Source organism: Streptomyces sp. NPDC031132 (assembly GCF_055570595.1).
In genome coordinates, this window is the sequence record NZ_JBVIGX010000004.1 from 99,641 (window position 1) to 157,311 (window position 57,671).

43 protein-coding genes and 2 tRNA genes (1 of these 45 cut by a window edge) are annotated in these 57,671 nt (G+C 74.1%); 24 read left to right on the forward strand and 21 right to left on the reverse strand.

The genetic code is table 11. The features are described 5' to 3' along the window. Window positions 1-111: 111 nt before the first annotated feature. From ACZ49B_RS08135 to ACZ49B_RS08150, 4 genes are all read right to left on the reverse strand, one after another. Window positions 112-3,135: an alpha-mannosidase gene (locus ACZ49B_RS08135; RefSeq protein WP_468301806.1), complete on the reverse strand. Its 3,024-nt coding sequence runs from the start codon at window positions 3,133-3,135 to the stop codon at window positions 112-114. Window positions 3,136-3,239: 104 nt separating this feature from the next. Further along, window positions 3,240-4,079 (reverse strand): carbohydrate ABC transporter permease, encoded by an 840-nt coding sequence (locus tag ACZ49B_RS08140; RefSeq protein WP_468301809.1) that lies wholly within the window; start codon window positions 4,077-4,079, stop codon window positions 3,240-3,242. Continuing rightward, window positions 4,076-5,011 carry a carbohydrate ABC transporter permease gene (locus ACZ49B_RS08145; RefSeq protein ID WP_468301811.1) on the reverse strand — a complete coding sequence of 312 codons (936 nt, stop codon included), beginning with the start codon at window positions 5,009-5,011 and terminating at the stop codon, window positions 4,076-4,078. Before ACZ49B_RS08145 ends, ACZ49B_RS08140 begins: the two co-directional genes overlap by 4 nt. After that, the gene (locus ACZ49B_RS08150) at window positions 5,008-6,342 is read right to left on the reverse strand and encodes an ABC transporter substrate-binding protein (protein WP_468301813.1); all 1,335 of its coding nucleotides are present in this window, start codon (window positions 6,340-6,342) and stop codon (window positions 5,008-5,010) included. The genes ACZ49B_RS08145 and ACZ49B_RS08150 overlap by 4 nt, the downstream gene beginning before the upstream one ends. A 363-nt stretch (window positions 6,343-6,705) precedes the next feature. Between ACZ49B_RS08150 and ACZ49B_RS08155 the strand changes: the two genes are divergently transcribed. Beyond that, window positions 6,706-6,778, forward strand: a tRNA-Cys gene (locus ACZ49B_RS08155). Window positions 6,779-7,436: 658 nt separating this feature from the next. Here ACZ49B_RS08155 and ACZ49B_RS08160 read toward each other — a convergent pair. Further along, window positions 7,437-7,802, reverse strand: a complete 366-nt coding sequence (locus tag ACZ49B_RS08160; protein ID WP_468301815.1) for a hypothetical protein — start codon at window positions 7,800-7,802, stop codon at window positions 7,437-7,439. A gap of 176 nt (window positions 7,803-7,978) precedes the next feature. Between ACZ49B_RS08160 and ACZ49B_RS08165 the strand changes: the two genes are divergently transcribed. Beyond that, window positions 7,979-8,458, forward strand: coding sequence for a universal stress protein (locus ACZ49B_RS08165; RefSeq protein ID WP_468301817.1), 480 nt, complete (start codon window positions 7,979-7,981; stop codon window positions 8,456-8,458). 50 nt (window positions 8,459-8,508) lie between these two features. On the opposite strand, the gene ACZ49B_RS08170 is transcribed toward ACZ49B_RS08165, so the two are convergent. Then, window positions 8,509-9,453: a serine/threonine dehydratase gene (locus ACZ49B_RS08170; RefSeq protein WP_468301820.1), complete on the reverse strand. Its 945-nt coding sequence runs from the start codon at window positions 9,451-9,453 to the stop codon at window positions 8,509-8,511. 22 nt (window positions 9,454-9,475) lie between these two features. Then, window positions 9,476-10,120, reverse strand: coding sequence for a TetR/AcrR family transcriptional regulator (locus ACZ49B_RS08175; RefSeq protein ID WP_468301823.1), 645 nt, complete (start codon window positions 10,118-10,120; stop codon window positions 9,476-9,478). A gap of 201 nt (window positions 10,121-10,321) precedes the next feature. Here ACZ49B_RS08175 and ACZ49B_RS08180 point away from each other — a divergent pair, with 201 nt between their 5' ends. The 7 genes from ACZ49B_RS08180 to ACZ49B_RS08210 all read left to right on the forward strand — a co-directional run bounded on the left by ACZ49B_RS08180 (window position 10,322) and on the right by ACZ49B_RS08210 (window position 20,460). Next, window positions 10,322-12,004, forward strand: a complete 1,683-nt coding sequence (locus ACZ49B_RS08180; protein ID WP_468301826.1) for a ricin-type beta-trefoil lectin domain protein — start codon at window positions 10,322-10,324, stop codon at window positions 12,002-12,004. A 211-nt stretch (window positions 12,005-12,215) separates the two neighbouring features. After that, window positions 12,216-14,582, forward strand: coding sequence for an alpha-N-acetylglucosaminidase (locus ACZ49B_RS08185; protein WP_468301829.1), 2,367 nt, complete (start codon window positions 12,216-12,218; stop codon window positions 14,580-14,582). 225 nt (window positions 14,583-14,807) lie between these two features. Further along, entirely contained in the window at window positions 14,808-15,212 is a 405-nt protein-coding gene (locus ACZ49B_RS08190) for a hypothetical protein (RefSeq protein ID WP_468301832.1), read from the forward strand. After that, window positions 15,205-16,239, forward strand: a complete 1,035-nt coding sequence (locus ACZ49B_RS08195) for a polyprenyl synthetase family protein (protein ID WP_468301835.1) — start codon at window positions 15,205-15,207, stop codon at window positions 16,237-16,239. Before ACZ49B_RS08190 ends, ACZ49B_RS08195 begins: the two co-directional genes overlap by 8 nt. 166 nt (window positions 16,240-16,405) lie before the next feature. Then, a complete protein-coding gene (locus tag ACZ49B_RS08200; protein ID WP_468301837.1) occupies window positions 16,406-17,587 on the forward strand; it encodes an oxygenase MpaB family protein in 1,182 nt (393 codons plus the stop codon). Window positions 17,588-17,738: 151 nt separating this feature from the next. Then, window positions 17,739-19,343, forward strand: coding sequence for a molybdopterin-dependent oxidoreductase (locus ACZ49B_RS08205; protein WP_468301840.1), 1,605 nt, complete (start codon window positions 17,739-17,741; stop codon window positions 19,341-19,343). A gap of 46 nt (window positions 19,344-19,389) precedes the next feature. Then, window positions 19,390-20,460: an alpha/beta hydrolase gene (locus ACZ49B_RS08210; RefSeq protein ID WP_468301843.1), complete on the forward strand. Its 1,071-nt coding sequence runs from the start codon at window positions 19,390-19,392 to the stop codon at window positions 20,458-20,460. On the opposite strand, the gene ACZ49B_RS08215 is transcribed toward ACZ49B_RS08210, so the two are convergent. The 3 genes from ACZ49B_RS08215 to ACZ49B_RS08225 all read right to left on the reverse strand — a co-directional run bounded on the left by ACZ49B_RS08215 (window position 20,461) and on the right by ACZ49B_RS08225 (window position 24,076). Continuing rightward, complete coding sequence (locus ACZ49B_RS08215) at window positions 20,461-21,711, reverse strand: cytochrome P450 family protein (protein WP_468301846.1); 1,251 nt, start codon at window positions 21,709-21,711, stop codon at window positions 20,461-20,463. It abuts the gene before it with no gap. Window positions 21,712-21,795: 84 nt separating this feature from the next. After that, window positions 21,796-23,070, reverse strand: coding sequence for a putative Ig domain-containing protein (locus tag ACZ49B_RS08220; RefSeq protein ID WP_468301848.1), 1,275 nt, complete (start codon window positions 23,068-23,070; stop codon window positions 21,796-21,798). A 112-nt stretch (window positions 23,071-23,182) separates the two neighbouring features. Next, window positions 23,183-24,076 (reverse strand): LysR family transcriptional regulator, encoded by an 894-nt coding sequence (locus ACZ49B_RS08225; RefSeq protein WP_468301851.1) that lies wholly within the window; start codon window positions 24,074-24,076, stop codon window positions 23,183-23,185. Window positions 24,077-24,679: 603 nt separating this feature from the next. Here ACZ49B_RS08225 and ACZ49B_RS08230 point away from each other — a divergent pair. The 9 genes from ACZ49B_RS08230 (at window position 24,680) to ACZ49B_RS08270 (ending at window position 44,198) form a co-directional block, all read left to right on the forward strand. Further along, window positions 24,680-31,912, forward strand: a complete 7,233-nt coding sequence (locus tag ACZ49B_RS08230) for an SDR family NAD(P)-dependent oxidoreductase (RefSeq protein WP_468301854.1) — start codon at window positions 24,680-24,682, stop codon at window positions 31,910-31,912. Next, entirely contained in the window at window positions 31,905-36,548 is a 4,644-nt protein-coding gene (locus tag ACZ49B_RS08235) for a beta-ketoacyl synthase N-terminal-like domain-containing protein (protein WP_468301856.1), read from the forward strand. The genes ACZ49B_RS08230 and ACZ49B_RS08235 overlap by 8 nt, the downstream gene beginning before the upstream one ends. Beyond that, window positions 36,538-36,855, forward strand: coding sequence for an acyl carrier protein (locus tag ACZ49B_RS08240; protein ID WP_468301859.1), 318 nt, complete (start codon window positions 36,538-36,540; stop codon window positions 36,853-36,855). Before ACZ49B_RS08235 ends, ACZ49B_RS08240 begins: the two co-directional genes overlap by 11 nt. A gap of 7 nt (window positions 36,856-36,862) precedes the next feature. Continuing rightward, window positions 36,863-37,759 carry an alpha/beta fold hydrolase gene (locus ACZ49B_RS08245; protein WP_468301861.1) on the forward strand — a complete coding sequence of 299 codons (897 nt, stop codon included), beginning with the start codon at window positions 36,863-36,865 and terminating at the stop codon, window positions 37,757-37,759. Next, window positions 37,756-38,955 (forward strand): glycosyltransferase, encoded by a 1,200-nt coding sequence (locus tag ACZ49B_RS08250; protein ID WP_468301864.1) that lies wholly within the window; start codon window positions 37,756-37,758, stop codon window positions 38,953-38,955. The genes ACZ49B_RS08245 and ACZ49B_RS08250 overlap by 4 nt, the downstream gene beginning before the upstream one ends. Continuing rightward, window positions 38,952-40,859, forward strand: a complete 1,908-nt coding sequence (locus ACZ49B_RS08255) for a class I SAM-dependent methyltransferase (RefSeq protein ID WP_468301867.1) — start codon at window positions 38,952-38,954, stop codon at window positions 40,857-40,859. Before ACZ49B_RS08250 ends, ACZ49B_RS08255 begins: the two co-directional genes overlap by 4 nt. After that, window positions 40,856-41,818 (forward strand): galactokinase, encoded by a 963-nt coding sequence (locus ACZ49B_RS08260; RefSeq protein ID WP_468301870.1) that lies wholly within the window; start codon window positions 40,856-40,858, stop codon window positions 41,816-41,818. The genes ACZ49B_RS08255 and ACZ49B_RS08260 overlap by 4 nt, the downstream gene beginning before the upstream one ends. A 27-nt stretch (window positions 41,819-41,845) precedes the next feature. Further along, complete coding sequence (locus tag ACZ49B_RS08265) at window positions 41,846-43,108, forward strand: alkaline phosphatase family protein (RefSeq protein WP_468301872.1); 1,263 nt, start codon at window positions 41,846-41,848, stop codon at window positions 43,106-43,108. A gap of 166 nt (window positions 43,109-43,274) precedes the next feature. Then, window positions 43,275-44,198, forward strand: coding sequence for an SDR family oxidoreductase (locus tag ACZ49B_RS08270; protein ID WP_468301875.1), 924 nt, complete (start codon window positions 43,275-43,277; stop codon window positions 44,196-44,198). Window positions 44,199-44,224: 26 nt separating this feature from the next. Here the strand turns inward: ACZ49B_RS08270 and ACZ49B_RS08275 are convergent, their stop codons facing one another. Continuing rightward, window positions 44,225-45,289 carry an enoyl-CoA hydratase/isomerase family protein gene (locus ACZ49B_RS08275; RefSeq protein WP_468302455.1) on the reverse strand — a complete coding sequence of 355 codons (1,065 nt, stop codon included), beginning with the start codon at window positions 45,287-45,289 and terminating at the stop codon, window positions 44,225-44,227. A gap of 18 nt (window positions 45,290-45,307) precedes the next feature. On the opposite strand from ACZ49B_RS08275, the gene ACZ49B_RS08280 reads away from it, so the two are divergent. Next, window positions 45,308-45,874: a dihydrofolate reductase family protein gene (locus tag ACZ49B_RS08280; RefSeq protein WP_468301878.1), complete on the forward strand. Its 567-nt coding sequence runs from the start codon at window positions 45,308-45,310 to the stop codon at window positions 45,872-45,874. 16 nt (window positions 45,875-45,890) lie between these two features. Here the strand turns inward: ACZ49B_RS08280 and ACZ49B_RS08285 are convergent, their stop codons facing one another. Then, window positions 45,891-46,646 (reverse strand): AraC family transcriptional regulator, encoded by a 756-nt coding sequence (locus ACZ49B_RS08285; protein ID WP_468301881.1) that lies wholly within the window; start codon window positions 46,644-46,646, stop codon window positions 45,891-45,893. A gap of 141 nt (window positions 46,647-46,787) precedes the next feature. On the opposite strand from ACZ49B_RS08285, the gene ACZ49B_RS08290 reads away from it, so the two are divergent. Continuing rightward, window positions 46,788-47,939 carry an MFS transporter gene (locus tag ACZ49B_RS08290; RefSeq protein WP_468302457.1) on the forward strand — a complete coding sequence of 384 codons (1,152 nt, stop codon included), beginning with the start codon at window positions 46,788-46,790 and terminating at the stop codon, window positions 47,937-47,939. Between the two features lie 18 nt (window positions 47,940-47,957). Here ACZ49B_RS08290 and ACZ49B_RS08295 read toward each other — a convergent pair whose 3' ends face one another. After that, on the reverse strand, window positions 47,958-48,512 hold the full coding sequence (locus ACZ49B_RS08295; RefSeq protein ID WP_468301884.1) for a DUF6434 domain-containing protein: 555 nt from the start codon (window positions 48,510-48,512) through the stop codon (window positions 47,958-47,960). A 130-nt stretch (window positions 48,513-48,642) separates the two neighbouring features. Here ACZ49B_RS08295 and ACZ49B_RS08300 point away from each other — a divergent pair, with 130 nt between their 5' ends. The 3 genes from ACZ49B_RS08300 (at window position 48,643) to ACZ49B_RS08310 (ending at window position 51,441) form a co-directional block, all read left to right on the forward strand. Continuing rightward, window positions 48,643-49,230, forward strand: coding sequence for a hydrolase (locus ACZ49B_RS08300; protein ID WP_468301886.1), 588 nt, complete (start codon window positions 48,643-48,645; stop codon window positions 49,228-49,230). 177 nt (window positions 49,231-49,407) lie between these two features. Continuing rightward, window positions 49,408-50,319 carry an SAM-dependent methyltransferase gene (locus ACZ49B_RS08305; protein ID WP_468301889.1) on the forward strand — a complete coding sequence of 304 codons (912 nt, stop codon included), beginning with the start codon at window positions 49,408-49,410 and terminating at the stop codon, window positions 50,317-50,319. 3 nt (window positions 50,320-50,322) lie between these two features. Beyond that, a complete protein-coding gene (locus ACZ49B_RS08310) occupies window positions 50,323-51,441 on the forward strand; it encodes a terpene synthase family protein (RefSeq protein WP_468301892.1) in 1,119 nt (372 codons plus the stop codon). A 2-nt stretch (window positions 51,442-51,443) separates the two neighbouring features. Here the strand turns inward: ACZ49B_RS08310 and ACZ49B_RS08315 are convergent, their stop codons facing one another. The 6 genes from ACZ49B_RS08315 to ACZ49B_RS08340 all read right to left on the reverse strand — a co-directional run bounded on the left by ACZ49B_RS08315 (window position 51,444) and on the right by ACZ49B_RS08340 (window position 56,357). Then, window positions 51,444-52,841 (reverse strand): cytochrome P450, encoded by a 1,398-nt coding sequence (locus ACZ49B_RS08315; protein ID WP_468301895.1) that lies wholly within the window; start codon window positions 52,839-52,841, stop codon window positions 51,444-51,446. Continuing rightward, a complete protein-coding gene (locus ACZ49B_RS08320) occupies window positions 52,838-53,458 on the reverse strand; it encodes a GTP-binding protein (RefSeq protein ID WP_468301898.1) in 621 nt (206 codons plus the stop codon). Before ACZ49B_RS08320 ends, ACZ49B_RS08315 begins: the two co-directional genes overlap by 4 nt. Beyond that, window positions 53,439-53,798, reverse strand: coding sequence for a DUF742 domain-containing protein (locus ACZ49B_RS08325; RefSeq protein ID WP_468301901.1), 360 nt, complete (start codon window positions 53,796-53,798; stop codon window positions 53,439-53,441). The genes ACZ49B_RS08320 and ACZ49B_RS08325 overlap by 20 nt, the downstream gene beginning before the upstream one ends. Beyond that, on the reverse strand, window positions 53,795-54,205 hold the full coding sequence (locus ACZ49B_RS08330; protein WP_468301904.1) for a roadblock/LC7 domain-containing protein: 411 nt from the start codon (window positions 54,203-54,205) through the stop codon (window positions 53,795-53,797). The genes ACZ49B_RS08325 and ACZ49B_RS08330 overlap by 4 nt, the downstream gene beginning before the upstream one ends. Continuing rightward, complete coding sequence (locus ACZ49B_RS08335; protein ID WP_468301906.1) at window positions 54,202-55,866, reverse strand: sensor histidine kinase; 1,665 nt, start codon at window positions 55,864-55,866, stop codon at window positions 54,202-54,204. Before ACZ49B_RS08335 ends, ACZ49B_RS08330 begins: the two co-directional genes overlap by 4 nt. Before the next feature lie 417 nt (window positions 55,867-56,283). Next, window positions 56,284-56,357 (reverse strand) — tRNA-Pro (locus ACZ49B_RS08340). 108 nt (window positions 56,358-56,465) lie between these two features. Here ACZ49B_RS08340 and ACZ49B_RS08345 point away from each other — a divergent pair. Next, complete coding sequence (locus tag ACZ49B_RS08345) at window positions 56,466-57,002, forward strand: DUF309 domain-containing protein (RefSeq protein ID WP_468301909.1); 537 nt, start codon at window positions 56,466-56,468, stop codon at window positions 57,000-57,002. Window positions 57,003-57,056: 54 nt separating this feature from the next. Here ACZ49B_RS08345 and ACZ49B_RS08350 read toward each other — a convergent pair whose 3' ends face one another. After that, window positions 57,057-57,446, reverse strand: coding sequence for a VOC family protein (locus ACZ49B_RS08350; RefSeq protein ID WP_468301912.1), 390 nt, complete (start codon window positions 57,444-57,446; stop codon window positions 57,057-57,059). A gap of 5 nt (window positions 57,447-57,451) precedes the next feature. Continuing rightward, window positions 57,452-57,671, reverse strand: partial view of a LutC/YkgG family protein gene (locus tag ACZ49B_RS08355; RefSeq protein WP_468301915.1) — the 3' portion only. 419 nt of this gene lie beyond the right edge of the window; the window shows 220 of its 639 coding nt (coding positions 420-639); its start codon lies off the right edge, out of view; its stop codon occupies window positions 57,452-57,454.

The following is a 57,671-nucleotide window of genomic DNA, read 5'->3' on the forward strand; positions in this document are numbered from 1 at the left end:
ACCCCCCCCCCCCCCCGCGCCCCACCCCCCCCCCCCCCCTTCCCTCCCCCCCCCCCCCCCCCCCCCCCCCCCCCCCCCCCCCCCCCCCCCCCCCCCCCCCCCCCCGGCCGGTCAGGCGCGATGGAGGCGGACCGTGACGATCTGGAAGGGGCGCAGGGTCAGGGGGACCGCGCCCGCCCGGGTGGGGGCGCCGACGGCCGTGCCCGACAGCGGGCGTTCCAGGAGGTCGCTCTCGACCGCCGCCGACAGCGGGAAGTCCGCAGTCAGGAGGGCCGTCGCGCGGCCCCCGCGGGACTCGTAGAGGCGGACGACCACGTCGCCGCTGCGGTCCTCGGCCAGCTTGACCGCCTCGACCACCACCGCGTCGTCGTCCACCGTGAGCAGCGGGGCGACCGGAGCCGCCCCGGACACGACCCGTTCGGGCAGGTTGAGTGCATGGCCCTCGCGCACCGCGTCCCCGATCTCCGCGCCCGGCGCGAGCGAGAACCGCAGGGTGTGGGCGCCCTGGTCGGTCTCCGGGTCGGGGTAGCGCGGGGCCCGCAGGAGGGAGAGGCGGACCGTGGTGGTCTGGCCCCCGTCCGGCCGCATGTCGCGGGTCACGTCGTGCCCGTACGTGGAGTCGTTGAGGACCGCGGCGCCCCACCCCGGCTCCGCCACGTGGATCCACCGGTGCGCGCAGATCTCGAACTTGGCGGCCTCCCACGAGGTGTTGGTGTGGGTGGCCCGGTACACGTGCCCGAACTGGGTTTCCGAGGCGGACCGTTCGGCCTTCACGTCCAGCGGGAACGCGGCCTTGAGGAACTTCTCCGTTTCGTGCCAGTCCACCTCCGTGACCATGTCCACCGTCTTGGCCCCGGCCCGCAGGGTGATCGACTGGACCGCCGTCGAGCGCCCGAAGGAGCGGGCGACGCGGACCGTCACCGCGTCCGGTCCGGCCTCCGCCACCTCCAGCGCGTCCAGCTCCACCAGGTCGGTCACACTGTTGCGGTAGAACGCGTCGATGTCCCACGCGTCCCACATGTTCGGGAAGTCGGGGTGGATCTGGAGCAGGTTGGCGGCCCGCCCCGGGGCCACCGCCTCCCGGCGCGCCTCCAGGTCGTACGCCGACACGATCAGCCCGCGGCCGTCGATCTCCACCAGCAGCCGCCCGTTGGCGAGGACGTGCCCGCCGCCGTGCCGTTCCTCCACGGTGACGGGCTGCCCCGCCGCCTCCGGCACACCGGCGCCGCCCGCCGGGATGCCGCGCCGGACGTGCGGGGCACAGTTGAACACGAGCTCCGCGGTCCCCTCCCCCGCCAAGGCCAGCTGCGCCGCCAGGGCGATCCCTCGCAGCTCCTCGCGTACGGCCGCGTACGTCGCGCGCGCCTCCCGGTGCACCCAGGCGATGGACGATCCGGGCAGGATGTCGTGGAACTGGTGGAGCAGCACCGTCTTCCAGATCCGCTCCAGGTCCTCGTACGGGTACCCGTACCCCGGCACCCGGACCGCGGCGGTGGCCGCCCACAACTCGGCCTCGCGCAGCAGTGATTCGCTGTGCCGGTTGCCCTGCTTGGTCTTGGCCTGCGAGGTGTAGGTGCCGCGGTGCAGCTCCAGGTACAGCTCGCCGGCCCAGACGGGCGCGTCCGCGTATTCGGCGTGCGCCTTCTCGAAGAAGGCGTCGGGCCGTTCGATCTCCACGCGCGGCGAGCCTTCCAGGTCCCGCTGCCGCTTGGCCCGGGCCAGGTGCTCGCGGGTGGGGCCGCCGCCGCCGTCGCCCCAGCCGAAGGGGGCCAGGGAGCGCGAACCCCGCCCCTTTTCTTGGTAGTTGCGGGCTGCGTGGGCCAGCTGGGCGCCGCCGAGGTCGCTGTTGTAGGTGTCGACGGGCGGGAAGTGGGTGAAGACGCGGGTGCCGTCGATGCCCTCCCACCAGAAGGTGTGGTGCGGGAACTTGTTCACCTGCGACCAGGAGATCTTCTGCGTCAGGAACCACTTCGAGCCGGAGAGCTTGACGATCTGCGGCATCGCGGCGGTGTACCCGAAGGAATCGGGCAGCCAGACGTTGTGCGTCTCGATGCCGAACTCGTCCAGGAAGAACTTCTTCCCGTACAGGAACTGGCGGGCCATGGCCTCGCCGCCGACCATGTTGGTGTCGGACTCCACCCACATGCCGCCGACCGGTACGAACTGCCCGTCCGCGATCTTCTTCTTGACCCGCTCGAAGAGCTCGGGCCGGTGGGTCTTGATCCAGTCGAGCTGCTGCGCCTGCGACATGGCGAAGACGAACTCCGGGTGCCCGTCCATCAGGTTGACCATGTTGGACGCGGTCCGGGAGACCTTGCGGACCGTCTCGCGCAGCGGCCACAGCCATGCGGAGTCGATGTGGGCGTGGCCGACCGCGCTGATCCGGTGCGCGGAGGCGCTCGCCGGGGCGGCGAGCACCCCGGCGAGCCGTGCGCGGGCGGCGGCCGCCGTCCCCGGGACGTCGCCGAGGTCCACCGCGTCGAGGGCGGCGTCGACGGCGCGCAGGATCTGGTACCGCCGTGCGTCGGCCTCGCCGAGCTGCATCATCAGGTCGTAGAGGACCTCAAGGTCCTGGACGAGTTCCCATACCTCGGTCTCGAAGACGGCGAGGTCCATCCGGGCGAGCCGATAGAGGGGCTGGTCCCCGCTGGTCTGCCGGTCGCCCTCGTACGTCACCGCGTGGTCGACCAGGACGGGGTTGGAGGCGGCCTCGACGTACCACTCGACCTGCTCGCCGCCCGCCGCGGAGTCGGCGACGCGCACCCAGTCGTTGTACGGGTTGAGGGCCTTGACCTCGCTCCCGTCGGCCCGGTGGACGAGCCCCTCACACTGGAAGCCGGGCATCATCCGGTCGAAGCCGAGGTCGAGGACGGCCTCGACCGTACGGCCCGCCCAGTCGGCCGGGACCCTGCCGGTGACCTTGAACCAGGTGGTGCCCCAGGCCGGGCCCCACGTGTCGCCGATCGCGCAGGGCTCGTACGGGGCCACCAGACCCTCGGCGACCGGCACGGGCTCGCCCGGGGCCTCCCAGCGCCCGATCTCCAGCGGGACCGGGCGGGAGTGGACGGCGGGCTTGATGCGCTCCTTGAGGACCCGGCGCAGGCGGTGTTCGGTGATGCTGCGGTCGTCGTGCATGACGGCTGCTCCAAGGGAGGGAGGTCGGTGACGGCAGGAGGGGGGCGGGCGTACGCGTGGACGGGCGGGTGAGTGGGCGGGTGGCCGGGGCGGGGCGGGACGGCTCAGGTCTTGACGGCTCCCTCGCCCACTCCCTTGAAGAAGAAACGCTGGAGGGCGAAGAAGAGCAGCATCATCGGCAGGAGCGCCGCCATCGCGCCGGCGGCGATGATCCGCTGGTCGTTGGTGGTACTGGCGCCGGCCAGGGTCTTCAGGCCGAGCTGGAGCGTGTAGTGGTCGCTGTTGGTGAGCACCAGCAGGGGCCACAGGAAGTCGTCCCAGGCGCCCATGAAGCTGGTGATGCAGACGACGGCCAGGGCCCCCTTGGCGGCGGGCAGGAAGAGCCGGCTGAACCGGGTCCACTCGTTCGCGCCGTCCAGGACCGCGGACTCCTCCACCTCCTTGGGTACGGCGAGGAACGCCGAGCGCATGATCATGATGTTGAGGACGGAGACCGCGCCGGGCAGCCACACGCCGACGAGGGTGTCGACCAGGCCCATTTCGCGGACGGTCAGGAACATCGAGATCATCACGGACTCGAAGGGGAACATGAGCGTGGCCACCAGCACCGTGAAGACGCTCTTGCGGCCCTTCCACCCGGCCCGGGAGAGGGCGTACCCGCCCATCGCGGCGAAGAGCATGTTCGAGGTGATGGCGAGGACCGCCACCACGAGGGTGTTGCCGACGTACTGGAGCAGCGGGAACGAATCGGCGACGAGGACGTAGTTGTCGAGGGTGGGCTGCGAGGGCAGCACACCGTCGTACACGTTCTCGGTGCGGCCGCGGATCGAGGTCAGGAACTGCCAGACGATCGGACCGAGCATCACGACGAGCATCACGATCAGCGTGGCGTACCGGGCGGCGAGCCCGATCCGCCGGCGCCTGCGGTCGGCGCCGGCCCTCACGTCTCGTCCCCCTTCGACAGGCGCCGGCCCAGCAGGCTGAAGACGAGCGTCAGCAGGAACAGCAGGATCGAGATCGCGGAGGCGTAGCCGGTCTCGCCGGAGAATCCGAGGCCGACCTGCCGGATGAGGAACGGCAGGGTACGGGCCCCGCCGCCGGGGCCGCCGCTCTCGCCGCCGAGGATGTAGATCTCGGTGAAGACGCGCAGCGCGGAGATGGCGGAAAGCGTCCCGACCAGCAGCATCATCGGCTTCACCTGCGGGACGGTGATGCTGAAGAACCGGCGGAGGGGGCCGGCCCCGTCGAGTGCGGCCGCTTCGTGAAGCGAAGGCGACACGTTCCCGAGGGCGGCGAGGTAGAACACCATGTAGTAGCCGAGGCCCTTCCACACGGTCACGATCATCGCGGAGACCAGCAACATGGTGCTGTCCGTCAGGAACGGGATCGGCTCCGAGACGATGCTCAGCTTCCGGAACACGGTGTTGACGAGCCCGTCGCTGCGCAGCACCCACTGCCAGATCAGGCCGACGACCACGGCCGAGGCGATCACCGGGGTGTAGAAGGCGGAGCGGAAGAACCCGATGCCGGGAATCTTCGCCCGGACGAGAACGGCCAGCGCGAGCGGCAGCAGGACCAGGCAGGGCACGACGACCACCAGGTACAGCACGCTGTTGCCGGTGGCGACCCAGAAGTCCGGGTCGTCGAAGGCGCGGGTGTAGTTGTCGAAGCCGACGAAGCTGCCGCCGCGCAGGATCTGGGCGTCGGTGAAGGAGAGGATGACGGTGTTGACGAACGGCCAGAGGCTGAACAGCGCCACCATCAGCAGGCCGGGGGCGAGGAAGAGGTAGGGGGTCCACCACGTGCGGTGGACCAGCCCGGTCTCGGCTTCCATCGCCGCGAGGGCCTTGCGGCGCGCTCTGGCGGTGCGCGTCATTTCTGCGCCGACTTGGCGAGCAGCTGGTTCGCCTCCTCCTGGGCCTTGCGCACGGCCGTCTTGGCGTCCTGCTCGCCCTGGATCGCCTTCTGCATCTCGCGGACGACCGCGTCGCCGACCTGGTTCGTCCACTGGACCGGGGTGTTGGCGTCGAGTGCGGCGCTCTTCAGCTGCTCGGCGCCGACCGCGCGGGCGACCGTCTCGGCGTCCTTGCCGTCGCCCCGGTCCGCGAAGCGCGGATCGGCCAGGCCCTGGGCGTTGGACGGGTAGATGGTCGCGTTCTTGGAGAACTCCACCTGGTTGGGGCCGTTGGTGACCCACTTGGCGAACTCGCTCGCCGCGTCCAGGTGTTTGGTGTCCTTCTTGATGCCGAGGGACTGGGCGTAGATGCCGATGTGGCCGAGCCTGCCGGTGACGGCCCCCGCGACCTGCGTGCCGGCGTAGACCTGCGGCGCGTTCTGCTTGATGTCCTTGACGAAGCCCGGGGAGCCGGGGCCGAAGACGAGCTTGCCGGCGCCGTAGAGCTGGTTGATGTCGTCGGACTTGAGGAGGGACTCCTTGGGCATGGCGCCCTTGGCGTACAGGTCCTTCATCCGCTCGACCCACTCGACGGCCTTTGGCGTGTCGAACACGAACCCGTCCTGCTTCTCGTTCAGGATCGGCACACCCATCTTCTGCCAGTCCCCGGGCAGCCGGCCCTTGGGGTCGGCCATGAAGGCGGAGTACCGGCCGCCCGAGGCAGCGGCGATCTTGTCGGCGTAGTCGAAGAACTGCTCGACGCTGGCCGGCGGTTGCGCGGGGTCCAGGCCGGACTTCTCGAAGAGCTCCTTGTTGTACGTGAGGATCTCCGGGGTCACGTACCAGGGATACGCGTACACGCCGTCGCCCTTCCCCGGAAGCTTGAACTGCTCCCACGCCCCGGGGACGTACTCCTTGGCGACCTCGGGGTCGAGCTTGGCGACATCGGCGAGCAGGCCGCGGTCACCGAGGAGCTGGAAGGAATCGGTGGAGAGGTTGACCACGTCGGGCAGGGCCCCGGCCTGGGCGTCCGCGACCAGCTTCTCGTTGTAGCCGTCACCGGGCACGTCCTCCCATCTGACCTTGACCTCGGGGTACTTCTTCTCGAAGGCGTCTATGACGCCCTGGACGTACGCCGTGAACTTGGGCTTGAGCTGGAGGGTGCGGAAGGTGATCTCGCCGGCCACCTTGCCGCTCTTCTTCGCCTCCGGCACATCTGCCGCGCCCCCGCTCACTCCGCAGGCGGAGACCGAGAGGAGCGTGCCGGCCACGAGCGTGCCGATGGCAGTACGGGTCGCGTGCGAACGGGTCATCGTCGCCACCTTCAGGGTGAGTTCCGGCCTCACTGCCGGAGCGCGCAGCCCACGCTGACCCCACATCGCGATCGCGTCAATGCGGCCAATGTCCCGATGGGCGGGTACCCGTAGGCCCCGAATCGCGACGGTGACCCGACAGGCAGAGGAAACCCCCGGAGTCAACACCGCAACGACCTGCACTAATGCGCTTTAGTCATTAACCGATCCAAGACGATATCGATTCGATAACGAACCTGCCCCTACGTCGGATGTTGACTTCTTATAGGCGGTCCAAGAGCCGACGCACTAATGCGGTTTACCAACGTGCTCGCTAAAACCCGGTTGCACCCGCGGCGTTCGGATGGTTGGGTTCGGCCCGAACGGCGTGTAGCTCAGCAGCCAGAGCACCGGCCTGCACAGTCGGAGGGCGCAGGGGCGGAACCTGCCACGCCGGCGATGAGAGAGAACGCTGACCAGCAGCTCCGGAAGCCGAAGCCGGCCGTCGAGGCGCAGCGCGAAGCGCTCGCCGTCTGGCGGCCGTTCGAGGACGAACTGCTCGCCCATCGGCTGCGCGCCGAGGCCGGGGCTCACGGGGCGCAGTGGCGCGCCGAGGGCGCCGCCCTGTTGGAGCGCTACCGGGTCCTGGCCGCCGAGCACACCCGGTGCACCCGGCACCTCGACCCCAAGTCCAACGCCGCCGTCCTGCGGCGCGCGCTGCAGGAGGCCGTCGCGGGGCGCACGCCGGACCGGCGGTCGGCCGGTCTGCTGCGGCACGCCATCGCCTCAATGGTCGCCAAACGCGGCCTGCCCGGTTCCGCCGAGCACACCCGGCTGCGCGAAGTCCAGGCCGTGCAGGCCACTCGGCCCCGGCCCCACGAGCGACCCGCGTCGCGCCCCGGCGACCTCCACCGGTCCGTGACCGGCCTGTCGACAGACGCCCAAGAGGGCCGCCTGCGCCTGGCGGCAGCTGGTGTTCCACCTCTCGCTGTGCGACGCGGGCCGGCAGGCGGACGTACTTGCTTGGATCGACTCGGAGTTCGCCCGCCTCCCCGGGTCCGTCACGACCCGCCTCTCTCCCGCTTTCGCCCGGCTCCGGTCGGCCGTCGCTCCCCCTACTTCATCCGGTACTCGACTTTTTCGGCGAGTTTTCCGTCCTTGAAGCAGAAGCGGAACACGGTCTCTTCGCCGCCCTTGCTCTCTGCGGCGGAGATGTACCAGGAGCAGACGGCGCCCTCGGGTTCGGCCGGGCCGCCCGACTTCAGGGCGCCCTTGATGAAGCTCTCGCCGGACGGCATCTCGGCGCGGACCGCGTCCTCCGGGTCGCCGACGTTCACCGACTGGTAGACGCCGGGTTCGAGCATCGTCTTGCCGGCGGCGTCGACGACCTTCCCGACACCGAAGACGAGTGCCGCAACGGCCGCGAGGCCGAGCACCAGCACCACTCCGCAGCCGATCAGACAGCCCTTGCGCTGTGCCACGTCCGTTCCTCCGTACCTTGCCGGCCTTCTTGACACCCAGACCTTCGCAAGCCACGGGGACCGTGCGCTGTCCTCCAAAGTCTTGGGGACTCACAACGATCGTCGTTCGAGGTCGGCCCCCTCACCCGTGTATACAAGAGGAAAGGACGATACGGACGAAACGAGAGGAACCCACCGTGAGTGAGACCACCATCGAGCCTCTGATCGTCGTCGGTGTGGACGGTTCGAAGCACTCGAAGGAGGCCCTGCGCTGGGCCGTTGCCCAGGCCAAGGCGATCGGCGGCCGTGTACACGCCGTCATGAGCTGGGAGTGGAACACCAATCCGTTCGCCCTGGGCACGGCCGCGGGCACGGGCACGGGTGCAGGCGCGCAGGTCGATCCCCTCCGCGCCGAGGAGGCGGCCCGTCAGAAGCTCGCGGACACCGTGGCCTCGGCCATCGGCGCCTCACCCGGCGTCCCCGTCTTCCGCCGGGTCGAACAGGGCTCGCCGGCCCAGGTGCTGGTCGACGCCTCGACCGAGGCGGACCTGACGGTGGTCGGCACCCGGGGCTACGGCGGGTTCAAGGGCGCCCTGCTCGGCTCGGTGAGCCAGCAGGTGGTGCAGTACGCGGCGAGCACCGTGGTCGTCGTACGCGAGGGCGCGGACGACGACTGACGCCCGGCACGCCAACTCGTCGACCCGCCGGCCCGCCGACTCCCCGACCGTCACTCCCCCGGAGCCGTCAGGTCCCCGGGATCGGTGTTCGCGCCGCACAGGACGACGGCCACCCGCTCGCCCGGCACCTCGGGCGAATTCCGTACCGCCGCCAGAGCCGTGGCCGCACCCGCCTCCACCACGATCCGGTGCTCCTCCCACAGCGCGCGCCGGGCTTCGGTGATCGCCGCGTCCGGGACCAGGACGGACCGTACGCTCTTCTCCTGCGCGGCGGCCAGCGCAGCAGCCGAGACCCGGGTGGCGCCCAGCGAGTCGGCGGCGACCGAGTCCACGGTCACGTCCACGAGCCGGCCCGCCTCCAACGCCGCGTTCAGGGCCCGGCAGTTCTCCGGCTCGGCCGCGATCACCCGTACGCCGTGCTCGCGCGCCGCGGCGGCGACACCCGCGAACAGCCCGCCGCCGCCGACCGCGACGACCACGGTGTCCAGACCGGGCAGCCCGGCCCGGATCTCGTCCAGCAGGGTGCCCGCGCCCGCCGCGATGAGCGGGTGGTCGTACGCGTGGCTGCTCAGGGCGCCGCTCCCCGCCGCGAACTCCTCGCACGCAGCCAGCGCTTCGGCGTACCGATCCCCGACGAGCCGCACGTCGGCGCCGTAGCCGCGCAGCCGATCCACCTTCACGCGGGGCGCGTTGGCGGGCAGGAACACGGTCGCGGGGACGGACTGCGCGCGGGCCGCCCAGGCGCAGGCGAGGCCCGCGTTGCCGCCGGAGGCGATGGTGACGCCCGCGTCCGGGAGGGTGCCGGCGTCCCGGTGGGCGGCCAGGAAGTTGCGGGCGCCGCGGGCCTTGAAGGACCCGGTGTACTGGAGGTGCTCCAGCGCGTACCAGAGCCCCTCGGCGGCGGGAACGACGGCGACCGGGCGGACCGACCCGGCTATCCGGGCGGCGGCGGCGCGTACGGCGGCGTAGTCGAGCTGCTGTTCCAAGACGTCCATGACGGGGTCCTTTCGGGCGACTTCAGACGGCGGCAGGCCGGTTGGCCTCGATCAGCTGGCGCAGGGCGCCGTAGTACACCTCGTGGTCGGTCAGGGCGGGCAGTACGTCGGCCAGCCCGCCCGAGAGCACGGGGAACCGCTCCGGATCCAGCGCGGCCAGGGCCGCCCTCGACGCGGCGGTGGCTCCGGCAGGATCCCGGTGGTCCACGAAGGCGGCGCTGCCGAGGGTGAGCAGGTACATGCGGCGGTAGGCCGTCATCGCCTCGGCGGCGGTCATCCCGGCGGCCACGCTGTCGGCGAGCGCGGGCTCGACCAGCCGGGCCAGCAGCTGGCGGCCGAGCCAGGGACGGCCGCCGCGGAGCACCAGCAGCCCGGGATGGGCGGTGAGCAGCCGGTAGAGGGCGGTGAACCGCAGCTCGGTGGCCTCGGCCCAGCCGGTCCCGGCCGGGATCTCGGGCAGCTGCCCGGCGAGGTGCTCGGTGCACAGGTCGAGCAGTCCGGCGAGGTCGGTGCAGCGGCGCTGGACGGTGGCGTGGGAGACCTCGAGCCGGTCGGCGAGGGCGCGGAAGCTCAGCGCGTGCGGCCCCTCCTCGTCGAGGAGGCGCAGGGCGGCGACGGCGATGGCCCGGGGCGTCGCGCGGTCCAGGGCGGCTGATGTCCTCGGCATGAGATACACCGTAACAGACGCCGTACCATACAGCAGAACATACGTAGGCGCGTACGGCGCATCGCGTCCGCCCCTCCCCGATCGTGTGACGCCGACTACCGCCATATTGCTGGTCATTGAGTCATAACCATCGACTTATGTTGACAGCGGGTAGTCGCACCGCTGCACTGAGCGCACTGCAGCCCACCTCAAGGAGTCTCCGTGCCGCCTCGCCTGCGTGCGTCGCTCCCCTGTCTGACCGCGGCCGCCCTGTTCGCCCTCTGCCTCGCCCCCGCCCCCGCGGCGGCCGAGCCCTACGCGACCTCGGACGGCCCGCTCGCCCTCACCCCGCCCATGGGCTGGAACAACTGGGCGCACTACATGTGCGACATCGACGAGGCCAAGGTCGTCGCGAACGCCGACGCACTGGTGTCCAGCGGCCTCGCCGCCAAGGGCTACGACACGGTGACCGTCGACGACTGCTGGATGACCAAGAGCCGGGCCGCGGACGGCAGCCTCGTCACCGACACGCAGAAGTTCCCGCACGGCATGGCCTGGCTCGGCGAGTACCTGCACGCCAAGGGACTGAAGTTCGGCATCTACGAGGACGCCGGCTCCCTCACCTGCGAGCGCTACCCCGGCAGCGGCTCCCCCGACGGCGGCGGCCCGGACCACTACGCCCAGGACGCCCGGCAGTTCGCGTCGTGGAAGGTCGACTACGTCAAGATGGACGGCTGCAACCTGTGGGTGCCGCCCGGGAAGACGAAGGAGCAGGCGTACCGCGACGCGTACAACGCCGTCGCCGAGGGCCTGCGCGCGAGCGGCCGGGACATGGTGCTCTCGGCTTCCGCCCCGGCCTACTTCCAGCAGGGCGAGTGGGGCGGGTCCGACTGGCACAAGGTCATCGGCTGGGTCGGCGAGACCGGCCAGCTGTGGCGCGAGGGCAAGGACATCAAGGTCTACAGCGCGGCCGCTCCCGCAACCTCCCGGTGGAGCTCGGTGCTGGGCAACTACGGCTACAACCGCTGGCTCGGCCGGTACGCGAGCCCCGGGAACTGGAACGACCCCGACTTCCTGATCGCGGGCGCCCCCGGGCTCACCGAGGCCGAGAGCCGCAGCCAGGTGGGCCTGTGGGCGATGATGGCGGCGCCGTTCATCCTGTCGTCCGACGTCTCGAAGCTCACCCCGGCCGGGCTGGCCGCACTCGGCAACACCGACCTGATCGCGCTGGACCAGGACCCGATGGGCCGCCAGGGCGCGGTGCTCTCCGCCAACGCCACCTTCGAGGTGCTCGCCCGGCCGCTGGCGAACGGCGACCGCGCCGTCGCCGTGCTCAACCGGTCCGGCAGCACCCGGGACATCTCCGTACCGCTCTCCGACATCGGCTTGTACTCCTGCACGGTCGACGCCAAGGACCTGTGGAACGGCAAGAGCACCGAGGTCTCGACCTCCCTGACCGGGAAGCTGGCCGCGCACGACACCGCGGTCTGGCGGCTCACCCCGCACGAGGGCTGCGGCGCCGCCGCGCCCACCGGCCAGATCACCGGTGACGGCGCCAGGTGCGCCGACGGGGCCAACACCAGCGGGGTCGGAGCGGTGGTCCTGGCGCCGTGCACCGCTGCCGCCGACCAGCGCTGGGTCCTGGGGCCCGACGCGAGCGTACGACTGACCGGCAAGTGCCTGTCGGCGGGCGAGGACGGCCTGGTGGAACTGGCCGACTGCACGCCCGGGCAGCCGGGCCAGCGCTGGACGCACCGCCGGGACGGGGCCCTCGTCGAGGACGTGAGCGGGACGTGCCTGACGGCTCCTGCCGCGGCCGCCACCCCGGACGCCCCCGCCGAACGGCTGCGGCTGACCGACTGCGGCGACCACCGGGTCGACCAGGCCTGGTCCCTGCCGGTCTGACGACCCGCCGGACTGCCGTCCGGGTCCCCGGACGGCGGCCCGGCGGCAGCCCGATCACACATCGGGCCACCGGCGCACGGCGCAGGACACAGGGCGCAGGACGCACACGCACACGCACACCACACGCAGACGCACGACCGCCAGACCGGACCCACGGGGACCCCGGCACGGGACGGGACCCGGACCAGACCACGGATCGGTGACTGATCGGATGACGAACTCCCCGCCCCGGCGCCGGCGGCATGCCCAGCTGCGCCGCCGAGCCGCCCTCGGCACGCTGCTGGCCCTGCTCTGCGCCGGCTCCCCCGCACTGGCCGACGTGGCCGACGTACGGGGCCGCCCGCCCGCGGCGGTACCGGAGGAGGACCTGCCCGCCCCGGCCGGTGCGCCCGCGCCCGTACGGGACGACGCGCGCGGCGCGGCACACCGCGGCTCCCCCGGCGCGCCGGAGCCCCGGGCCTTCGACACCGGGCCCGCGCGGGCCGCGCTGGAACGGCTGCTGCCGCGCCACGCCGCCCAGTTCGCCCTCGTACCCGACCCCGCCGCCGGAGCCGACACGTTCACCGTGTCCGGCTCGGTCGGCGCGATCACCGTGCGCGGGTCCACCGGCGCCACCCTGCTGACCGGCGTCGGCTGGTACCTCCAGCACGTCGCCGGGGCCGACATCGGCTGGCCCGGCGACAGCATCGGCATGCTGCCCGCGCGGCTGCCCGCCGTGCCGGCGCCGGTCACCCGCAGCGCGCTGGTCCCGCACCGGTACGCCCTCAACGACACCGACGACGGCTACTCGGGCCCGTATCGCACCTTCGAGCAGCACCAGCGGCAGATCGACCTGCTCGCCCTGCACGGGATCAACGAGGTGTTCGTCCAGGTCGGCGCCGAGTACCCCTACCACCGGGCGCTCCAGGGCTTCGGCTACTCCGCCGCCGAGCTGCGCGAGTGGATCCCCGGGCCGGGGCACCAGAGCTGGTGGCTGCTGCAGAACCTGTCCGGTTTCGGCGGCCCGGTCTCCGAGCGGCTGATGCAGGAGCGCGCCGAGCTCGGCGGGCAGATCGCCGAGCAGCTGCGCGGGCTCGGCATGACCCCGGTGCTGCCCGGCTACTTCGGCACGGTGCCGCCGGGGTTCGCCGCCCGCAACCCGGGCGCGACGACGGTGGCGCAGGGCGACTGGGCGGGCTTCGACCGGCCCGACTGGCTGGACCCGTCCTCGCCGGTGTTCGGGAAGCTGGCCGCCGCCTACTACGCAGAGCAGCGCGCCGTGTTCGGGGACACCACGATGTACCGGATGAGCCCGCTGCACGAGGGCGGAAAGGTGGGCGGCGTCGACGTGAAGGCGGCCGCCGGCGCCGTCCAGTCGGCGCTGCACGCCGCGCATCCGGGCGCGATGTGGGCGGTGCTGGGCTGGCAGGACAGCCCGAAGGCGGAGCTGCTCGCCGGGGTGGACACCTCGAAGCTGCTGATCCTCGACGGGCTGTCCGACCGCTACAACCGCCTGGACCGCGAGGCGCGCTGGGGCGGGGTCCCGTACGCGATGGGCACGATCTACAACTTCGGCGGGCACACCACGATCGGCGCCAACTCCTCGGTGTGGATCGAGCGGTTCGGCCCGTGGCGGGCCAAGTCCGACAGTGCCCTGAAGGGCATCGCCTACCTGCCGGAGGGCACCGGCACCAACCCTGCCGCGTTCGACCTGTTCACGGATCTCGCCTGGGAGCCCGGGACGATCGACCAGCGCAAGTGGTTCGCCGATTTCGCGGGCCGCCGGTACGGGCGGCCCGACGGGGAGGCCGCGGCCGCCTGGGAAGAGCTGCGTACGGGCCCCTACAGCACCTCCTCGGGCCTGTGGTCGGAGTCCCAGGACAGCCTGTTCACCGCACGGCCGAGCCTGAGCGCGGTGGGGTCGGCGTACTGGAGCCCCCAGTCGATGCGCTACCCGGCCGATGCGGTGCGCCGGGCCCTGGACCACCTGCTGAAGGTGGATCCGAAGCTGCGGGGCTCCAGTGCCTACCGCTTCGACCTGGTGGACACCGCCCGTCAGGCCCTCGCCAACCACTCGCGGGTGCTGCTGCCGAAGATCAAAGCGGCCTACGAGGCCAAAAACCTGACCCGGTTCCGCGCGCTGACCGCCGAATGGGCGGACGGCGAGCGGCGGTTGGATGCCGTCACCGGCTCCGACCCGAACTTTCTGCTCGGCAACTGGTTGGCCGCGGCCCGCTCCTGGGGCGCGGACGCGGCCGAGCAGGACCGGTACGAGTACGACGCCCGCTCGATCCTGAGCGTGTGGGGCCGGCGCAGCACGAGCGAGGGCGGCTTCCTGCACGACTATGCGAACCGCGAATGGAGCGGGCTGATCGGGGAGTTGTACGCGCCCCGCTGGGCGGCCTACTTCGAGACGCTCGAGGAGTCGCTGGTCCGGCGGGCGGCGCCCCGGGAGATCGACTGGCACGCGTACGAGGAGGACTGGGCCCGGCGCACCACCCGGCACCCGAGCGGGGCGAACGGTCCGAGCGGGGATCCGCACACCCTGGCCACGGGCATCGCGGCGGCTCTGAAGTCCTGGGAGGGGGCCACCCGCTGAGCTTCTACACCACCCGGCGCGGTGGCGGTCGGATCATTCGCCGGTCATCACCCGCCCGTGGGAATCCCGGTGCCCGTGCGAGGGAGAAACCCTCCTGCGGTTCGACGCACGGGACGGGCACTCGGTTGACTGGCCCGGAAAACGATCAGGGGCGGCCGCCGGAGCATCCGGCGGCCGCCCCTTCCGACGCCGTGACGGCCCGACGCCAGCAGGAGTGCACCGCGCATGCCCCAGACCGGACACGAACGGCCCGGACAGCCCGGGCATCCCGCACAGCCCCCGCATCCTGGACAGCCGGGTCCGGAGGGCGCCGCGCAGGACTCCCCGCCCGCCGGGGCGCACGAGCCCGCCGGTGACCGCAAGCCCGCCGTGACCCTGGAGCTGCTGACGCTCCTCGCCGCCGGGGTCGCCGATCTCGCCCTCGACCAGTTACGGCAGTCCGCCGACCGGGCCCAGGACGTACTGCGCCGCCCCGACCTGCGGGACCTGCTCACCGAAGGGGTCGTGGAACTGCGCAAGCGCGGCGAGCTGGCCACCCGCCGGTCGGGAGCGGGAGCGGAGAACCACCTGGAGACCATGGCGCGCCGGGCCGCCGAGCGGGTAGCCGGCGAGGGCCACCCCCGTGCATGACCACACCGGATTCAAGGAGCGCATCGACGAGGTCCTGGTCCGGCTGGCCGACGAGGAGGAGCAGGCGCTGCTCGGGCTGCACGTCGAACTCTTCCCGCTGTCCGAGCAGTTGCGCCGTTCACTGGCCAGCGGGAAGCGGATCCGGGCCGCGTACCTGTACTGGGGCTGGCGGGCGGCGGGGCAGCCCGACTGCGAGGGCGTGATCCGGGCCGCGGCCGCGATGGAGCTCGTCCACGCGGCGGCCTGCACCCACGACGACATCATCGACGACAGCCTGATGCGGCACGGCCGGCTCACCGCGCACGCCGCCTTCGCCGCCGCCGGACAGCGCTCCACCGCCCTCGCGATGATCCTCGGTGACCTGCTGATGGGGTACGCCGGACACGTCTTCAGCTCCTGCGGGCTGCCCGGCGCCTACCTGGCGCGGACCGTTCCCCTCTGGTCCACGCTGCTGCGCGAGACGATGGCGGGCGAGTTCCTGGAGGTGCTGCGCACCCGCGCGCAGCCGGCCCGGGAGCCGCAGGTGGCGGAGTCGCTGGAGGTGGCCCGCTTCAAGACGGCCAAGTACACGGTCGAGCGGCCGCTGCACCTGGGCGCCACGCTCGGCGGGGGATCCCGCGCCCTGCTGGACGCGTTCTCCGCGTACGGGCTGCCGCTCGGCGAGGCCTTCCAGCTGCGCGACGACCTGCTGGGCACCTTCGGCGACCCGGCCAGGACCGGCAAGTCGAACGTGGACGACCTGCGGGACGGCAAACCGACCGCGCTGCTCGCCCTGACCCTCGCGGCGGCCGGTGCCGACGACCGCCGGCTGCTCGCCAAGCTGGTCGGCCGGCCCGACCTCGGCGAAGAAGAGGCCGCGGCAGTACGTGAGTTGATGGAGCGCTGCGGGGCCCGGCAACAGGTCGAGGACATGATCCGGGAGCGCATCGCCCGGGCCGCCGCCGCGCTGGACGCCGTACCGATGCCCGCGGAGGCGCGGTCCGCGCTGTGCGAGCTCGCCGGTACCGCCGCCGAACGCTCGCTGTAGCCGCGGGCCGAACGCCCCGGACTCCTCCGGCCCCGGACCTCCTCCGGCGCCCGGCACCCTGCCCCGGCCCCCGGCCCCGCTCCGGGCTCCCCACCCCACCCGCAGCCCTGCTCGCGTACCCGCGCGCCCCGCTCGCGCACCCGAACAGACGAGAAGGACGAGTGAAGTGACCACCGCCAACACCGCCTCGCCACGCCCCCGTTACGACGACGCCGCCCTCGACGCCCTGTCCGTCCAGGGTGATCCGCTCGCCGACGAGACCGTCGCCGCGCTCTTCCACCGGGGCGAGGTGGGCGACTTCAACACGCTCATGCGCTTCTTCACCACCGCCGGGGCCCCGCTCCCCGAGCGTCTCCCGGCCTCCGCACGCGCCTACTTCGAGGCCACCGCCATGCCCCCGGCCTGGGTCGACTGGGACGTCATGGAGCAGGCCCGGCTGTTCTTCATGGACAACGCCGCCCACATCAACACCGGGCTGTCCTTCGCCGCGATGCCCGTCAGCTACGCCATCCCCCGGATGGCCCGGCTGCTCTCCTCGACGCACTCGCTCGCGTACCCCTCCCGGCGGATGGCCAACACCGGCCAGTTCGTCACGTACCTCATGCGGACCGACTCCTTCGCGGAGGGCAGCAAGTTCATCCCGGCCGCCCAGAAGGTCCGGCTGCTGCACGCGGCGGTGCGCCACCACCTGCGCCACGGCGGCCACTGGGACGTCGAGCGGGACGGCCTGCCGATCTGCCAGGAGGACATGATCGCCGGGCAGACCTTCTTCTCTCTGCTGGTGCTCGACGCCATGCACCGGCTCGGCATCCACATGAGCGAGGAGGGCGCGGAGGCGTACTACTACGCCTGGCGGGTCCTGGCCGCGCTGCTGGGCTGCGACATGTCGGCCGTACCGGAGAACCTCGCCGAGGCCCGCGCGTACTGCGACCTCTACCTCCTGCGCCATCTCGGTCCTTCCCCCGAGGGCGTCGGCCTCAACGCGCAGCTGCTGCGGCTGTACGAGGACGTGGTCCCCGGCACGCTCTTCGACCCCATGGTCCCGGCCACCGTCCGCTACCTGGTCGGCGACACCATCGGCGACTGGCTGGAGATCCCGCGCAGCCCGTGGGACTCGGCGGCCAAGGCCGTCCCGGTGTTCCTGGGGCTGCTGGAGACCATCGAGGACAGCAGCCCCTTCGCGGAGTGGGCGCTCGACAAGGCGGGCTCGCTGCTCGCCGGCTTCGAGCTGTCCGCGCTGACCCGGGGCCGGGTCATGCACCACGCCATCCCGGCGGAGCTGAAGGCGGAGTACGGGGTGAAGGCGCCGCGCACCGGGCGCTGGGTGCCGCCGGCACCGGTGCACTGACCCGAACGGGGGCGAACGGGGCGCGGCCCGGCGCCGGCCCGCCCGGGGCGGAGTGACACTGGAACCGGCGGGCGGGGCCCCTCCCGTACCGGCACCCGGCATCCGGCGTCCGGCACCCGGCACCCGGCTTCGCGGCGGACGGTGACTGCGCATGACGCGTGTGAAGGCAGACCTGGGGCGGCGGCGCCGCATCCTGGGCGGGGCCGTCTGCGGGCTGGTCGCCGCCTGCGCGGGACTGGCCGTGGCGGAGCTGGCTTCGGCGGCCGTCCGGCCGGAGTCCTCCCCGATCACCGCGGTCGGCGGCGCCGTCGTCGACCGCACGCCGGTCGGTGTCAAGGAATGGGCGATCCAGGAGTTCGGCACCGCCGACAAGCTGCTGCTGGCCCTCGGGATCATCGTCGTGCTGGGTGCGGTCGCCGTCATGGCCGGGGTGCTCGCCGTACGGCACCTGCCCGCCGGGATCGCGCTCGCCGGCTGTTTCGGGCTGGTCGGGGCGGTGGCCGCGCTCAGCCGGCCGGAGGCGACCTGGCGCGATGCGCTGCCGTCGCTGGTGGGCGGGCTGGCCGCCGCCGGGGTGCTGTTCCTGCTGGTCCGCGCGCTGACCAGGCCCCGCCCGGTGGGCGCGCCGCCGGGCGGGGCCTGGTCGATGGACCGGCGCGGCTTCGGCCGGCTGGTCGCCGCGGCCCTCGTTGCCTCGGCCGGGATCGGGTACGCGGGGCGCCGGCTCGGCGCGTACGGCTCGGCGGGGGCCACGGCCTCCCGGGCGGACCTCGTCCTGCCGAAGCCGGCCGTGCCCGCGCCGCCCGTCCCGCCGGGCGCGCAGCTGCGGGTGCCCGGGATCTCCCGGTTCATCACGCCCAACCAGGACTTCTACCGGGTGGACACCGCCCTGGTCGTCCCCCGGGTGGACGCGGACACCTGGCGGCTGCGGATCCACGGGGACGGAGTCTCCACCCCGCTCGAATTCGGGCTGCGGGAGCTGCTGGCCCGCCCGCTCGTCGAGCACGACATCACCCTCTGCTGCGTGTCGAACGAGGTCGGGGGCCCGTACGCGGGCAATGCCCGCTGGCTGGGCGTGCGCCTGGCCGACCTGCTGCGCGAGGCGGGGGTGCGGCCGCCCTCGCAGGGCGGTCCGGCCGACCAGCTGGTGGCGCGGTCGGTGGACGGGATGACGATCGGCACGCCGGTCGAGACCGTCATGGACGGCCGGGACGCGCTGCTGGCCGTCGGGATGAACGGCGAGCCGCTGCCGTTCGCGCACGGCTTCCCCGTACGGATGGTCGTACCGGGCCTGTACGGGTACGTCTCGGCGTGCAAGTGGCTCCGCGATCTGCAGCTGACGACCTTCGCGGCGTACGACGCGTACTGGGTGCGCCGTTCCTGGGCGCAGCAGGCCCCGGTCAAGACGCAGTCCCGGATCGACACCCCGCGCTCGTCCGCCGAGCCGGAGGAGGGGCGGGTGGCGGTGGCCGGGGTGGCGTGGGCGCAGCACCGCGGGATCTCCCGGGTCGAGGTACGGGTGGACGCGGGCCCGTGGCAGGAGGCTCGGCTGGGGGCCGCGGACGGCAACGACACCTGGCGGCAGTGGGTGTGGACGTGGGAGGCGACCCCCGGCCCCCACAGGCTGGAGGTCCGCGCCACGGACGGGACGGGCGCCGTCCAGACGGGCGTGCGCACCGGGACCGTCCCCGACGGGGCGACCGGGTGGCACTCGGTGTCGGTGCGTGTCCGGCCGGGGCCCGGGAGGAAGGCATGACGCGGACACCCTGGGAAACCGACCCGCACGTCAGGAGCCGGCCCTCGTGGAGCTGACCAGTACGTCGTTCCTCGTCACACTGATCGCCGTCACCGCGTTCGCCATGCTCGCCGCCCTGCTGCTGTGGAACCGGATCCCGGGGCCGGGGTGGGTGCGCTGGCCCGTGCGGGTGCTGATGATCGCGCTGTGCCAGCTGACGTCCATCGCGGTGATCGCGACCTGGATCAACGGCAGCTACGGGCTCTACTCCTCGTGGAACGACCTGCTGGGCACGGAGAACGTGCAGAACTCCTCGGCGATGACCGGGCCGCCGCTGGGCCGGGCCAAGTTCACGCAGGGCGGCGACGGTACGCAGACCACCTATTTCCGCGGCTCGCATTCGAAGCTCGCCGGGCAGGTGATCGTGTGGACTCCGCCCGAGTACCGGGCCCGGGGTGCGGAGAAGACCCGGTTCCCGGTGCTGATGCTGCTGCACGGATATCCGGGTTCGCCGCGGACCTGGATCGACCTGGGCGGCATGCCCGGCACGCTGGAGCAGCTGGTCCGGCGCGGCGCGGCGCACCCGTTCATCGTCGTGATCCCGGAGATCTATCCGGGCGGGGTGAACACGGACTGCAGCAACACGCCGACGCGGAAGGTGGCCGGCTGGCTCGCGGAGGACGTGACGGACCTGGTCGCGAGGAACTTCCGTACCCTGCGCGAGCCCGACGGCTGGGGGGTGATGGGCGTGTCGACCGGGGCGTTCTGCGCGGCCAAGCTGCCGTTGCAGTACCCGAAGGTGTTCCGGGCGGGCGCTGCCCTGGACCCGGACCCGCTGGCCGGGGACCCGGAGGTGTTGGCCGACCCGGCCCTGCGCGAGCGCAACAGCCCTCTGTGGCTGGTCCGGCATGCCAAGGGGGCCGACGTCGGGCTGTTCCTGGCCACCTCGGCGCAGGACAAGGACAGCCCGCCGCAGCAGCTGGAGGCCTTCAGCCGGGCCGCGGCGGGCAGCGGGGTCCGGGTGAGGACCCTGGTCCGCCCGGCCGGCGGCCACAACTTCCAGACCTGGACCGGCATGTACCCGGACGCGCTGGGCTGGCTGAGCACGGAGCTCCCGCCGCCCGGCGACGGCCGGTAGCTACCGCCGGGTCAGGCGGACGGGCAGGGAGTCGACGCTGTTGCCGATGAAGCTGCGCTGGTGCGGGAGTTCGGGTTCGGGGACGGCGAGGTCGAGGTCCGGGAAGCGGGCGAAGAGCCGCTCCAGGGCGATGACCGCCTCGAGGCGGGCGAGCGGCGCGCCGACGCAGTAGTGCGCGCCGTGCCCGAAGGAGAGGTTGCGGGCGGCGGTGGGGCGGGTGATGTCGAAGCGGTCGGCGTCCGGGCCGTGGAAGGCCTCGTCGCGGCCGGCCGCGGTGTAGCCGGCGAGGACCGGGGTGCCCTGCGGGATCACGGTCCCGTCGACGGTCAGGTCGCGGACGGCGTACCGGAAGGGGAACCAGCTGACCGGTCCGTCCCAGCGCAGGGTCTCGTCCACCACGTCGGACCAGGTGGCCTTGCCCGCCCGGACCAGCTCGAGCTGGTCGCGATGGGTGCACAGGGCCCGGACGGCGTTGCTGATCAGGTTCAGGGTGGTCTCGTGGCCGGCGACGAGCATCAGGCGCATGGTGCCGATGAGTTCGGCCTCGCTGAGGCGGTCGCCGTCGCCCTCGCGGGCGGCGATCAGTGCGCTGGTCAGGTCGTCGCCGGGCTTCTCGCGGCGGGCGGCGGCTATCGTGCCCATCAGCCCGACGAGCTCCCGTACGGCGGCCATCGCCTCGGCGGGGGTGGTGTCGGTGGCGATGATCACCGTGTGGGACAGGTGGTGCAGCCGGCCCCGGTGCTCGGGGTCCACGCCGAGCAGCTCGCAGATGACGCTCATCGGCAGCGGCAGGGCGAAGTGGGTGCGCAGGTCCGCGACACCGTCGGGGGCCTCGGCCGCCGCCCGGCCGAGGTCGTCGAGGAGCCCGGCGGTCAGCTCCTCGATGCGCGGCCGCAGCCGCTCCACCTGGCGGGCGGTGAAGGCGTTGCCGACCAGGGAGCGCAGCCGGCGGTGGTCCGCGCCGTCGGAGGTGTGCATGCCCTGGGCGTTGGCGAACGCCCGCAGCGGCCAGTGCGGGGGGATGGTGCCGTCGTGCAGGGATGGGAAGTGCCGGGCGTCCTTGGCCGCGTCGGGGTGGGCGAGGAACTCCTTCAGCGCTTCGTGCCCGAGGACGACCGCCCCGGGAACTCCGCCGGGCAGGACGACGTCCGCCACGCTGCCCTGGGCGCGCAGCCGGGCGTTGAGGGCGTGCGGGCAGCCGCCGGCGGGGTCGATGACGTACGCGGGCGTGGGTGCGTTGGCGGGTGACAAGCGGGCTCTCCTGACCGTATGGACGAAACTCGGCCAACAGTGCGGCCTGCGGGGCGGGTTGTACAAGTCGGCCCTGTCCGGGGGTCAGAACCAGGTGAGGGTGAGGGGGAACGCGGTGCTCGCGGTGGCTCCGGTGGAGTCGGTGGCGGTCACCGTGACCTGTACGGTGCCGCTGCCCCAGGGCTTGCCGGTGACACGGCCGGAAGCGGCGTCGAGGGCCAGGCCGAACGGCAGGCCGGCGGCGACGAAGCGGACGGGCGGCTTGCCGCCGGTGGCGGTGAGCCGGATGGTGCAGGACTGGTTGAACTTGCAGGTCTGCGGGCCGGGGTCGGTGACCTTCAGATCGCCCGGGCCGGGCGTGGGGGTGGGCGTGGGTGTGGGCGTCGGGGTGGGCGTCGGAGTCGGGGTGGGCGTCGGCGTGGGCGTGGTGCCGCAGCCCGGGGTGGCCTCCGGGGGCAGCGGGACCCGCCAGATCTGGGTGTCGTTCTCCGACCCGACGAGCAGGCTCGTGCAGTCCGCGTACGTGACGGTCTCGCCCTGGGACTGGGCGGGCAGGGCGACGTCCGCGAGCTTGGTGCCCGCGGTGTCGTACACACTGGCGGTGTTGGCGCCGAGCGGCCCGCCGCTGCGCAGGGTGTACGAGGCGCCGGACGGCGAGAACGCCCCGTCGGTGGCGAAGACCGGACCGGGACGGACCGCGGTGAGCGTGTTGACCTGACCGGTCAGCGGGGGCAGCGGGGCCTTGTACAACTGACCGGCAGCGCCGATGAGTTTGCTCGCGACGTAGAGCTGACCGGTGACGGGGTCGGCCAGCAGCGACTCGGCGTCGTGCCTGCCGTCCGCGTAGGCGAAGCGGTACGTCGCCGGCGTGACGGTGGCGTCGGCGAGCTGGTCGGGCTCGATGAAGGCGTGCACGGTGATCTCGGCGCGCCCGCTGAAGTTGTCGCCGATGTCACCGACCAGGACCGTCGGAAGGCCGGCCGCGTCCTTGCCGAGGGCCAGCCCCTCCCAGTCGGTGTTGCCGACCCCGGAGACGGTGTACGTGGCCCGGAGCCTGGCGGTCGCCGTGGTGCAGTCGACGGCGAAGACCTGGTTGGTGTTGCCGCTGTCGTTGACGGCGTAGAACACGCCGGGGTGTTTGCGGCTCATGGCGAGTCCGCTGAGCTCGGCCAGGCCGGCGGGGAGCGTGCACTTCTTCTCCGGGGCCAGGGCCGTGGCGGGAGCGGGCCCGGAGGCGGAGGCGGGCGCGCCGGCCGGGGCGGCGGCGGCTCCGGCCGTCCAGACGGCCGCCGGGAGGAGCGTCGCGATGACCGCGGTCGCGAGGGCGGCGGCCCGTGGGGGTGTGAGGAGTCGGGACATGCACACAATGTGATGGGACGTCAGCCGCTGCCGCCAGGGCCGACGGACACCTCTTTGAACATGGTTCAATGCCGTGCGGGCATGGCTGCCGCCACCGGCCGATGGTTTTCGGTCAGCGCGCGGGCTCCCGTACGGGCGCGTTGTGCCGGGCGTGAGCGATGAACGCCCGGGCCGCGCGGCTCAGCGGCCGCCGGGCGTGGGCGAGCCCCACCGGGCGCAGCAGGAGCGGGGAGAAGGAGCGGATCTCCGCGCGGTCGCCGAAGGCGCGCACGGCCACGTCCCGGTACCAGATGACGGAGCCGCGGCCATCCGTCACGCCCGTCACCCAGGCAAGCCGCTCGTCGGCCTCGAGGGAGGGTACGGGGCGCACTCCGAGGCAGCTGAACATGGCCTCCATCTCGGTGCGCCGGCCGGCACCCGGGGTCGGCAGCACCATCGGAAGGCCGTCGAGCAGCCTGAAGGGCATCGGGTCGGGCAGTTTGCAGCCGATCGGGGAGATCAGCACCACCTCGCGCTCCTGGATGTGGTGCGTGGACAGCTCCTTGTCCACGGGCAGGTCCACCAGGGCCAACTCGGCCCTTCCCGTGGTGATTTCCTGGACGACCGCCTCCCGGCTGTCGTGCTGCTGGAGCCGGATGTCCACTCCGGTGTGGCGTTCGGTGAAGGCCGGGACCAGGTCGGCGGCCAGGTCCAGGGCCAGGGTGGGGGTGGTGACGAGCGTCAGGACGACCCGGACGCCGCTGCCGTGCGCGGTCCCGATGTCGTCGATCGCCTCCACCGCGTCGAGCACGGTACGGGCGAGCCGGACGGCCCGGGCCCCTTCCGGCGTGAGGTCGACGCCCCTGCCCCGGCGGGCGAGGAGTTCCACTCCGAGGTCGCGTTCCATGGCCTGGATGGCCCGCGACAGGGCGGACTGGGCGACGAAGACCGAGGCGGCAGCGCCGGTGATGGAACGGCAGTCCGCGACGGCCACCAAGTAGCGAAGCTGCGCGAGGGTGGGGGTCATGACCGGACGGTAACCTCGCCGTGCCTTACCCGTAAGGGTCACAGGGGTGAACAAATACCCACCCCTGTGGCCGATTTCATGCCCGGTCGGCGTCAAGGTATGCCGGTGCGGCATGAGCCCCGCCCACTGCGGTACGTCGGCGGGTGCGCCGGGGTCGGCCCCGCGCGGGCGGGATCGGCGCAGGCCACCGGCCCGCGCGGGCCCGGCGAGGGGCCGGCCGGGGCGCGTTCCGGGGCGCCCCTCGGCGCCGAAGGGGCGAAACGACGCACTCCGCATGACCGTTGACAGTGCAGGGCGGCCACCGCACGATGCAACGCGGCATCAGGGAAGTTGACCACCGTTCAATCCCGCCTGTGCAGGTGCTCGGGTCGCCCGGGCGGCTCGAGCACCGCCTCTCGGTGGGAGACCCCGCCCGCGCACGCCCCCCACGGCACGACCAGCGCACGCGCCCTGCACCCCCCGCCCTGCCTGCACCCCCCGCACTCCCCCGTACAGCCGCGTCCTGCCCCCGTACGCCCCCGTACGCCCCCGGGCACGCCGCGGTGCGCCGGGGCGCTGTCACGCACTGCGACATGTCACACAGCACCGACCAGAGGAGCGCCCGTGACCCCCCAGCCCCCGCGATCCGCCGCCACCCGTGACCTGGTCGTCGCGGTCAGTCCGTTCGAAGAGCCGAATCCGCGGATCGTGATCGCCGCCGAACGGGCCGGGGCCCTCGGGCTGCTCGACCTCGGCCGGGATCCCGCGGCCGCCCGGCGCGGCTTCGCGGAGCTCGCCCGCCGGCTCGGCGGCCGGCGCCGGTACGGGGTGCGGGTGCCCGCCGGATGCCCGCTCGGGCCCGAGGAGCTGCCGGACGAGGTGGACACGGTGCTCGTCGCCGACCCCGCCGAGCACACCCCGGAACGGATGGCCGCCTGGGCCGAAGGCGGGCGGCGGCGCACCTGGGCCGAGGTCACCGGCCGGGCGGAGGCCCTGATCGCGGTGGCCGCCGGGGCGGAGGCGCTCGTCGCGCAGGGGCACGAGGCCGGTGGCCGGGTGGGCGGGGCCACCACCTTCGTCCTGCTCCAGCAGCTGCTGGCCGGACCCGGGCCCGGGGTGCCCGTGCGCGTCCGGGGCGGGATCGGACCGCACACGGCGGCCGCGGCCGTCGCGGGCGGAGCCGCCGGGGTGCTGGTCGACGTACAGCTGGCCCTGACCGCGGAGGGCGAGCCCGCGCTGCCCGCCGAAGTGGCCGCCGCGCTCCGGGCGATGGACGGCTCCGAGACCCGGCTGCACGACGGGCACCGGGTGTACGCGCGGCCCGACCTGACCCCGCCCGAGGGGCCGGCAGCCGCGCTGCTCGGGGCCCGGGACCTGCGGAACCAGCTGCTGCCCGTCGGGCAGGACGGCGCCTCGGCGGCCCGGCTGGCCGCGCGGCACCGGACGACGGGCGGGGTGCTTCAGGCCGTACGGGCGGCCGTCACCGGGCATCTGGGGGCCGCGGTGCGCACCCGGCCGCTGCTGCGGCCGCGCCCCGTCGCCCAGGGGCCGATGACCCGGGTCAGCGACCAGGCGGCCTTCGCCGAGGCGGTGGCCGCCGAGGGCGGGGTCCCGTACCTGGCGCTCGCGGTGATGGACGGTGCGGACGTACGCAAACTGCTCGCCGAGACGGCCGAGCGGCTCGGGGAGCGCCCCTGGGGCGTGGGACTGCTCGGCTTCGCCCCGCCCGAGCTGCGCCGGGAGCAGCTGGCGGCCGTGGCCGAGTTCCGGCCGCCGCACGCGATCATCGCCGGCGGCACTCCGGCGCAGGCGGCGCCGCTGGAGGCGGCCGGGACCGCGACGCATCTGCACGTGCCCTCGCCGGGGCTGCTGGAGCGGTATCTCGCCGAAGGGGCACGGCGGTTCGTGTTCGAGGGGCTGGAGTGCGGCGGCCACGTCGGGCCGCGCACCTCGTTCGCGCTGTGGGAGGAGCAGATCGAGCTGCTCCTGGGTTGTCCCGAACCGGGCGCCCTGGACGTGCTGTTCGCGGGCGGCATCCACGACGCGCGTTCCGCCGCCATGGCGGCGGCGGCCGCCGCGCCGCTGGCCGAGCGGGGTGCGCGGATCGGGGTGCTGATGGGGACCGCCTACCTGTTCACGGAGGAGGCGGTGGCCGCGGGCGCCGTGCTGCCGGGCTTCCAGCGGGCGGCGGTCGAGTGCGCGGAGACGGTCCTGCTGCACACGGCGCCCGGGCACGCCACGCGCTGCGCGGCCACCCCGTACGCCGAGGCCTTCGAGGCGGCCCGGCAGCGGCTCGTGGAGAGCGGGACCGAGGCACGCGTCGTGTGGGAGGAGCTGGAGCAGCTGAACCTGGGGCGGCTGCGGATCGCGAGCAAGGGGCTGCGGCGGGGCGCGGCGGCGCCGGCGCCGCTGGAGCGGGTGGACGAGCAACAGCAGTACGCGGAAGGGCTGTTCATGCTCGGGCAGGCCGCGACCCTGCGGACCGGGACCACCACGGTCGCCGCCCTGCACACCCAGGTCACCGAGGGGGCGACCGAGCTGCTGGAGCAGCGCGCCGCCGAGCTGGCGGCCGGGCAGGACGGGCCGCCCTCCGGGGAGCCCGCCGCCGACCCGCTGGACGTCGCCATCGTCGGCATGGCCTGCGCCTATCCGGGCGCGCCCGATCTCGCCGCCTACTGGGCCCGGATCCTGGCCGGGAAGGACGCGGTGACCGAGGTGCCGCCCGAGCGCTGGGACCCGGCGCTGTACTACGACGCCGACCCGGCGCGGGCCGGCGAGCGCACCCCCTCGCGCTGGGGCGGATTCCTCGACCCGGTGCCGTTCGACGCCCTCGCGCACGGCATCCCGCCGGCCTCGCTGGCCGCCGTCGAGCCGGTCCAGCTGCTGGCCCTCGAGATCTCCGCGCGGGCCCTCGGGGACGCGGGGTACGGTCGGGACCGGGAGTTCGACCGCTCCCGGACCTCGGTGGTCTTCGGCGCCGAGGCCGGTACCGAGCTGGCCGGGGCGTACGGGCTGCGCGCCCTGCACCCCGCCTACCTGGGCGAGCTCCCGCCGGAGCTGGACGAGCAGCTGCCGCGGCTCACCGAGGACTCCTTCCCCGGCATCCTCGCCAACGTGATCGCGGGCCGGGTCGCCAACCGGCTCGACCTCGGCGGCGCCAACTGCACCGTCGACGCCGCCTGCGCCTCCTCGCTGGCCGCGCTGGACCTGGCCTGCCGCCAACTGCGCGACGGGGACAGCGACATGGTGCTGTGCGGCGGCGCCGACGTACACAACGGGATCAACGACTACCTGATGTTCTCCTCGGTGCGGGCGCTGTCCCCAACCGGGCACTGCCGGCCCTTCGACGCGGCGGCCGACGGGATCGCGCTCGGCGAGGGCGTGGGCGCACTGGTCCTCAAGCGGCTCGCGGACGCGGAGCGGGACGGCGACCGGGTCTACGCCGTGATCAAGGCGGTCGGGGCGGCCAGCGACGGACGCTCCCTCGGCCTGACCGCGCCCCGGCCGGAGGGGCAGCGGCGGGCCCTGGAGCGGGCCTACGCACGGGCGGGCATCACCCCCGGCGAGGTGGGGCTGATCGAGGCGCACGGCACCGGCACGGTGGTCGGGGACAGCACCGAACTGACCGTGCTGACCGAGCTGTTCGCCGCATCCGGGGCGGCGCCGGGATCGTGTGCGCTGGGCTCGGTGAAATCGCAGCTCGGGCACACCAAGTGCGCGGCCGGGCTGGCCGGGCTGATCAAGGCGGCCCGGGCGGTCCACACGGGTGTCCGGCCGCCGACCCTGCACATCGAGACGCCGAACCCGGCCTGGCAGGCGGAGACCAGCCCGTTCGCCTTCCCCACCGAGGCGCGGCCGTGGGCGGTCCCCGCCGAGCGGCGGATCGCCGGGGTGAGTGCCTTCGGTTTCGGCGGCACCAACTACCACGCGGTGCTGGCCGGTTACGCGGGCGCCGAGGAGGCCGCGCACGGGCTGGAGGAGTGGCCCGCCGAGCTGTTCTGCTTCCGCGGCGAGGACCGGCGGGCGGCGGGGCGGGCGATGGCCCGGCTCGCGGCCCGGCTGGAGGAGAACGAGGCGGCGGGGCGGCCGTGGGCCCTGCGCGATCTCGCGGCGGAGGCCGCAGCCGAGGGGCAGGGCTCCGGCCCGGTGCGGGTGGCGGTCGTGGCCGGGGACCTGGACGAGCTCGTGGCCCGGCTGGAGCGGGCCCGGGGCTTCACCGCGGGCGAGGGGGTCCACGTACGGGAGGATGCGGCCGATCCGGGGCAGGTGGCGTTCCTGTTCCCCGGGCAGGGCAGTCAACGCCCCGGAATGCTCGGTGAGTTGTTCATGGCCTTCCCGGCGCTGCGGGGGCTGCTGGAGACGGCTCCGCGGGCGGTGGTCTCGGCGGTGTTCCCGCCGGGCGCCTTCAGCGCCGCGGAGCGGGCGGCGCAGCGGGCGGCGGTCACCGACACCCGGGTCGCCCAGCCGGCCCTCGGGCTGGCCGGGGCGGCGGCCCATCTGCTGCTCGGGGAGCTCGGCGTACGGCCGGACTGCGTGGCCGGGCACTCGTACGGGGAGCTCACCGCGCTGTGGGCGGCCGGCGTGTACGACACGGAGAGCCTGCTGCGGCTGAGCGCCCGCCGGGCCGAGGCGATCCTCGCGGCCGCGGGGGCGGATCCGGGGGCGATGGCGGCGGTGACGGCCGCGCCGGAGGAGGTGCGGGAGATCGCGGAGCGGTCCGGGTGCGTGGTCGCGAACCACAACGCACCGCGGCAGTGCGCGATCTCGGGCCCGGCGGACTCCGTGGCCGAGGCGGTGGCGGCGCTGCGGGCGGCGGGGCTCTCGGCGGAGCCGATCGAGGTGGCGTGCGCGTTCCACAGCCCGGTGGTCGCGGGGGCGGCCGCCGCGCTGGCCGCGGAGCTGGCCGGGACGGCGGTTGCCGACGCCGCCGTCCCGGTCTGGTCGAACACCACGGCCGGGCCGTACCCGGCGGGCGCCGGGGCGGTACGAAGCCTTGCCGCGCGCCAGGTCGCGGAGCCGGTCCGGTTCGTGGAGCAGGTGGAGGCCATGTACGCGTCCGGTGTCCGGACGTTCGTGGAAGCGGGGCCCGGGCGGGTCCTCTCCGGCCTGCTGGGCCGGATCCTGCGCGACCGGCCGCACACGGTGGTCCCGCTGGACGTGCCGGGCGAGCACGGTCTGTCCCGGCTGGTCACCGCACTGGCGGAACTGGTTGCGGCGGGCGTGCCGGTGGCCCCCGAGGCCCTGTTCCGCGGCCGCGCCACGCGGCTGCCGGAGCGGGCCCCGCGGCGGCCGGGCTGGCTGGTCGACGGCCACCTGGTCCGCACCGCGGACGGCACCCCGGTGGCGGGTGGCCTGCAGCCGGCCCGCCGGGTGGCCCCGGCTGCGGCGCCGGCGGCTCCGGCCCCGGTGGACCGCCGCGAGGAGGCGGTCCTCGCGTACCTGCGCGGCTCCCGGGAGCTGATCGAGGCCCAACGGGACGTCCTGCTGGGTTTCCTGGGCGCCGGATCGCCGGCGGCAAGGCCGTCGGCCGAGGCCCTCGACCGCCCGTGGCCCGGCCGGGCCGGGACGAACGGGTTCCCGGCGCCGGGCGACGGCCGGGCGACGGCAGACGGGGCGGCCGCCGACGGCACGGCGCGGACCGGCCGGGACGCCCCGGGGCTCCGGGCCGACGCGGGCGGAGCCCCGGTACCGGCGGCCAACGGCTGGAGCGGAGCGGGCGGACAGCCCGCCCAGGGCGCCGGATCGGGCGGTGGGCCCAGGTCCGCCGACGAAGTGATGGAGGTGGTCCTGGACATCGTGCACACCCGCACCGGATACCCGCACGACATGCTCGGCCCCGAACTGGACCTGGAGGCGGACCTGTCCATCGACTCCATCAAGCGCGTCGAGATCATCGGCGCCCTGGCCGACCGGATCGGACTCCCGCAGGACTCCGACGGCTCGGCCGAGTCCGCCGTCGAGGAACTCTCCCGCCTCAAGACCCTGAGCGGCATAGTCGACTGGGTCACGTCCCATACGGCAGCCCGGGCCAGCGCCGCCGCGCCGGCCCCGACCGCACCCTCGACGGCAGCCCCCTGGACCGACGCCCCGCCTCCGCCGCCGACGGCGTTCCCGGCCGACGGCCTCCCCACGGGCGCAGCCGCCACGGCGGCGCCCCCGAACCGTGGCGCGGAAGCCGCAGGTCCCCCGGCCCACGCCCTCGCGTCGGGCGCAGCCGCCCCGGCAGGGGCACGCGAGCCCGCGGTGTCCGCGGCCCACGCCCTCGCGGGCGGTGCAGCCGGCCGGGCCGGTGTGGTCGGCGGCGGGCATGCGCCGGCGGCATCCGAAACGGCCGGGGCCGCAGCCGGCGCCCTCCCCGGCGCGGCCGGGCCCGCCGGGTCGGCGGCCCGCGGGCTCGGGGCCGCGACCCCACCCGCCGGTTCCGCGGGCGGGCGCGCGGTGCGGCGGTTGCGGGTGGAGGACGTGAGCGTGGCCGGTGTGGGCGTGGAGCCGGAGGCGCTGCGGGGGTTGCGGGTCGGGGTGGTCGACGACGGGCAGGGGGTCTCGGCCGCGCTCGGTACGGCATTGCGGGGGCACGGCGCCGAGGTGCGCCTCCTGGCCGAGGCGGACGCCGAGGGCGCTGCCGGGCTCGACGGGATCGTCGACCTCTCCGGGCTGCGGGCCGGCGCCGAGCCGGCGCTGCCCGGCGCGTTCCCCGCACTGCAGGGGGCACTGACCGGCGGGGTCCGCCGGCTCCTGCTCGCCACCACACCCGGCGGAGCCCCCGGCGCCGGGCTGCACGGCTTCGCCCGCAGCGCGGCCCTCGAGTTCCCGGGCAGCCTGATCCGCGCCGTGGAGGTCGGCGCCAAGGAGGACCCCGAGCGGGTCGCGGCGCAGCTCCTGGCCGAGCTGGGCGACGTGCACGGCGAGGGCTCCTCCGTGGGGTACACCGCCGAGGGGGTCCGGATCACCCGCCGCCCGGTGCCCGCTCCCCTGCCCGCCGCCGTCGGCGACGGAACGCCGCCGCTCGACGCCCGGTCCGTGGTCATGCTGACCGGCGGGGCCCGCGGTATCACCGCCCGGACCGCCCTCGCGCTGGCCCGCGCCACCGGATGCCACGTCGAGCTGGTCGGACGGACACCGCTGCCCGCCGCCGGGGCGGACCGGTTCGCCCAGGCCACCGACCGCGTCGCCCTGCGGGCCGCCCTGATCGCCGACGGCCTGCGCAAGCCCGCCGAGATCGAGGCCGCGGCCTCGCGGATCCTCGCCGAGCGCGAGGTACGGGCCACCCTGTCCGCGCTCGGCGCGGTGGCGGCCTCCGTCCGCTACCACTGCGCCGACGTCACCGACGAGCGGGCCGTACGGGCCGTCGTGGCCGACGTACGGGAGCGGCACGGCCGGCTCGACGGCATCGTGCACGGCGCCGGGGTGCTGCGTGACGGGCTGCTGCGTGACAAGCAACCGGCGGCCTTCGCCGAGGTGTTCACCACGAAGGTGACCGGCGCCCGCAACCTCGCGGCCGCGGCCGCCGAGCACGGGCCGTGGCCCGCACCGCGGTTCCTGGCCCTGTTCGGCAGCGTCTCCGGGGTGTACGGCAACCGCGGCCAGACGGACTACGCCGCGGCCAACGACGCCCTCGACAGCCTGGCGCACGCCTGGTCGGCGTTCCTCCCGGGCCGGGTGCTGTCCGTCGACTGGGGCCCGTGGGCCGCGGAGGCGGGCGGGATGGTCACACCGGAGCTGGAGCGCGCCTACGCCCGGCGCGGGGTCCCGCTGCTCTCCGCCGAGGCCGCCACCGCCGCGTTCCTCGCCGAGCTCACGTACGGGACCGACGTACAGGTGGTCTTGACGGCCCAGGAGGGCGGGAGCGATGAGTGAGCGCGGGCACGGGGCGGGGCGGGGCCCGCGGCCGGCCGACGCGGCGATCGTGGGGATGGGCGCGGTGTTCCCCGGGGCACCGGACCTGGCCGCGTACCGCCGGAACCTGCTGGCCGGTGCGGATGCCATCGGCGAGGTACCGCCCGGGCGTTGGGATCCGGAGGTGTACTACGAACCGGGCAGCGCCGCCGGCCCCGCGGTCGGCGACCGGTTCTACTGCCGGCGGGGCGGTTTCATCGACGGTCTGGCCGCCTTCGACCCGACCCGGTTCGGGATCATGCCGGCCGCCGTGGAGGGGGCCGAGCCGGACCAGATGCTGGCGCTGCACGCGACGGCCGAGGCGATCGCCGACGCGGGAGGCGAGGACCGGCTGCCCGCCGACCGTTCGCGGATCGGGGTGGTGCTGGGGCGCGGCGGCTTCATGGGGGTGGCCACGGCCCGGCTGGACCAACGGGTCCGTACGGCGCACCAGTTGGCGCAGACACTGCGCGAGCTGGCGCCCGAGCTGGGCGAGCAGCGGATCGCCGCGGTGCGCACCGCCTTCCAGGACGCGCTGGGGCCGGAGCGGCCCGACGCCTCGATCGGGCTGGTGCCGAGCTTCACCGCCGCCCGGACGGCGAACAGGCTGGACTTCAGCGGGCCCGCCTACACGCTGGACGCGGCCTGCGCCTCGTCGCTCCTGGCGGTGGACCAGGCGGTGGGGCTGCTGGCCGGCGGGCGCTGCGACGCGGTGGTCGCGGGAGCCGTGCACCACTGCCACATCGCCACGCTGTGGAGCGTGTTCACCCAGCTGCGGGCGCTCAGCCCGAGCGAGCGGATCCGGCCGTTCGACCGGCTGGCCGACGGGACCCTGCTCTCCGAGGGGACCGGGGTGGTGCTGCTCAAGCGCCTGGTGGACGCGGAACGGGACGGCGACCGGATCTACGCGGTGATCCGCGGTACCGGCGTGGCCGGGGACGGGCGGGCCGCGAGCCTGATGAGCCCGCTGGTCGCCGGCCAGGTACGGGCCCTGGAGCGGGCCTGGCGGGAGGCCGGTCTGGACCCGCGGGCGGCCGGCGCGCTGGGCCTGCTGGAGGCGCACGGCACGGGAACCCCGGTCGGAGACGCCGCCGAACTGGACACCCTGGCCCAGGTGTTCGGACCGCCGGAGGCCGCCGAGCCGGGCGGTGTCGGTTTCGGCTCGGTGAAGTCGATGCTCGGGCACACGATGCAGGCCTCCGGCATGGCCGGGCTCATCAAGGCGGCGCTCGCGGTGTACGAGGGGACGCTGCCGCCGACGCTGCACCTGACGGATCCGCACCCGGACCTGGCCCGGACCCGGATGCGGCCGATCACGCAGGCGGAGCCGTGGGAGCGCGGGCCGGCGCCGCGCCGGGCGGGCGTCAACGCGTTCGGCTTCGGCGGGATCAACGCGCACGTGGTGCTGGAGGAGGCGCCGGGAGCCGCCCGCCCGGCGCCTCCGGTACGCCGCTTCCTGCCCCTGGGGGCCGCGGCCGCGCCGGCGGTCGCCCCGGGCGGGCGGGACGACGTACTCCTGCTCGCGGCGGAGAGCCCGGCGGAGCTGACGGAACTGCTCGCCGCCAGGGCGGGAGCCTCGGGGGCGGGAGCCGGGTCCACGGGCGACGGGCCGTGCCGGCTGGCCGTGGTCGGGCCGACTCCGCAGCGGCTCGCGCTGGCCGCGAAGGCGGTGGCGCGCGGCCGGGCCTGGCGGGGCCGCGGGGACGTCTGGTTCGCGCCGGAGCCGCTGGGGGGCCGCGTGGCCTTCCTCTTCCCGGGCCTGGAACCGGAGTTCGCGCCGGTCGTGGACGACGTCGCGGACCGGCTCGGCCTCCCCGTGCCACCGCTGAACCGGGGTGGGGAGCTGATGGAGCGGGCCCTCGACGCGATCGCAGCGGGACGGTTCTTCGCAAGGGCCATGGCCGAACTGGGCATCGCGGCCGACGTGTTGGCGGGCCACAGCCTGGGCGAGTGGGCGGCGATGGTGGCCGCCGGCATGTATCCGCAAGACGCGGCGGACTCCTTCCTCGATTCGCTGCGGCCGGATTCGCTCAAGGTCCCCGATCTCGTCTACGCGGCCCTGGGATGCGGGGCGGCGCGGGCGGAGGCGGCGCTGCACGGCGTGGCGGGAGTGGTGGTCAGCCACGACAACTGCCCCCACCAGTCGGTGGTCTGCGGGGACCCCGCCGGGGTGGGCCGGGTCCTGGAGCGGCTGCGCTCGGAGGGGGTGCTCGGTCAGGAGCTGCCGTTCCGTTCGGGCTTCCACACGCCGATGTGGGAGCCGTACCTCGGGCAGGTCCGCTCCGCGTTCGACCGGCTGCCGGTGGGCGCGGGGGCGGTGCCGGTGTGGTCGGCGACGACGCTCGCGCCGTTCCCCGCCGGCGCGGATCCCGTCCGGGGCCTGGTGGTACGGCACCTCCTGGAGCCGGTCCGCTTCAGGGAGCTGACACTGCGGCTGTACGAGGACGCGGGCGTCCGGAGTTTCGTCGCGCTGGGCCCGGGCAGCCTGCCCGGCTTCGTCGAGGACACCCTCCGGGACCGCCCCCACCTGTCGGTGGCCACCTCCTCCCCCCGGCTCGCGGGCCTGCCCGCCCTGCGCCGCACCTGCGCCGCACTCTGGACCGAGGGCCACACCCCGAACTGGGCCCGCCTTTCACCGAACCCCGCCCCCGCCACGCCGGCCGCCCCGGGGAGGGCCGTCGCGGACCGGGCCACCCCCGACCGGGCCACCCCCGACCGGGCCGCCCCCGACCGGGCCGTCGCGCTGGACCTCGGGTCGCCGCTGGTCCGGCTCGGCCAGAGAGCCCGCGTCGCGTGGGGGGGCCTGGCTCCCTGGGCGGAGGGGGCCGATCGGCCGGAGGCGGTCGATCGGCCGGGGATGCTGTCCGCGCTGGACACCGTCCTCGCCGACACCCGGGCGGCCGCGCAGGCCGTCACCGAGGCCTGGTCGACGGTACGCGGGCCGGCGCGCGCCCCCGCTGCCGGTCCGCCCCCGGAGCCCCCCGCCCCGTACTCCTCGGGCCCGCGGCCCGGGACGTCTCCGGGCTCGGCCGCACCGGCCCCGCACGGCGGGTTCGGCGCCGGTCCGGGGAGCGACCGGCTCCGGGTGTCCCTCGACGCCATGCCCTACGTACGCGACCACTGCGTGTACCTGCAGCCCGACGGCTGGCCCGAGGACTCCGACCGGTTCCCCGTCGTGCCCATGACGACCATGCTGGAGCTGGCCGCAGACGCGGCCCGCCGGCACGCCCCGCCCGGCGCCGCCGTCATCGGCTACGACGACGTACGGGCCCTGCGGTGGCTTCCCGCGGCGCCGCCCGTCGACATCGAAGTCGGCGTCCGCAGCGACGGGCCCGGGCGGATCCGGATCGGACTCGGCCCGTACGCCTCCGTCGTCGTCCTGCTCGGCCCGGGCCACGGGCAGCCGCCCCCGCCCGACACCACCCCGCTGCGGGATCCGCGCCCCGCCCCCGTCAGCGCGGAGGCCCTGTACCGGGACCGGTGGATGTTCCACGGCCCGCGCTTCGCCGGCGTCCACGAGGTCCGGACCGTCGGCGCGGACGGGATCCGCGGAGTGCTGCGGGCCCTGCCCGACCCGGGGGCGCTGCTGGACGCCGCCGGGCAGCTGTTCGGGCACTGGATGCAGCTCGAACTGCCCGTCGACAGGCTGGTGTTCCCCGCCACCGTCGACCGCATCCGGTTCTTCGGGCCGCCGCCCGCCGCCGGTGAGCTGGTCGCCGCCACCGCCCGTATCCGGGAGGTACGCGACGTCACCGTGCGCGGCGACCTCGAGCTCAGCCGCACCACCGGTGAGGTGTGGGCCCGGATCGAGGGCTGGACGTACCGCCGCTTCGGCGCCGACGAGCGGGTCTGGCCGATGAAGTTCACCCCGGAGGTGTGCGGCATCGGCGAACCGCAGTCCGCCGGCTGGTGCCTGGCCCGGCGCCGGTGGACCGACCCCGCGTCGCAGGAGCTCGTCATGCGCCGCTACCTCGGTGCCGCCGAGCGGGCGGCGTACGAGCAACTGCCTCCCCGCGCACGGGCGCCGTGGCTGCTGGGCCGGATCGCGGCCAAGGACGCGCTGCGCCGGCTGCTGTGGGACGGCGGCGCGGGTCCGGTGTTCCCGGCGGAGGTCCCCGTCGGAAACGATGCCCACGGGCGACCCGTGCCCGGGGGCGCACTGGCCTCCGGTTTCCGGCTGTCCCTCGCCCACAAGGACCGGATCGCCGTCGCCGTCGCCCACCGGTCCCTGGCGGTCGGGATCGACGTGGAGCCGGTGACCGCCGACCCCGACGCGCTGATCCGGATCGCACTCACCCCGGACGAACTCTCCCTGGCCGAGGCCCTGTCCGCCCGCGAGGGCACCGGCCTGCCGGGCGCGCTCACCGCTCTGTGGTGCGCCAAGGAGGCCGCCGCCAAGGCGGGGGGCACCGGCCTCGGCGGCCGCCCGCGCGCCTGGCGGACGGTGGACGACCCCGGCTCCGGAGGGCTGCGGGTGCTGTCCCCCGAAGGGCACGCGTACGCCCTCCGTACGTCCCTCCTGCCCGACGGCCACGTCGTCGCCTGGACCGCCCACCCCGCGGCGCCCGGCCGCACCCCCGTCCCCCTCACCCTCACGGAGACCAGCCATGGCCACTGACATCCTCGCCGAGATCACCGGCATGCTCGTGGAGATCGTCGGCGACGAGTTCCTGCTTGCCGAGGAGGTCACGATGAAGACCAGGTTCAACGAGGATCTCGCCCTGGAGAGCATCGAGTTCGTCGCACTCGCCGAGCTGCTCCACCATCGCTACGGCGCCGAGGTGGACCTCATGGGTTTCCTCGCCGAGAAGGACATGGACGCCATCCTCGCCATGTCGGTCGGTGAACTGGTCACGCACATCGGCCGGGTCACCCATGCCTCCCTCGCGCGGGCGGCGGCCACGCCGGCCGCCTCGGCCGGCTGAGCCCGCCATGGCCTTCGTCCACGCGAACTCGCTCCGCTTCCACGTCCAGCGGCTCCCGGCCGCCGGCCCGGACCACCGCCGAGACCTGCCCGACGGGACCGACCGCACCGGTCACATCGACCGCTCCGACCGCTCCGACCGCAGCGACCGGCCGGTCGTCGTGTTCCTGCACGGACTGGTCGTCGACAACCTCTCCTCCTTCTACTGCCCCCTCGCCCTGCCCACGGCCCGCGCCGGCCACGAGGTGGTCCTCTACGACCTGCGCGGCCACGGCCGCACCGAACGCCCCGCCACCGGCTACGACAGCCGCACCGCCGTACGGGACCTCCTCGCGCTGCTCGGCGCGCTGGGACTCGGGCACCGCCGGGTGCACCTGGTCGGCAACAGCCACGGCGGCACCCTGGCCCTGCACGCCGCGCTCGCCCGGCCGGACCTGGTCACCGGGCTGACCCTGCTCGAGCCCCCGCTCAGCGGGGCCTGGGTGGAGAACATGGTGGACACCCTGTCCGCGGCCGCCCTGAGCCTGGAGGGCAGTCCGGTACCCGCCGAGCTGCTCGGGCTCCGGCTGCGCAAGGCCGCCCATCTGACGGCGATCGCCGACGAGCTCCTCAACCGGACCAGCCTGATCGACGACATCGCGGCCAGCCGCACCTTCACTCCCGCCGACTACGCCCGACTGCGCTGCCCGCTCCTGATCGTGTGCGGGGAGCACTCCGAACTCGTTCCGGGGGCGCGGGAACTGGCACGGCACGCAACGCGGGCGAGCACGACGCTGCGGATCCTGCCGGGGCTCGGGCACGACGTGCTGAAGGAGAGCAGCGGGGCCCTGCGGGACGCCGTGCTGGCCCATCTCGGGGCGACGGCCGCGGTGCCGGCCGAGCGGACGGGAGCGCTGGTGCCATGAGGGTGCTCTTCACGGTGCCGCCGCTGGCCGGGCACGTCAATCCGACCGTGGCCGTCGGTGCCGAACTCGCCGCCCGGGGACACCAGGTCGCCTGGACCGGGCCGGCCGGGGCGCTGGCCCGGCTGCTGCCCGCGCACGCCCGGATCCTGCCGGCCGGGGAGGAGGCGGGCGGCGGCTACGCGGCGCTGCACGACCGCTGGCGGGACCTGCGCGGGGTCGGGGCGCTGCGCTTCCTGTGGGAGGAGGCGCTGGTGCCGCTGGCCCGGGCGATGGTGCCGGGGGTGACGGATGCGGTCCTCGCCTTCGCGCCGGACCTGATGGTCGCCGATCAACAGGCCCTCGCCGGGCCGGTGGTGGCGCGCCGGCTGGGGATCCCCTGGGCCACCTCCGCGAGCACGTCCGCCGAACTGACCCGGCCGTTCGCGGACTTCCCGAAGGTCGGGGCGTGGGTCGACGAGCAGATCTCCGGGTTCCTCGCCGAGTGCGGGGCGGACGGGCCGGAGGGGGCAGACGGAGCCGAGGGGGCGGACGCGACGGGTTGGGACCCGCGGTTCTCCGAACGCCTCGTCCTGGTGTTCTCGACCCCCGAACTCATCGGCACGGAGAACGACTTCCCGCCGCACCACGCGTTCGTCGGCCCTGCCTTCGGGAGCCGTCCGCACCCGCCCGGTTTCCCCTGGCAGCGGCTCGACCCGGAGCGCCGACGTGTGCTGGTGTCGCTGGGCACCCTCAACCAGGAGGCTGGCGGCCGGTTCTACGCGGCGGTGCTGGGCGCCGCCGAGCGGCTGTCCGACGAGGTGCAGCTGGTCCTCGTGGCGCCCGCCGCCCTGATCGGGGCGGTGCCCGGGAACGTACTGCTGCTGGAGCGGGTGCCGCAGTTGGAGCTGCTCCCCCATCTGGACGCGGTGGTCTGCCACGGCGGACACAACACCGTCTGCGAGGCACTCGCGTACGGGCTGCCGCTGGTGGTCGCGCCGATCCGCGACGACCAGCCGATCGTGGCCCGGCAGGTCGTCGGGGCGGGGGCCGGTGTCCGGGTCCGGTTCGGCAGGACCCGGACCGAGGAACTGCGGGACGCACTCACGGCCGTGCTGGACGACCCCGGCCCCCGCCGGGCCGCCCGGCGGATCCAGGCCTCCTTCGCCGCGGCGGGCGGAGCCTCCGCCGCGGCCGACCGGTTGGAGAAGCTGCTGTGACACCCCTGACCCGCCTGACGACCCCGATGCCGACGGCGCGGCTCGCCCTCCGCGAGGTGCCGTGGACCTCCGCCGTGCTGCTGGCCGCCCTCGGTGCGGGCACCGTACGCGCCCGACGGCGGCTGCGGGCCCTCCCGGTGCTGCCCGCGCCCCCGATCGCCCCGGCCGCATCGGCAGGTCTGCCGCGCGCCGCCGGGTGGCGGCTGCTGACCGCGCAGGGGGTGGAACCCGACGCGGCGACGTTCCTGACCGCCTGTGCGTACGCCGACCGGGAGGGCCTGCGGGTGCTGGACCTGCTGCCGGCCGATCTCGCCGCCGAGCGCGCCCTGGGGCTGCTCCGCCTGGTCGACCCGGCCGGCTACCGGCAGGACCGGCTCGGCGAGGGGCGCGGCGCCGGGTATGCCGTGCTCGTGGCCGAGGAGGTGCTCGCGCGGGCCGGGGTGGATCCCGACACGCCGCGGCGCGATCCTGCGGAACTCCTCGCGCTCGTCCGCCGCTTGAAGGAGTTCGCGGCCGACGCCACCGGCCTGGCCGTCGCCCCGGCGCTGAGCTCCGGGCGCTCCGGCCTCGACACCACCGGCCAGGGCCGGGTCGCCGAGATGCAGGCGCAGGGGCTGCCGGCGGGCGCCCTGGCCGCCGCGCAGCTCGCCGGGCTGGCGGTGCTGGCGGGTGCGGCACTGCGCCGGGGCCGCTGGGGCGCGGCGGCGGCCGGGCTGTACTGGCTCCAGCCGTACTTCGTCCTCGGCGGTCGCGACGCCCCGCTGCGCCCCGCCGACCTGGGCCGGGCGACCGCCGCCCGGCCGGTGCGCTCCCTCGGCGCCGGCCTGCGTACGGCCGCCGCGGCCGCCCGTACGGTCCGCGGCGCGACGGACACCGCGCGGGCGGCCTCGTACCGGGCCGAACTGGCCGAGGGGACCGACCGGTTCCTCGAACCGCGGCGCCCGGACTGCCCCTGGTGCGGGTCCCGGCGGCTCACCGTCCGGGTCCGGGTGCCCGACCTGCTCCAGGGCAAGCCCGGCCGGTTCACGCTGGAGCAGTGCGGGGACTGCGGGCACGTCTTCCAGAACCCCCGACTGACGTGGGAGGGCCTGGAGTTCTACTACCGCGACTTCTACGACGGCCGCGGCGGAGAGGGCGCGGGCACGGTCTTCGGCCGGCTCGGCGCCTCGTACCGGGCGCGGGCCGAGATGCTCCGACCGTACGGGGATCCTGCCTCCTGGCTGGACGTCGGCACCGGGCACGGCCACTTCTGCAACGCCGCGCGGGCCGTCTGGCCCGGGACCCGCTTCGACGGGCTGGACATGGGCGACGGGGTGCTCGAGGCCGAGCGGCGCGGCTGGGTGGGCTCCGGATTCCAGGGCCAGTTCCCGGAGTTCGCGGCGAAGCTGGCGGGCCGGTACGAGGTGGTCAGCATGTACCACTACCTGGAGCACACCCGGGACCCGCTGGCCGAACTGGACACGGCGGCCGAGGTGCTGGCCCCCGGCGGGCATCTGGCCATCGAACTCCCCGATCCGCAGTCGCGGATGGCCCGGCTGCTGGGATCTGCCTGGCTGCCCTGGTTCCAGCCGCAGCACCAGCACCTGATCCCGGCCGCGAACCTGCGGGAGGCGCTGGCCGATCGGGGGTTCACCGTCGTGGCCGAGGAGCACGGCGCGGCCCATCAGGGCAACGACTTCTTCGGCGCGGTGGCGCTGACCGCGACGCGGCTGGCCCCGGACCCGGAGCGCCCGTGGGGTCCCCCGGCCACGCCACGCAGCCGGGCCCTGGCCGGTGCCGTACGGGTGGCGGCGCTGCCCTGCTTCGCCGGCGCGGCGGTGCTCGACGCGCTGCGCACGGCCGCGGCCCGGCGCACGGACGGCGGGAACGCCTACCGGATGCTGGCCCGCAAGGAGGGACCATGACCGCGGCGGCGGCCCCGGCCCCGGCCCACGACGACGGACAAGGCGCCCCCGCCGGGCAGGACATCGCCCGGCGGGCCACCGCCGACCCACTGTTCCGGCTCGTCGCCTACGCCCTGGAGGCCGCTCACGGCCGGCCCCCCGCGGCCGTCTGGAGCGCCCCGTACGCCTTCCACCTCGGATCGCCGGGGCTGGTGGCGGCGGCCGGCTGGCCGGTGGCGGCCGCCGCGGCGCCGCGCAGCGACGGCCTGGTGCGGCTCAGCTCCCTGGGGCACCCCGCCGACAGCTGCGACGTTCCGCTGGTGCTGTCCGGGCCGGCGCCCGCGATGCCCGCCTGGGCCACCCGGCCGTACACGGTGCTGCAGGCCCTGGCCCGGGCCGGGTACGGCCGCGGCGGGACGGATCTGCACGTGCAGGGCTCGCTCACGGCCGCCGCCGGGCTGGCCACGGCGGAGCCGGCCGACTGCGCGGTGGCGCTCGCGGTGGTCGACGCCCACACGCCGCCGGGCGCGGACCCGGACCGGGCCCGGATGGCCCGGCTGCTGGCCGGGGCGCTGCCGGACGGTGACGAGGCGCTGCGCCGGGCGGTGTTCTTCGCCCGGCCGGGCGAAGCACTGCTGGCGGACCGGGATCCGGCGCGGCCGCACCGGTACGTCGCCTTCGACCCGGCGGCTTCGAACGCGCGGCTGGTGCTGCTGGCCGTACGGACGGATCCGCGGCATCCGGATCTGCGGGCGGCGCTGGCGCAGGCCGTGGCCTGTGCCAGCCGGGCGGGAGCGCTGAGCGCCTGGCCGCCGGAGCCGCCCGGGCCGCGGCCGGGGCGGAGCGTCCTGGTGCTGTTGCCCGAAGAGCGTCTGGCGGCGGTGCGGGCCGCGGTCGCGGAGGACTTCCGCGACCGGGGACGGCTGGTACCCCGCTTCCTGAACATCGCCGTGGCCGGTGCGGCCCGGCGGGAGGAATGAACCACCGATCTCGAGGAGGAACCGCTCATGCCCTCACCCACGGCCGTCGCGAGACGCAGGACCCGCAGGTCCGCGCTCGTGGCCGCACTCGGCGCGCTCGGCCTGCTGGGCGCCTTCACCGTGGCCAACTCACAGGCGGCGGACGGCAGTACGCAGTCGGACCGGACGGCGGCCGCCGCCGCGGGGCTGCCGGCGTACGACCACGTGGTGGTCGTCGTCTACGAGAACAAGCAGTACGGCGAGATCATCGGCAGCGCGAACGCCCCGTACGTCAACCAGTTGGCGAACGGCGGCGCGAGCCTGACCGGCATGAAGGCACTGACCCACCCCAGCCAGCCGAACTACTTCAACCTGTTCTCCGGCGCCACCCAGGGCATCACCGGGGACGGCTGCTACACCCCGCAGTCGATGAGTGCGGCGAACCTCGGCCAGGAGCTGATCGCGGCCGGGAAGACCTTCGCGACGTACAACGAGGACCTGCCGGCCGAGGGGTCCACGGCCTGCACGAACGGCCAGTACGCGCAGAAGCACAACCCGTGGTTCGCCTTCAAGAACGTGCCGCTGAACACCGGGAAGACGTGGGCGCAGTTCCCGCAGAACAACTTCGCGGCGCTGCCGAACCTGTCGTTCGTCGTCCCGAACCAGTGCAACGACATGCACTCCTGCTCGGTCAACACGGGAGACACCTGGACGAAGAACAACATCGACGCCTACGACCAGTGGGCGAAGGCCAACAACAGCCTGCTGGTGCTGACGTGGGACGAGGACAACTACCTCGGCTCGAACCAGATCGCGACCGTGTTCTCCGGGGCGAACGTCAAGACCGGCACGTACGCCACCGCCTACAGCCACCACCATCTGCTGCGCACCTTCGAGGACCTGTTCGGCACGGCGACGCACGCGGGGAACGCGGCGAACGTGCAGCCGATCAGCGAGGTGTTCAGCGCCTCCACGGACCCCACGCCCACACCGACACCCACGCCGACCCCCACACCCACGCCGACCCCGACGCCCACTCCGACGGCGGGCGCTCTGCAGCTCGCCGACCCCGGGCCGCAGAGCTGCAAGTTCAACCAGTCCTGCACCATCCGGCTCACCGCGACCGGCGGCAGGCCGCCGATCCGGTACTCCGCCACCGGTCTGCCGTGGGGACTGACGATCGACGCGGGCACCGGCCGTATCAGCGGCAAACCGTGGGCGAGCGGCACCGTGCAGGTGACGGCCACCGCGACCGACTCGGCCGGGGCGAGTGCGAGCACCACGTTCGCGCTGACCCTCACCTGGTTCTGACCGGCGCGGGCACCGGCCGGGCCAGGTGCAAGCGGGTGCGGGAGCAGCCCGCCGACTCCTGCCCGGCCGGGTCCTCGCCCCGCGCGGTGACGCGGGCGATCGCCGGCCGGCGGCGCGTGTCCGCGCTTCCGAGCCCGGCGGGGCCGTCGCGGCGTAGGGTCGGGCCATGGCGGAAGCACGGCGGACTCTCGAAGGCAAGGTCGCCCTGGTGGCCGGGGCGACGCGGGGCGCGGGGCGGGGTACCGCGGTCGAGCTGGGCGCGCAGGGCGCGACGGTGTACGTGACGGGGCGCAGTACGCGCGGCAGCCGTTCGGAGTACGACCGGCCGGAGACCGTCGAGGAGACGGCGGAACTGGTCACGGCGGCGGGCGGGGAGGGCATCGCCGTGGTCGCGGACCACCTGGTGCCGGCGCAGGTCGAGGCGCTGGTCGGGCGGATCGACGCCGAACAGGGGCGCCTGGACGTGCTGGTGAACGACATCTGGGGCGGTGAGCGGCTCTTCGAGTGGGAGAGCACGGTGTGGGAGCACGACCTGGACAACGGGCTGCGGATGCTGCGGCTCGCGGTGGAGACCCACGCCGTCACCAGCCATTTCGCGCTGCCGCTGCTGCTGCGCGCGCCGGGTGGACTCGTGGTGGAGATGACGGACGGCACGGCCGAGTACAACGCGGACCACTACCGGGTGTCGTTCTTCTACGACCTCGCCAAGTCGTCGGTCCTGCGCATGGCGTTCGCGCTCGGGCACGAGCTGGGGACGCGCGGGGCGACGGCGGTGGCGCTGACGCCCGGGTGGCTGCGCTCGGAGATGATGCTGGACAACTACGGCGTATCCGAGGCGAATTGGCGGGACGCACTGGAGAAGTCCCCCCATTTCGCCATCTCCGAGACCCCGTCGTACGTCGGGCGGGCGGTCGCGGCGCTCGCCGCGGACCCGGAGGTGTCGCGCTGGAACGGGCAGTCGCTCTCCAGCGGGCAGCTGGCCCGGGTCTACGGGTTCACGGATCTCGACGGCAGCCGGCCGGACGCCTGGCGGTACCTGGTCGAGGTCCAGGACCCGGGCCTCCCGGCGGACGTGACCGGATACCGCTGACCGGCGGCTCCAGGGCGGCCTCGGCCTCACGGCAGCCGGAGTTCGCGGGCCTCCCCGAGCGGGGCGAAGAACCGCTCCATGTCCTCGTCGGTGACGTCGGCGAGCGCGGGCGGGGACCAGCGCGGGGTGCGGTCCTTGTCCACGACCTGGGCCCGGATGCCCTCCACCAGGTCGGGCGCGCGCAGGGCGTGGCAGGAGACGCGGAACTCCTGTTCCAGCACCCGCTCCAGGGAGCCGAGCCCGCGGGCCCGGCGGACGGCGGCCAGGGTGACCTTGAGGGAGGTCGGGGACTTCGCCAGGATCGTCTCGGCGGCCTCCTTGGCGGCCGGCTCGCCCTCGGCCAGCAGCCGCTCGACGATCTCCTCGACGGTGTCGGCGGCGTAGCAGCGGTCGATCCAGTCGCGCCACCGGGCCAGCTCGCCCGGCTCGGTCGGCTGCGCGAAGCGCGGCAGCACCTCGTGCGCCGGGGCCCCGGCGAGCGCCGCGGTCAGCTCCGGCAGCCGGCCGGAGGGCACGAAGTGGTCGGCGAGCCCGCACAGCAGCGCGTCGGCGGCGCCCACGGCGGTCCCGGTCAGCGCCAGGTGGGTGCCGAGCTCGCCCGGGGCGCGGGCGAGGAGGTGCGTACCGCCCACGTCGGGGACGAAGCCGATGCCGGTCTCGGGCATGGCGACGCGGGAGCGTTCGGTGACGATGCGCACGCTGCCGTGGGCGGACACCCCGACGCCGCCGCCCATGACGATGCCGTCCATGAGGGCCACGTAGGGCTTCGGGTAGCGGGCGATCCGCGCGTTCAGCCGGTACTCGTCGCGCCAGAAGCCCTCGGAGACTACGCCGCCGGCCTTCGCGTCGTCGTGGATGGCCCGGATGTCCCCGCCGGCGCACAGCCCGCGCTCACCGGCGCCGCGGATGAGGACCCGGGCGACGGCGGGATCGTGCTCCCAGGCCGTCAGCGCCTCGGTGATCCTCAGCACCATGGGGTGGGTGAGGGCGTTGAGCGCCCTGGGGCGGTTGAGGGTGATCACCCCGGTTTGGCCCTCCGTGGTGAACAGGGTCGTGTCGTCCGCGCCGTCTTCCGTCTTCACACCCGCCAGTATGTAGCGTGGTCCGGTGTGCGAAAGATCATTCTGATGATGTCGATGTCCCTGGACGGCTTCATGGAGGGGCTGGACCGGGACATCTCCTGGCACATGGTCGACGATGAACTGCACCGGTTCATGAACGACGAGATCCGCCCGCTGGGCGGCTTCCTGACCGGCCGCGTCACGCACGAGCTGATGACGGCGTACTGGCCGACCGCCGATGCCGATCCGTCCGCGTCCGCGCCGGAGGCCGAGTTCGCGGGCATCTGGCGGGACATGCCGAAGTACGTGTACTCGCGCACGCTGCGCCAGGAGGACCTCGGCTGGAACTCCACCCTCGTGCGGTCCGTCGTACCGTCCGAGGTCGCCGCGCTCAAGGCGGCCCCGGGCGGCGACCTGGTCGTGGGCGGGGCCGACCTCGCCGCCACGTTCCTGCGCCACGACCTGGTGGACGCGTACCGTCTCCTCGTGCACCCGGTGCGCATCGGCCGCGGCACACCGCTGTTCCCGCCGTTCGCCGGCCCCGAGCCGCTGCGCCTCGAAGGCACCCGCACGTTCGGCAACGGCGTGGTCCAGCTGCGGTACGGACGGTCGTAGGACGCGCCGGCCCGGGTTACGGCAGCCGACCGGGGTGCGTCCCGGGGGTGTGGCCGAAGGCCCGCCGGAAGACGTCGATGAAGGCGCTCGCGGAGGACCAGCCGCAGCGGTGCGCGACCGCGGTGACCGGGGTGCCGACGGCCAGCAGCCGCAGCGCCTGGTGCAGCCGCAGCTGGGTGCGCCACTGCGGGAAGGTCATGCCCAGCTCGGCGCGGAACAGCCGACTCAGCGTCCGCTCGCCCGCCCCGGCGCCGGCTGCGGCGCTCAGCGCGGCGAGCCCGCGGGAGTCCGCCGGGTCGGCGTGCAGCAGGGCGCACACCGCCGCCAGCCGGGGGTCGGCGGGCGCGGGCAGGTGCAGCGGCTGCAGCGGCGAGGCCCGCAGCTGGTCGAGCAGCACCCCGAGCATCCGGCGGCGCTGGGGGCTGCCGTCCTCGGGGGCCCGGGTGTAGGCCAGGATCAGCTCCCGCAGCAGCGGTCCGACGGCGATCACGGCGGGGGTGTCGAGGGACAGCGGGTTCAGGTGGGTGGGCAGGCCGACGGAGTGCAGGTCCGTACGCCCGTACGCGCGGTGCTCGTGCACCGTCCCGGCCGGGATCCACAGTGCGCGGGTCGTGGGCGCCACCCACGTGCCGGCGTCGGTGGTGATGGACAGCACCCCGGAACCGGCGTAGGCGATCTGGTGGTCGTCGTGCCGGTGCGGGTCGATGCCGACGCCCGTGTCGAGCTCGCGGATGCTGGTCGCGGCCCGGGGAGTATGGCGGATCTTCTGCATCACCCGGCAATTTATCGGAAGCGGGCCGCCCGCGACACCGGAGATTCTCGACCGGTGAACCCATCGAAGACCGCTGCAGAGCAGCTCACCGCTCCCACCGGACGAGGCGCCACCCAGACCGCTCCGGCGCGGCGGCGCCGCATCGCCGCCTACGCGGCCGGACATTCCTGCGTGGACGTCTACCAGGGCGCCGTCGCCGCGCTGGTCCCCTTCCTCGTCTCCGAGCGCGCGTACGGCTACGCCGCCGCCTCCGGCATCGTGCTGGCCGCCTCGCTGCTGTCCTCCGTGGTCCAGCCGCTGTTCGGGGCGCTGACCGACCGTCGGCCCCTGCCGTGGCTGATCCCGCTGAGCACGGCCGCCGCCGGGCTGGGCATCGCCCTGGTCGGCGCGGACGCCGGCTATCCGGCCACCGTCGCCGCCGTCGCCCTGTCCGGGCTGGGTGTCGCCGCGTACCACCCGGCGGCCGCCCGGCTGGTCCGCACGAGCGCGGGCGGCCCCGGGCACGCGGCGATGAGCTGGTTCGCGCTCGGTGGCAACATCGGCTTCGCATGCGCGCCGCTGCTCGTCGTGGGGGCCCTGTCGGTGTCCGGGCCGGCGGGCTGGTGGCTGCTGGCCGCCCCGGCTGCGCTCGGCGTCGTACTGAACCTCCCCCGGCCGGCGCCGGACCGGACGGCCGGACCGCAGGCAGCGCAGACGGCGGGGGGCGCGGTCGCGTCGGCCGGGCCCGAGGACCGCCGGGCCTTCCTGCGGCTCTCCCTCGTGGTGGTCGTGCGGTCCGTCGCGTTCATCGGGCTGAGCACGTTCATCGCGCTGTACGTGCGCGAACGCGGCGGCGGTGAAACCGCCGGGGCGGTGGCCCTGTTCGCCCTGTTCGCGGGCAGCGCGGGCGGCACCCTGCTCGGCGGCCGGCTGGCCTCCCGCTGGGGCCGGGTCACCGCCGTCCACCGGGCGTACGCGGCGGCCGCCCCCGCCGTCGCGGGCGTGCTCTTCCTGCCGCTGCCCCTGGTGTACGTCTGCGCGACGCTGGCGGCCGCCGCCCTGTACGTGCCGTTCTCGCTCCAGGTCACGCTGGGCCAGGACTACCTGCCGGCCCGCATGGGCACGGCGAGCGGGGTCACCCTCGGCCTGACGGTCAGCGTGGGCGGCGTGGCGAGCCCCTTCATCGGCGCCGTCGCGGACGCCACCTCCGTGCGGACGGCCCTGCTCCCCCTGGCCGTTTTCCCCCTGCTGGCCTGGGCCCTGGCCCGGCGGCTCCCGGAGCCCGCGACGCCGGAGCCCGCGCCGGACGCCTGAAAGGACGGACGGGGTCAGTCAGTCCTTCGGGAGGGCGCGGTGGGCCTGCCAGGCGGCCAGGGCCTGCGGCCGGGCGCCCTCCGGGTGGCGGGCGTGCCAGTCGCGCAGGAACCGGTTGAACTCGAACTGGGCGGCGACCTCCTGGGGTTCGGCCGCCCGGGCGCGGGTGCCGTGCCAGTGGGCGACGGCCTCGGCGAGGGTGTGTCCCGCATGCCGGGCGACGTAGTCCCGCATGAAGGCGTCGAAGTGGAATCCGGGCCCGATCTCCCGGACGAAGTACTCCCGGAGCACCTGGCTGCACCGCTGGCCCTGCGGGATCACGGTGGCGCCGTCGACGGGGGCGGTGAGCTGCCGCCCTGCACGCCGCGGAGGCCGGACCGGCTCCGGCGGCCGGAGCCCGTCGAGTGCGGCGGCCAGCCGGGCCGTCAGCACCACCTTGCCGCCCCCGGCGGACAGGCCCATCTCGCGTGCGAGCGCGGACAGTTCGGCCAGGGTCCAGTACCAGCGCGTCAGCTCCGCCCCGGTCAGCTCCGAGGTCAGGGCGGGCCGGGACTCCCCCACGTTCGTACTCATGTTCCCATTCTAGGACCGGGGGTCGTCCGGTCGCCGCCACGCCGGTCGGCACGGACCAGGCGGCCGACGCGGCGCGACCCGGGTTTCATGGGCCTGGCCCGCGACGCCCGGATCCACCGGAGGAGACCCGATGAACACCGCAGCCGACCGCACCCGCCTGACCCTCGACGACGGCACCGCCCTGGTCCTGATCGACCTCCAGCAGGGCATCCTGGCGCTGCCCACCACCCGGCCCGCCGCCGAGATCCTCGGGAACGGCATCGCTTTGGCCGAGGTGTTCCGCGCCCACAAGCTGCCGGTGGTGCTGGTCAGGGTCGCCTGGTCGCCCGACGGCGGCGACCTGCCCACCACCGACGTCGACCGCCCGGGTCCGGCCGCCGCGCCGCCCGCCGCGTTCTCGGAGATCCCGGCCGAGCTCGCCGCCCTCGGCGACGTCGTCGTGACCAAGCGCCACTGGGGCGCCTTCACCGGGACCGAGCTCGACCTCCAGCTGCGCCGCCGCGGCATCCACCGGATCGTCCTGGCCGGCATCTCCACCAGCGTCGGCGTCGAGTCCACCGCGCGCACGGCCTGGGAACACAGCTATTCCCTGGTCTTCGCGGAGGACGCCACCGCGGACACGGACCCCGCGTCCCACGCCCATTCGTTCGGAAAGATCTTCCCGCGCATCGGCAAGGTCAGCACGACGGCGGAGATCATCGCCGCGCTCAACGCCTGACGATATCCGGCCATTCACACTGGCGTTTATCTGACGTGACATCAAATGGCCTGAATTGATGCCGTTTCAGCTGTGGTTATGCTCATCACCCAGGTGAAGAGGACTTTTATCGATCACTTATGGGCAGAGTGGGGCGGCCGATTGACACCCCCACGCGACCGCATGACCGGAGAACCGATGGATCGCAACCTTGTCATCCAGACCCCCGCTGGTGGCCAGGAGTTCGACGAGAGCCAAGTGCCGCTCTACTACAGCCGCAAGACCGTGGAAATCCTCCACAAGTACGGCCCGGGTCCCAGGGTCCATTTCCACATGGGCCTCTTCGCCCCCGGTGCCACGCCGAACACCACGGTCACCCAACGCGTGCTCAAGCGCCGCATCGTGGAGTCCCAGGAGGCCATCGTCGAGCACGCGGCCCGCAGTTGGGGGGCGTACACCGCACCCCCCGGCAGCGTTCTCGACATCGGCTGCGGAGTCGGCGGCGGGTCGCTCTACTGGGCCCAGGAGCACGGTGCGACGGTCACCGGGCTCACCGTCGCGGCCGATCACATACCCGTGATCGAGGACTTCGCCCGCCAGGCGGGCGTGGGCGACCGCGTGACCCCCCTCCTGGGCGACGTGCACGCCTTCACGGCCGACCGGAAGTACGACGCCGCGTACGCCAACGAGAGCTCCGGCTACATGGACCGCGAGCGGCTCTTCCAGGTCGTGGCCCGGTCCCTGAAGCCCGGCGGCTGGTTCGGCATCCAGGAGCACTTCATCTGCCGGCCGGAGTGGACCGAGTTCATCGACGGCTACTACAAGACGCGCCTCGGCACCCTCACCGAGTACCTCGCCGCCGCCGAGGCGGCCGGTTTCGAGCTGGAGCAGGACGAGGACGTCACCGACCGCGTCGCCGAGTTCTGGGTGCAGTCCATGGCCTGGAACACCGCCGAGCTGGACCGTGCGGAGTACTCCGGCACCCCGTCCCACTGGTCGCTCGAGCGGCTCCGGGAGTCCGCCATCACGCACGGCAAGCTGTTCCGCATCTGGCGCGACCACGCCCTGGAGACCCGGCTCCTGCTGTTCCGTCTCGGCGGGGGCAGCTGACCGATGGCACCCGCGTACGACGAAAACACCCGCCCTTCCCGCATCGGCTGGCAACTGCCGCCGTTCTACTGGCCGTTCGAGAGGGGCTTGATCCACCCCAAGGCAGCCGAGCTCGAAGAGCGCTCCATCGCCTGGATCGATGCCTTCGGTCTGTACCCCGACGCCACCGAGCGTGCCTGGGGACTGGCCACCCGCAGCGTGGACTTCACCTGCCGGATCATCCCGCACGGCGAAGTGGAGCCGATGCTGCTCTTCGCCGAGTGGAACTACTGGGCCTTCTCCACGGACGACTGGCAGGACGCCGATGCCGGCGCGGCGCGCACGGCGTCCGTCGTCGACCAGGGCACGCGCCTCGTCCGCACCCTCGAGACGCCTGGCTCCAGCCTGCTTCCACCGGGGCCGCACACCGCCGCGCTGGAGGACCTGGTGGCGCGCACCCGAGCCATGCTCACCCCCTTCCAACTGCACCGCTTCGCCGAGGGCGTCCGGGACTGGGTGTTCGGCGCCGCCTCCCAGGCCGCCAACGCCGAGCGGGGCATCATGCCGAGCCTCAACGACTTCTCGGCGACGCGGATCTCGGTCGGCGGCACCCGGTTCCTCCTGACCTGGTGCGACGCGGCCAACGGGATCTCGGTACCGGCCGAGGTGCTGTACTCCGCGCCCGTCCAGGCCTTGACCGACGCCGCCGGGTTCATCGTCGCGTGCGACAACGACCTGTTCTCGTACAACAAGGACGACCACCACGAGCCGCGGGAACAGAACCTGCTCAACGTGCTGGCCCTGCACCACGGCTGTACGCCCGCCGAGGCACTGCCCACCGCGTCCGCCCTGCGGGACAGGGCGGTGACGCTGTTCGGCCGGCTGCGCGAGCAGCTGGCACGCGACGCCGACGAGCAGCTCGGGCGCTATCTCGTCTCACTGGAGCACTGGATCGTGGGGAACACCGAATATCACAACCGCGCGCCGCGCTACGCCAGTCCGCGCAACCGCAACGTGCTGCCCGTCGAAGGTGCTTCGTACGACATCACCTGGAGCGACACGCCCAGCGACCCGAGCGTCGAGCCGCTGCCGGTCCCGGCTCTCGCCTGGTGGTGGCAGCAGCTAGACGACTCGTCACGCTGAGGTCAGCCGCGGCCGCGAAGGCGCGACCACCAGGAGACCCGGCCCGCCCGCCGATTCCCCGCAACGGGGGCGGCCGGCGGGGCCGTCGGCGCCGTCCGGGGCGCCTCTGCGGCCGGCCGGCCCGCGCCGGGTACGGGCGTGGACCCGGTGACGGTGCTGCCGCGCGGGGTGAACCGCACCGGGAGCGACACCAGGTGGCGTGACATCAGCGAGGCCTTCCACCGGAGCTCCTCCTCCACGACGGCCAGCTCCAGGTCGGGCAGCCGGGTCAGCAGGGTGTCGATGCCGGTGTCCGCGATGGCCCGCCCGATGTCCTGTCCGGGGCACTCGTGCGGGCCGCTGCTGAAGGCGAGGTGGGAGCGGTTGCCGTGGACGGGCTCCGTCAGATCGGGCCGGATCTCGGGGTCGACGTTGCCCGCCCCCAGCCCGAGCAGCAGCATGTCCCCGGCCTTGATCGGCGTTCCGGCCAGCTCCGTGTCGCCGGTGGCCCAGCGCCCCAGGATCGCCATGAACGGAGGCTCGTCCCACAGGACCTGCTCCAGGGCGTCCGGGAGCGTCATGTGACCGCCGGACAGGTTCGCGCGGAAGCGGCGGTCGGTGAGCACCATGCGCAGGGTGTTCGCGATCAGGTTGGCGGTCGTCTCGAAGGCCGCGATCAACACCAGCCGCAGGTGCTCCACGGCCTCGTCGTCGCTGAGTCCCGTGGGGTGCTCCACCAGCCAGGTGGTGAAGTCCCTGCCGGGCACCTCCCGCTTGCGTTCCACGAGCTCGCGGAGGGTGACCGAGACGTACTCGAAGCTGGCGACGGCCGTCTCGGTGCCCTGGATCATGTCGCGGGCCGCCTCGACGAGCCGGGGTCCGTACGACTCCGGGGCCCCGACGAGCTGGGTCATCACCAGCATCGGCAGCGGCTCGGCGAAGTCCTCGACCAGGTCTGCCCTTCCGGTCTGGGCGAAGGCGTCGATCAGCAGGTCGGCGAAGCGCTTGACGTACCGCCGGATGCCGCGCCGGTCGAAACGCTCCAGCGACTCGGTGATCGCCCCGCGCAGCCGCTCGTGCTCGACGCCTTCGACCAGGTGGCACACCGGCTGCCACGCGGTCATCGGCGTCAGGGGGTGGTCGGCGGGAACGTTTCCCTCCCGCTGGTCCCGCCAGTGGCGCGGGTCCCGGGCGAACCGGGACGGGGTGCGCACCACGTCCAGGTTCTCGCGGTGGCCGAGCACCAGCCAGGCGGGGAGGTCGCCCTGGACGAGGACGGGAGCCACCGCGCCGTGCTCGGCGCGCAGCTTCTCGTACAGGCCCATGGGGTCGGCCTCGGCCTCGGGTCCGTAGAGCCGGTGGGCCGGGCAGCCGGGCGGCGGGGCGGCCGGACCCGGCTGGGGGACGGGGGTGGTGCTCACAGTGCCTCCGGGGTCGCGGCGAGGGAGTGCAGGTAGCGCATCAGCGTCATCAGGACGTCGCGGCTGGAGTCGCGCCGCCGGGCGTCACAGAAGACGAGCGGTACGGACGGGGGCAGGTCGAGGGCGGCGCGCAGCTCCTCCAGCGGATGCTGGGGCGCTTCGGGGAAGGAGTTGACGGCGACGACGAACGGTACGCCGCGCTCCTCCAGCCGGCCGATCACGTCGAAGCTGACCTCCAGCCTGCGGGTGTCGACCAGCACCACCGCGCCGAGCGCGCCCTCGAACAGGCCGCGCCACAGGAACCAGAAACGCTCCTGGCCGGGAGTGCCGAAGAGGTAGAGCACCAGCTCCTCGTTGATGCTGATGCGGCCGAAGTCCATGGCCACGGTGGTGGAGGTCTTGCGTTCCACCCCCGCCGTGTCGTCGACGCCGACCCCGGCCTGGGTCATCGTCTCCTCGGTGGTGAGCGGCCGGATCTCGCTGACCGAGCCGACGAGGGTCGTCTTGCCGACCCCGAAGCCGCCCACGATCACCACCTTGACTGCGGCGGCGGCCGTGGCCGGCAGCGCGTCCTCGCGCCGGGGCGCGGTGGCCCGGTCAGAGCTTTCGAAGTCCATCGATGACTGCCTCAATCAGTGCCAGGTCCGGGAGTTTGGCGGGGGCGACGGGTGGGCGGGAGAGCACGTGCTTGGCGGCGAGCAGGTCACCGAGGAGTACGGTGACCACGCTCACCGGCAGACCGAGGTACGCGGAGATCTCGGCCACCGAGAGCGGCGACTGGCACAGCCGCATGATCGCCGCGTGCTCCGGCTGCATCCCGGGCCTGGGCCCCGACTTGGCGATGATCAGCGTGACGAGGTCGACGTGGGCGGGGACTAACCCGCCGCTGCGGCCGCCGGTGATCACGTAGAGCCGCTCGGGGGTGCCGTCCTCCCAGTCCCCGCCGGGATTGCTCACGCCGGCTGCCCGTCGCGGCGCGGCGGGCTGCTCAGGTGTTCTCCGATCCGGGCGACGAGGTCGCGCATGCGCTGGCCCATCAGGCCGGCGTCGACGCCTTCGTCGGCCAGTACGGCGAGGAAGGCGCCGGCACCGGCCGCCATCAGGTAGAAGAACCCGCCGTCCATCTCGATGACGACGAGCCGCATCCGGCCGCTGCTGCCCGGGAGTTCGGAAGCGACGGCGCCGGCGAGGCTCTGCAGTCCGGCGCAGGCGGCGGCGAGCCGGTCGGCGGTGTCGGTCTCCGCGCCGTACTGCGCCATGCGCAGGCCGTCGGCGGAGAGGACGACGACGTGGCGGGTCTGCGGAACGCTCTCGGCCAGGTCCTTGAGCATCCAGTCCATGTTGGTGGTCTGCTGCTGACTCATGGCTGTTCCCCCTTGCTCGCCGAGGCCGGCGAGGCGTCTGTGTTCTGGCTTGCTGCGCCGCTCCGGCTCGCGGTGGTCTGGCCCGAGGTCTGGCTCGCGGCGGTCTGGCTCTCCCCCGAAAGGCCGCCCTGGAAGGCGGCCAGCCACATCCCGGGCTGTACCTCGGGCTGGGGATCGGGCGCGGGCTCGGGCACGGCTCCGTACCCGTATCCGGCGCGGTCCGCGGCCGCCTCGGCCGCTGCCGTGATCCGGTCGCCGGTGCCGATCGGCGCCGGTGCCACGGCGCGGGTCTTGCGGCGGCGCTGCGGCAGGCCGTTCGGTGTCCGCTCGGTCACGGCGGGTACCTCGTCGGCGGCTGCCGGCATCCGGGGGCCGGTGACCGGGCGGCCGGCCGGTACTCCGGATTCTGCGGTGGCGGTGGCGGCGGCTTGGGTCGTTGCTCCGCCGGCCGGCGCCGGCGGGAGGGCGGCGCGGGGGCCCGAGGCGGTGCCGATGCCGTGGGCGACGCCGGTCGCGGCGGACGCGGTGGTGATCAGCTGCTGCGGGATCACCAGCACGGCCCGTACGCCGCCGTACGCCGACGAGCGCAGCGAGACCTGGAAGTCGTACGCCTGCGAGAGCCGGCCGACCACGGCCAGACCCAGGCGCGGGGTCTCCCCGAGGTCGGTGAGGTCGATGCCCTGCTGCGCCTGGCGGAGCATGCGCTCGGCCCGCTTGCGGGCCTCCTCGCTCATGCTCACGCCGCCGTCCTCGATCTCGACGGCGATGCCCGAGTTCACGTCCACGGCGGTCAGATGGACCTTGGTCTGCGGCGGCGAGTAGCGGGTGGCGTTGTCCAGCAGCTCGGCGAGCGCGTGGATGAGCGGTTCGACGGCCGGTCCGACGACGGCGACCTGCGAGACGGAGTGGAGCTCGACGCGCTGGTAGTCGATGATCCGCGACATGGCACCGCGCAGAACGCTGTACAGCGGGACGGCCTTGCTCCACTGGCGGCCGGGCCGCGCCCCGCCGAGTACGGCGATGGAGTCGGCGAGGCGGCCGATGAGGGCCGTGCCGTGGTCGAGCCGCAGCAGGTCGCCGAACACGTCCGGGCTGCGGCCGTGCCGGTCCTCCATCTCCCGCAGTTCCTGGGCCTGTTGGTGCACGATGGCCTGGACGCGGCGGGCGATGTTGACGAAGGCGCGCTGCGCGGAGTCGCGCAGGTCCTCCTCGGCGACGACGGCGTCGAGCACCGAGCGCAGCACGGCCTGGTGGGCCGCCCTGAACTCCTGTGTCAGGCCGGGCCCGTGGGTGTCGGGCTCCTCGAGCGAGGCGAGCACCTCCTCGGGGAACTCCCCCTTGCGCAGCCGCTCGACGACATCGGGCAGCAGCTCCTGCGCCAGCCGTACGGTCTCGGTCTGCTGCCGGTGCAGGGCCGCCTCGTGTGCGGCGACCGTCAGCCGCAGCGCGGCCAGCGCCTTGCCGCGCCGGGCGGCCTCACCGCAGGACAGCGCCACGGCCACGAAGGCCACGGCGCCGATCCAGGCGACGGGGGTGCGGGCAGGTGCGGACACCTGCGCCACGGCGATCGCCGCAGCAGCGGCGGTCAGCAGGGCGGGCAGCGCCCATGCGACGGGTGAGGTGGGCCCTGGACTTCCGGGCGACGATCCCACGCGAACCATCAGAACCCTCAAACGATCGAAAGCGAATGATCATATGACAACGGCCCGGAATCTTAGCGTCTATATGCAGGGCTCTTGACGGCAGGTCATGATCCGGACGCAGCAGGCGGGTTGACCGTCCATGATGTGGCCGAAACCCGTGGGCCCGACACCAAGGCCGCATGCCCCGAGCATCCCCTGCCACCCCAGTCCGCGCACGCTTGCGCCTCCACCATCACCCGCCCGAGGCCGCCGACCCGCCACCCAAGGATCGGCCGAATCCCGCCACCCGCGCCGGGGCCACTGAGCGGCTCATCGCCGCCTCGTCATCGGGCCAGGACTCGGCCGACGGTCATCAGGGCACGGAAAACACGATGGACCGCACTCGGCAAGGCCGAGTGCGGTCCATCGTGAAAAATTCTGATATCCGACTTTACGTCGGGACGACAGGATTTGAACCTGCGACCCCTTGACCCCCAGTCAAGTGCGCTACCAAGCTGCGCCACGTCCCGTTGTGCTGTTGATCTGGGGTTTCCCCCGTCCCTGCGGCACATGCAGAACATTACCCCACGTAGAGGGGTGCGCATGCACCGGTTTCCGGCGGGAGGGAGGATGGCCTGGTGAACGGACGGGATCGGGACGGTGAGGGGCGGGCGCGCAGCGCGCGGCCCAGGGACGGGCTGGGGCGGCCGCTGCCCTACGGGGAGCCGGGGGTGGAGCGGCAGCCCGAGGGCGTCGTGCGGACTCCCGCCGAGACGGTGGCCGAGGCACAGCGGCTGCTGGACGCCGGGATGCCGTTCCATGCGCACGAGGTGTTCGAGGACGCCTGGAAGTCCGGCCCGCCGGCCGAGGCCCCGCTGTGGCGGGCCCTCGCACAGCTGGCGGTCGGCCTCACGCACGCCGCCCGCGGAAACGCCGTCGGCGGCGCCCGCCTCTTGCGCCGCGGGGCCGCCGCCCTGGCCGGGCCCGACACGGGCGACGGGGCGGGGCCAAGCGCCGGGGCCGGCGGGGCTCGGGAGCCCTACGGGATCGATGTGCCGGGGCTGGTCCGCTGGGCCCGGGAGTTGGCCGGGCGGGTGGACGCCGGGCCGACCGTCGACGCGGCGGCCGAGGCCCCGCGGCTCGCCGCGCCGCCGGACGGCCCGAGCCCCGTCTGACCCCGGCCCGGGGTCGGCGGCGGTACCGCTCCGGGCGGCCGGGCCCGGCGACGGCTACGCCGGCTCGAGGAGGTCCCAGCGGTTGCCGTAGAGGTCTTCGAAGACGGCCACCGAGCCGTACGTCTCGTGGCGCGGCTCTTCCAGGAAGCGGACGCCCTCCGCGGTCATCCGGGTGTGGTCCCGGGCGAGGTCGTCGGTGTACAGGAAGAAGCCGACCCGGCCGCCCGTCTGGTCCCCGACCCGGGAGCGCTGGGCCTCGTCCTTGGCGCGGGCCAGCAGCAGTGCCGCCTCGGTGGCGCCCTCCGGGCGTACCACGACCCAGCGGGAGCCGTCCGGGCGCTCGGTGTCCTCGACGAGGGTGAAGCCGAGGGCGCGGGTGTAGAAGTCGATGGCCTCGTCGTAGTCGTGGACGACGAGGGCGGTGAGGGCGATGTATGCGGACATGGGACTCATTCTGCTGGTCCGGCCACCAGGACCACCTCCAGGGTGCGGGGGCCGTGCACACCTTCCACCCGGTCGAGTTCGATGTCGCTGGTGGCGGAGGGGCCGGAGATCCAGGTCAGCGGCCGCGTCGGGTCCAGCAGCGGCAGCGCCTGCGGGACCGAACCGACCACCTGGCCGGGGACCCGGACCACGCAGACGTGGTGGTCCGGGATCAGCGTGATGCGG

Coding starts and splice junctions, on each gene's coding strand:
- ACZ49B_RS08135 (WP_468301806.1), bottom strand. CDS start 3,135: ATGCACGACGACCGCAGCATCACCGAACACCGCCTGCGCCGGGTCCTC.
- ACZ49B_RS08145 (WP_468301811.1), bottom strand. CDS start 5,011: ATGACGCGCACCGCCAGAGCGCGCCGCAAGGCCCTCGCGGCGATGGAA.
- ACZ49B_RS08150 (WP_468301813.1), bottom strand. CDS start 6,342: ATGACCCGTTCGCACGCGACCCGTACTGCCATCGGCACGCTCGTGGCC.
- ACZ49B_RS08170 (WP_468301820.1), bottom strand. CDS start 9,453: ATGGACGTCTTGGAACAGCAGCTCGACTACGCCGCCGTACGCGCCGCC.
- ACZ49B_RS08175 (WP_468301823.1), bottom strand. CDS start 10,120: ATGCCGAGGACATCAGCCGCCCTGGACCGCGCGACGCCCCGGGCCATC.
- ACZ49B_RS08185 (WP_468301829.1), top strand. CDS start 12,216: ATGACGAACTCCCCGCCCCGGCGCCGGCGGCATGCCCAGCTGCGCCGC.
- ACZ49B_RS08190 (WP_468301832.1), top strand. CDS start 14,808: ATGCCCCAGACCGGACACGAACGGCCCGGACAGCCCGGGCATCCCGCA.
- ACZ49B_RS08205 (WP_468301840.1), top strand. CDS start 17,739: ATGACGCGTGTGAAGGCAGACCTGGGGCGGCGGCGCCGCATCCTGGGC.
- ACZ49B_RS08220 (WP_468301848.1), bottom strand. CDS start 23,070: ATGTCCCGACTCCTCACACCCCCACGGGCCGCCGCCCTCGCGACCGCG.
- ACZ49B_RS08225 (WP_468301851.1), bottom strand. CDS start 24,076: ATGACCCCCACCCTCGCGCAGCTTCGCTACTTGGTGGCCGTCGCGGAC.
- ACZ49B_RS08235 (WP_468301856.1), top strand. CDS start 31,905: ATGAGTGAGCGCGGGCACGGGGCGGGGCGGGGCCCGCGGCCGGCCGAC.
- ACZ49B_RS08240 (WP_468301859.1), top strand. CDS start 36,538: ATGGCCACTGACATCCTCGCCGAGATCACCGGCATGCTCGTGGAGATC.
- ACZ49B_RS08245 (WP_468301861.1), top strand. CDS start 36,863: ATGGCCTTCGTCCACGCGAACTCGCTCCGCTTCCACGTCCAGCGGCTC.
- ACZ49B_RS08250 (WP_468301864.1), top strand. CDS start 37,756: ATGAGGGTGCTCTTCACGGTGCCGCCGCTGGCCGGGCACGTCAATCCG.
- ACZ49B_RS08260 (WP_468301870.1), top strand. CDS start 40,856: ATGACCGCGGCGGCGGCCCCGGCCCCGGCCCACGACGACGGACAAGGC.
- ACZ49B_RS08265 (WP_468301872.1), top strand. CDS start 41,846: ATGCCCTCACCCACGGCCGTCGCGAGACGCAGGACCCGCAGGTCCGCG.
- ACZ49B_RS08270 (WP_468301875.1), top strand. CDS start 43,275: ATGGCGGAAGCACGGCGGACTCTCGAAGGCAAGGTCGCCCTGGTGGCC.
- ACZ49B_RS08285 (WP_468301881.1), bottom strand. CDS start 46,646: ATGCAGAAGATCCGCCATACTCCCCGGGCCGCGACCAGCATCCGCGAG.
- ACZ49B_RS08295 (WP_468301884.1), bottom strand. CDS start 48,512: ATGAGTACGAACGTGGGGGAGTCCCGGCCCGCCCTGACCTCGGAGCTG.
- ACZ49B_RS08300 (WP_468301886.1), top strand. CDS start 48,643: ATGAACACCGCAGCCGACCGCACCCGCCTGACCCTCGACGACGGCACC.
- ACZ49B_RS08305 (WP_468301889.1), top strand. CDS start 49,408: ATGGATCGCAACCTTGTCATCCAGACCCCCGCTGGTGGCCAGGAGTTC.
- ACZ49B_RS08310 (WP_468301892.1), top strand. CDS start 50,323: ATGGCACCCGCGTACGACGAAAACACCCGCCCTTCCCGCATCGGCTGG.
- ACZ49B_RS08320 (WP_468301898.1), bottom strand. CDS start 53,458: ATGGACTTCGAAAGCTCTGACCGGGCCACCGCGCCCCGGCGCGAGGAC.
- ACZ49B_RS08330 (WP_468301904.1), bottom strand. CDS start 54,205: ATGAGTCAGCAGCAGACCACCAACATGGACTGGATGCTCAAGGACCTG.
- ACZ49B_RS08335 (WP_468301906.1), bottom strand. CDS start 55,866: ATGGTTCGCGTGGGATCGTCGCCCGGAAGTCCAGGGCCCACCTCACCC.
- ACZ49B_RS08350 (WP_468301912.1), bottom strand. CDS start 57,446: ATGTCCGCATACATCGCCCTCACCGCCCTCGTCGTCCACGACTACGAC.